Source organism: Streptomyces sp. NPDC006384 (genome assembly GCF_042870695.1).
Lineage (GTDB): Bacteria > Actinomycetota > Actinomycetes > Streptomycetales > Streptomycetaceae > Streptomyces.
Genome location: NZ_JBIAHR010000036.1, coordinates 1 through 56,475, shown reverse-complemented (window position 1 = coordinate 56,475; position 56,475 = coordinate 1). Strand labels below are relative to the sequence as shown.

The following is a 56,475-nucleotide window of genomic DNA, read 5'->3' as shown; positions in this document are numbered from 1 at the left end:
ACCCGATCGGTGGCCCCGCTGAAAACGCTCACTCAATCATCAGGGAAGCACAGATGCGGATCATCCGGGATACCGGTGACCTGGTAGGAGATCCGGCCGCACTGGCAGTGGCCCGTTCGAACCGGCGGTGGAGCATCCGATACGGCTCTTGTGGCCGGCAGGGGCCGAGCGGCCACAGGGGGCGTGCCCGGGGAGGGTGATGTGTTGCTCATGCGAGTCCTCGCTTCGAGATGGTCCGGGGGCTACAAGGTGGTGAGGTCGGTGGCGTCCGGCAGTTCGGTGAGGGGCTGCCGCGCGGCACGGGGGATCCCGAGCCGCGCTCGAGCCTGGTGGACGGCGGCGAGCTGGTCGGCCGCCGGGGGTCCCCAGTCGAAGAGCTCCAGGGCCTGCTCGGGTGTGGCCAGGATCCGGATGTGGGTGCGGCCGGTGGCCGGGTCGGCGGATGGCGGGCCGAGGTGGGTGAGGGGGGCTGCGTAGCGGAGGCGGGCGTACGGCTTGTCGGGGTCGCGCAGGTGGCCGAGGAGCAGCGGTTCGCCGAACTCGGCTGTGGCTTCCTCGCCTACCTCCCGGCGCAGTGTGGCGAGCGGGTTGCCGCGGTCCGGGAGTTCGGGGGCGCCGCCCGGCAGAAGGGCCGCGCCGGTGTCCGGTTCGAGAAGCACCAGGACGCGGCCGTCGGGTCCGAGGAGCCAGCTCCAGACCTGGGCCACCGAGAGCTGCTTTGGGGCGGGGCCGGCGTGGAAGGGCAGGTGGTGCCGGGCGCGGGCGGTGCGAAGGGCGCCGGCCCGGTCCAGGACGGTGGGGGCGATCGGGAGGCCGTTCTCCAGCAGGGCGGGCCCGGCGGCGTTGATGCGGGCGCGCAGGGCGGACAGGGCCCGGCGGGCGTCGCCGGGGGCCATCAGGTCCGGTAGCCGGGCGGGTTCGACGAACTCGACGGACGTGATCTCGCGGTCGGGTAGCCGGATGGCGGCGATCTGCTCGTTGTCCCAGGTCCCGCCGTCGTAGACGTGCAGGATCTCGCCGGGGAAGCGCATGCTGGCGGGCGCGTTGAGGCTGTCGGCGCTGACCCAGTCCACGGCGAGCCCTCGGTCGACGGTCATGATGACGCCGAGTTCCTCGCGCACTTCTCGCCCGGCGCCCTGCGCCGGGGGTTCGTTCTCGTCGACGGCGCCGCCCGGCAGGAGGCAGGTCGTGCGGTAGTCGACGTGCTGAACCAGGATGCGGCCGCGTTCGTCTGTGATCAGCACGGACGTTCCCACCCATAGGGCAGCCTCGGCGCGTAAGGCTCCGTACTCCTCGTCGGTCATCATCGTGCTGGGCGGCGTGTCAGGGGAGGGCGTGATGGCCATCTCGTCTCCGATCGTGCGGGGGACCGCGTGGACGGCGGTCGGTCAGGCGATGAGCTGGTGAGGGTCACCCGGCGCGGGGCCGGGGGCGAGCCGAGTGAAGTACTCGGTGCTGATGATCTCGTCGCGTTCTGCTTCGGGCAGGCGCGCAAGCAGGCCGGGCAGGGACCGCTCGCGGGCAACTTCGCTGCGGTGCGCGAGGATCGCCTCCATCTTCGCCGCGGCCCAGGGGCTGACGTCGACGCTGGTGGTCACGTACGAGTCCGGGACCGCGAGGACGGTCTTGCCCACCCCTTCGAGCAGCGGGCGGAGCAGGCCGACGCCGGACTCGGGGTGTGTGGCGGCGTACACCGCAGACGGCTGCCACGGCGCGCCCGCTTCAGGGTGCAGGTGGGCGAGGCCGGCGGCTTCGACGGCGAGCAGGGTGATCTGGTGGGTGCGTACGTGGTCGGGGTGCCCGGTCAGCTGGCCGACTGCGTCGTGGGTGACGACGATGTCGGGGCGGAAGTCGCGGATGTGGGTGACGAGGCGGCCGACTGCTTCGTCGAGGGGAGCGTCGACGAAGCGCGGCTGGCCGGGGGCGGCCTCGGGGTTGCGGGCGTCGTTGTAGCCGAGTAGCCGCGGACTGCCGGCGCCTAGGACGCTCAGGGCGGCGGCGAGTTCGGGCGCTCTGCGGCTGTCGGGGGCCCAGGTGGCGGTGACGACCGCCGTGCGGGCCCCGGCGGCGTGGTGCTGGGCGAGGACGCCCCCGGTGAGGAGGGACTCGTCATCCGGGTGGGCGGTGACGGAAAGCAGGCTGGGCAGCACGGGGGTCTCCAGGGCGGTCACGGGACGGGGACAGGGGTGCCGGTGAGGTGCTCGGCGCGGCGGGCGAGGTGGGGAGCGAGGTCCGGGTGCCCGCCGCGGCCGGCGACCTGGAGGAGCTGGGCGAGCGCGACGAGCTCCCCGGCCCGTCCGGCGGGCGTGTCCAGGACGTGGGCGAACTCCGCGCGGACCCGGGCGGCCGTGACGGGGCGGGTGAGGCTGTAGGCGTGCAGGAGCCCGACGTCGAAGCCGACGGGAACCAGGCCCCAGCCCTCCCAGTCGAGCATGACCAGCGGTGGGCCGGTGAGGTTCGCCCAGTGCAGGTCGCCGTGGCCTGTGGTCCAGGCGCTGACCTGGAACGCGGGGACACCGAGGAACCGGGTGAGGTTCTTGTCGACCCACTGCTGCCGTACGGCCTGCCGGTCGGTCTGGACGGTCGACGTCGCCTCCAGCGCCCGGCGGAGGTCGGCCCACCACGAGGACGGCAGCTCCAGGTCCGCGGTGAGGACCGGGCCACCGGCCTGGAGGGCGGGCAGCGGCACGTACTCCGACAACTCCGCGCGGTAGGCGTGGCCGTGAGCGGACCATTCGAGCACGTCATGGAGCCGCGGCCGGGGCACGGCCGCGGGGAGCGCCTGGTGGGCCGTGGCCGTTCCCTCCCACAGGCGGAGGTTGCGCTTGTCCTCGGGCGCGCAGACCAGGCGGAGCCACCATTGGCCGGCCCGGCGGCCCAGGGTGCGGCCCTGCCAGCCCCACACGTCCGGGCCGGTGGGCGTCGCCTTGAACGTCCGGGCCGCGGCCGCGTGGGCATGACGCATCCGGACCTGGTCATCGCGATCGTGCGGCGGCACGAACACCGCCGTGGACGGGGAACCGGCCGCGGTGTTCACGACCGTGCTCCGCGCGCTCGACCCGGCCCGATCGGGGAGGGGCGCCGACCGCTGTGGCCGAAGCCCGGGACGGGGTGGATGGTCACGGTCATGCCTGTAGTGCCTCCGGTGATCGGGGCTGCTCGGGGGCCGGGAGTCGCAGGTGGGCGAGGGCCGCGTCGAGGGTCTGCTCGGGTGTGAGGGCGCTGGTGTCGATGACGTGGCCGTCGGCGTGCATCCAACCGGTGGCGGCCTGCTCGTAGTCGGCTACCCGCCAGCGGCGGTAGGCGCGTACGGCTTCGCTGCGTGCCTCGTCGCCGGGGAACTCCCGGCTGGTCGCGATCCGCTCCCGGAGTACCGCCGGGGCGGCGTGCACGACGAGGTGGTGGAAGCCGCCGTCGGCCTGGCGGAGCGGGGTGAAGATCTCCTCGGCGTAGGCGGGGCTGAGGACGGTCATCGGCACGATGACGGGGCCGCCCGTGTGCCGGACCAGACCGGCGACGAGGGCGCCGGTCAGGTGCCGCCACAGCGGAAGGTCCTGGTAGTCCCGGGGGCGCTGGGCGTGTCCGGCGAGCGTGCTGCGCAGCAGGTCGCCCACGGCCTCCGGGTCAGCGGTCATCGCGCCGGGCAGAGCGCGGCACAGCCCGGCGGCGAGGGTCGTCTTCCCGCCGCCGAACGGGCCGTTCAGCCAGACGATCATGCGTCCGTCGTGGTCGTGGTGATCGCGTCGGTGGACCGCGCGGGGGCCGGGAGGTGTCCGTTCCGGCCCGGCCACCGGAACACCAGCCGGGAGGACGCCTTGTCCAGGACGTCGCCGGCGGGCAGCAGATGGTTGGGGGTGCCGGCCGGGTGGACGGTCAAGGCGGGGTCGGCGCCGTTGCCGTCCTCGGTGCGCACGTCACGGTCCCAGGCCCGCACCATGTCCGCGACCTGCTCGGCGAGCTGGGGGCCCTGCTTGCCGAAGGCGTGAACCACCCACTGCGATTCCCACTCGCTGGGGCTCTTGCCGTGCCGGGTCTTGACATGAACCAGGTAGGCCAGCGACGCGCCGTCCACGACTGCCGGGGCGTCGCTGCCCTTCGCGATCTGCGTGACCCCCTCCTCCGGGTCCTGGTGAGCGGCCAGGCGGCAGAACCCCTTGAGGGTCGTAGCGGCGTAGAGCTGAAGCGAGCCGAAATAGAACCGTCCGCGCATGGTCACCCCCGTGGCGACCTCATGCCGCGGCCCGCGCAGCGCCTCTTCCAGACCCGTCGTGTCGGCGGCGGTGCCGTGCTCGAAGCGCAGCGTCAACCCGCCGTCGAGAAGGGAGACGACCGGAACCGTGCGGGCCTGCTGTCCCTGGTCCCGGACGAACCCGCAGTGTGTGAAGTGGCGGGCCTCCAGTACCTTCCCGCGCCGCTCGAAGGTGACCGCCCGCGTGTAGCCGCCGATCTCCAGCGGCATGACCAGGCGCCCGCCCTCGGCCAACTGGTCCCGCCAGGCCGGGGCGATGTCCCAGCAGTTGTAGGTGATCATGCTGCCGTCGAAGCCGCCGCGGGGCACGAGGTGCGCGGGCGCGCCGAGGGCTGCGTCGGCTTCGACGGCGGTGACGCGTCCGCTGCCGGCCTCCGTGAGGAAGGCGCGGGTGCGGCGTACGACCCACGGGTCGATGTCGACGCTCACCACGCGACCGTCGGGCCCGGCGGCGTGGGCGATCAGCTCGGCGTTGTAGCCGCCGGATCCCGCCTCGAACACGATCGCTCCCGGTTCGAGGTGCAGGTGCTCGAGCATGTCGGCCTGGAGCCAGGCCGCGGAGACTGAGCTGATGGCCGTCCCGGTCTCGTCGCGTCGGGTGATGACGGCCCGGTCGCCGCCGTCGTATGCGGCCGCGAGGCTCGCTTCCGGGGCGAAACGGTGGCGGGGCACGGTCCGCAGCGCGTCGCGGACGGGCTCGGACGGGGCCCAGCCGCCGTCGATGACCGTCTGGGCCATCGCCTGGCGCAGCCGGACGGCCTCGGCCGGCTCACTCGGCACGGGCGGCCGATCGGCGGCGAGCGGGTAGGAGACCACAGGCGGCAGGTCCGGGATGACGCCGGGCCACACGCTGTCGATCGCAAGTGCGGCCGGGACGAAGATGCTCCCGACACAGGTGAGAGTGTGCAGGTCGAAGAACTCCCAGCGGTCGAACTTGTCCGCCTCCGCAGTGGTCAGGGTCCCCGTCCACGTGGTGATGCGGACGACGGCCGTGAGCCGCGGAATGCCGTGGCTGTCATCGACCAGCATCGTCACCACGTGCGCGTCGCCCGGGTCGGCGACCAGGCCCGTCTCCTCGGCGAGCTCGCGCACCGCGGCGGAGGCGAAATCCTCCGGGCCGCGGGTCTTGCCGCCGGGCAGCTCGAGCATGCCGTCGCGGGAGCGGCCGAGCAGGACCCGGCCGGCGTCATCGGTGACGACAGCGAGGGCACCGGTCAGAGCATGAGCGGTGGTCGGCCGCTTCTCGACGGCCCTCGTGCCGGTGTGGCAGGGACCGCGCAGGACCAGGACGGCCAGGCCGTCCGCGTCCAGACGTTCCACCGTCTCCCAGCCGGCAGCGAGCACGGCGATCTCGTCCTCGTCCAAGGCGATCCCGCGCCGCTCCTCGGGCGTGGTCTCCGCCACCGGGGTGATGACGACGAGAGCACCGCCGTCCCTCAGCCGCTCACCCAGCCCGTGAACGATGCGCCCCCTGTCCTGCACGAACGGGTACATCAGCCGCATGACGACCAGGTCGTACCCCTCTTCATCCAGCGGGGCAGGATCGTCACGCTCGATGTCCAGGTGCAGCCAGCGCACGCCCTCGACGCCGGTGTACTCCTCGCGGGCCCGGGCGAGCGCGCTGTCGGCGAAGTCGCACGCGTCCACGGTGTAGCCGGCCGAGGCCAGGAACACCGCCAACTCGCCGGTGCCACAGCCAGCGTCGAGGGCCCGGCCGCCAGCCGGGGCCGGTACGTGCTCGGCGAGGAGGGCCTTCTCCTTGTCGCCAAGCTGACGGAAGCCTTTTCCGACGGCGTAGTGGTTGGACCAGTCGGCCCGCGTGTATCCCACAGATTTCTCTCCTGGTACGTCAGCGGTGGGTGGTGCGGTGCTGCCGCGGCAGCGCGAGGGGCCCGTACAGGGCGGCTGGCCGCCGGGCCTGAAATGCCCAATACCGGTCACCATATGACCAATGCCAGAATTCGGTCGCATGGTTGACCAGTCCGGCCGACGACAGCGCGGCCTTGAGGACGCCCCAGTTCGTGCGGGCCCGGTCGCTGAGGCCGGCGGCGTCGGTGTAGCAGGCGCCGGCCGATTCCTCCGGCGACGCATTGACCCGGACCCCCATATCCAGCTCGCGGCCCTGGTGATCGACGAGCGTCAGGTCGACGGCCGCACCCGCGGAGTGCGGCGCGATCTCCGGGGGCGACACGAAGCGGCTGGCAGCCTCCCGGATCTCGGCGGCCTGCCAGTCCGGATGGGTGCGGGCCAACTCATCGGAGTACTCCTCGAAGTAGCGCCGCTGCAACGCCGGCGGCCGATACCCCTCGACAAACAGCAGATCCACCCCAGTGGGCAGCAGCGACCGCGCATGCAGCAGCCGGGTCAGCACCCCCTGCCGCACATGGGCAAAGGCCCCGGCCGCGTCCTGCTTGCGGGCATCGACCTTCAGGCCGTGCGTCCGCACGTCCACGAGCTCCTCACCGCACTCCTCGAGGGGGACCGCGGCGACTCTGTGGTCGGACATCAGCACGATGCTGCTCACTCGGTCCCCCAGTCCCAGGCGTCGAAGTAGGCGGCCACCCCGGTTCGGCGAGCTTCGGCCACGGCGCTGAGCCGAGCGAAGTCGCGAGGCGGCATCAGCGCCTCCCACTCGGCCAGGGGCAACACGCGCACCTCGTCGTGCTCGCGCGGATCCACCACGATGCTGCGGATCTGCTCCGCGGTGAGCCGACCGCCGTCGAAGACCAGGCCGAGCGTGCTGTAGGGCCACTCGGCGCCGGGCAACCCGTACACGGTCGCCAGCAAACGCGGCGGGCCGGACACCGTCAGCCCGGTCTCCTCCTGGCACTCACGCACCGCCGTGCCGAAAGGCCGCTCGCCGGGATCCATCGTGCCGCCCGCCAACTGCCATGGGTGCGTGGGAGAGTAGACGGAATGCAACTGCAGGGGCCGGTCGTCCTCGTCGGTGAAGTACAGACACGCGAAACAAGTCGCCTTCGGCACCATCTCGGCATACACCTCGGGTGGCAACCAGCCGGAGCGCTCACCACCGTCCCGCAGGCCGCGCCCGGCTGCCTGCTCGCCGATGACGCCCGGCTCTTCCAGGCGCGTCATCCGCATCAGCGCCGTGCTGCTGGCGAATCCCAAGGCGCGGTACAGCGGGGCGGCCTCCTCGCTGGCGTGGAGCTCGAACAGTGTGACGTGCTCGGCGTGGAGCTGATCGAGGAGTGCGCTCAGGGCCGCTCTGGCGTACCCGCGGCGCCGGAAGTCCGGGCGTGTGGCCACGGCGTGGACGCGCGCGGCCAGCCCTTTGGGATAGGCCGGCGCCGGGAGCACGGGGTGGATCAGGCCGAGGGCGCAGGCGGCCATCGAACCGTCCGGGGCATCGACGACGAACGCCCGCGCGTCTCCCGCCGCGGCCAGCCGGGGCACCAGCTGAATGGTGCACCGCCGGATCCACTCCTCGCTCAACGGCTCGGACAGGATGTACTCGGAGCGCATCCGCACAATGCCCTCAGCATCGGCGGGCGTCGCCGTACGCACCGGCACTTGCTGCACAGCGCCCGGCTCCGCAACGGGGAGCGCGGGCGGCTTCTCGTGATTCACGAAGGTTCTCCCACAGGCGAGTTGGCTTCGCGCTCGGCGCGCAGGCGGGTCAGCGTCCGGTGGCCGCGCTCGATCAGTTCCGGCTCGCCGTGAGCGATGCCGAACTGGATGCCGCTCACGGCATCGAGCGCCGTGTCGATGACCAGGCGGGCCTCCTCGGCAGCAGTCAGGGACCTGCTGTATCCGCTCATGAACGCCTCATACAAGTCAGGCCGGCTGGCCCAGGCATCGGACAGACGGACCAGGTCGCGCACCGCAGGACCCGGTTCACTCCGTTCCAGGTCGATCACGGCCACGCTGCCGTCGGAGTCGTCGTACAGGATGTTGCGGAGCTGGAAGTCGCCATGGGTCTCCACATACTCCAGCGGCATCAGGTCCTCGGCCTGCCGGACCAGCTCACGAACGAACTCCTCATCACCCGGCGTGAGGTAGGGGCGAGCTGCCGCCAGGTGCCGGTCGGCCTTGTCGACGGCCGGTCCGCTGCCAGCGGGAGCCGGGTACGAAGGTGTGGACTCATGGATCCGGCGCGCGAGCGCACCGATCCGGTGGAAGACCTCTCGCTCCCGCACCGGAGCGAGGACCCTGCCATGCAGGGGCCGGCCGGGCAGCGCGGTGACGACAACGGCCCGCAGACTTGCGTCGGCGGCCACCAGCCGGGGCGCGGCCGCACCCAGCGACACGGCCCAGCCGCGGAGCGCGGCCACTTCGCGCTGGTGGAAACGGTCGTTCTGGTGGACCTTGACGTACCAGGTGCCGCCCTCGGCGCCGTGCGCTCGCCAGACGCGGCTTTTCGCCCTTGCCCAGGAGACGTCCGTCCAGCGGGTGATCCGGCCCACCGCCCGTTCGGCGAAGGCGTGCACCGCGTCCCCCGGGACGGCGCCGTGGCTGCCGTGGTCGGGGACCAGGAGCAGCCGGTCGACGGCCGGGTCGTAGGCGATGGGGTCGCCCGTCTTCTGGAAATGCACGCCCATGTGGGCGCCGGCCCGGTAGGCGTCCAGTCCCGCCCGGCAGTACGCGACCATTGGCCCCGGCAGTTTGTCGAACGAGAACCAGCCCATGGCATCGCACACTCGAGATTCCATGACCTGAGGGGTGCCGTGCCAGCGCCGCACCTCGAAGAACACTCCGACGCGTGCTCCGCCGCCGGGCGAGCGGTGGTGGATGGTGACGGCCGCGCGGACATCAGCCGGGTCGACCATGACACCGGTCTCCTCGCGGGTCTCACGGACCAGCGCCGTGACCATGTCCTCCCACGGGCCGTCGAGATGTCCGGACGGAAGATGCCAGCAGCCGGCGGCGTACACGTCACCGGCCCGCCGGGACAGCAGCACCTCGGCCCCGGCCGCGCCGTCGCGAACGGCGATCAGGTGAACGTCGAGCGGCTCGGTGTGCCGCTGGCCGGTCATGCGGCACCACCAGGACGGTAGCGGGTGCAGCCAGTGACGGCCGCGCCGGGCAGGGTTTCCACCGAGGAGGACGCACTGGGGAGCGTTTTATGAACATTGGTCATGGCATGTCTCCGTTGTTGTCACGGCCGGGGTGGGGAGGAACCAGGACAGGGCACCGCTGTCGGTTGTCACCCGTTGCGTGCCGTCGGCGCGGATCTGAAGCTGATAGGCCTGCGGGGATCCGGCCGCCCGCCACCGGCCGGCGACGTCCTGGATTTCCGCCCAGATGTCGCGCGGCCCGGCGACGGTGACGTCCCAGCGGCGGTAGCCGGCGGGACGCACCCGCATCCACGAGCCGCACTCGGGCGCGCCGATCGTCAGATCCTCGGCGCCGAAGTGCCGAACCAGCCCGGGGAAGTAGTGATCCAAGGCCAGCCACATGCCCCGTGCGGAGTCCGGCGGGGGCTCCAGTCGGGTCCGCTGGGTCCAGTCGCCGCGCGAGGTGGCGATCCGGTCGCGGAACTCGCGGGACAGGAACAGCCGGTCAAAGCCCCACCCTCCGCGGTGCCCGAACTCCACCGCGGCCAGCGTCCCCTCCACTGCTCCGGACGATGTCTTGGTGACCACGGCCAGCCCCGGCCAGGACGGCGAAGAGGTACCCAACGTCATCAGCGCGCGCCCGCCTGGCGCGATCTGGTCTACCAGGGCCAGCGGGACCCGGGGTACCGCGAAGGACACGAAGATCCGGTCGTACGGCGCGGTCTCGGACCATCCTGCGGTGCCGTCCCCGGTCACGACGACGGGCCGGTAACCGAGCTCGTGCAGCCGGGCCCTGGCGGCCTCGCTGACGTGGCGGTCGACGTCTACGGTGACGACTCCTTCGTAGCCGCACACGAAGCACGCCACCGCGGCGGTCACCGCCGCTCCTGTGCCGACATCCAGGACCCGCTGCCCCGGCCGCAGATCCAGCTGCTGCAGCAGGCGGGCGGTCATGCCCATGGTGCTGGACATCGCGGTCATGGCACCCCCGCGACGCGGCCCAGGCGCCCGGCCGAGGATCGGCTCACCGTCGAGCTGGATCGCCACGCTGTCCCCGCTGTGGAGCACACGCAGCAACTCGTCCCTGTCGTCCGGCCGCGCCCAGTCCAGCAGATCCCAGCGCGGCGGTGCCTCGTCGGGCGCCGAGCGCCGCACGTACGCCTGCGGCATCAGCACCTCGCGCGGCAGCGCCAGCAGCGCCTCACGCACGGGGCCGGAGCGTACGTCGCCGCTCTCCTCGAGCCGGGCAGTCATCGCCACCCGGGCGGGCGCGGTTGCGGATGCGGCGACGGCGGACTCCGGATCCGCGTGGGGTACTGCGGGTGTGACGGGGGCGGACAGCACGGTGACCTCCAGGGGACCTGGCGGTACGGGAGAAGCGGAGGGCACAGCCGCTGCCGACGCGTTCGAGTTCTCGCTCACGCTGCATCGCCTCCCCGCGAGCGGTCTCGCCGGGCATCCTCCGTATGCGCGGGCCCGCGCACGGCCCGGCTGGCCGACGAGGGCGCAAGGGCGTCAGCGGGACTGTCTGGCGGGGCCGGCATCTGCCGCAGCGCGCGCAGCGGAGAGCGCAGAAGGACCACGACGGGGACGAGCAGCAGGCAGGCCCCGGCGGTCAGGGCGGGCCGCACCCCGATCCACGTGCCCAGGCCGCCCGCGAGCAGTGCGGCCACGGGGCGGGCGCCGGACGTCAGCCAGGTGCTCACGGCCTGCATCCGCGCCTGCATCCCGGCCGTGGTGATGATCTGACGGATCGATCGCTGGGTGGTACCCGCGGCAGCGGCGCACGCCAGCTGCATGAACAACGCCACACCGATCGCGATCTGCCAGCGAAGGCCGCGGGAGGCGAGCAGCAGCGGGAGCTGGGTCAGCGGGGTGATCGCGAACGCGGCCAGCATCATCGGCCCCGGCCCCCACCGGCGGGCCAATGCCGGGGCGGTCAGTGCCCCGGCGGCCGCACCCAGCGCGCCGAGTCCCAGCACCACGCCGAACGCGGTCGCGCTCATCGCCAGGGACCTCAACAGGTACAGCGCCCATAGGGTGTTGAGCAGCCCGAGGGCGAACGAGGACGTGGCGTTGACCAGGGTCAGGGTCCACAGCCGGTCATCGCCGCGCACGTACCGCAGGCCCTCGCCGATCTCCTCACGCAGCCGGCGGACCTTCGGCCGATGCGGGGCAGGTTCTCGGGCCTGGATGCGGGCGGTGCATCCGGCGCTGACCAGGAAGGAGGCGACGTCGCCGAGCAGGGCCCGTGCAGGGCCGAGCACTGCGGTCAGCGCGGCGCCGAGGTGACTTCCGGCGGTCGAAGCGATCGCGAACAGCGCACCCACGCGGCTGTTGCTCCGCTGAATCAACGACCGGTCGACGAGGCTGGGCAGCAGGCTGATGGCCGCCGCGTCGTGCAGCACGCCCGCCGCTCCCTGCACCACGGAAACGATCATGAGCTGCGTCAGGGTCAGCGCGCCGAACGCGGCCGCCACCGGGATGGTGGCGAGCACTGCCGCGCTGACCAGGTCACCGGTGATCATCTGCCGGCGCTTGGAGTGCCGGTCGGCGAGCGCGCCGGCGTGCAGGGCGAGCAACGCGGGAGGGAGCTGCCCCAGGAAAGACAGCCACGCGACCTGGGCGGTCGTGGCGTCCAGGTGGAGCACGGCCAGCACCGGCAGCGCCATCTGAGTGATCGAGCTGCCGGTCACGCTCGCGGCCTGACCGGTCAGATACCGGCGGAAGTCCCGATGCCGCCACAGCGAGTCACCGGACGCAGTGGTTGTGGCAGGGTCGGTCCAGGACGTCACGGAGCACCTCCTCGGCTTCCTTCAGGCGCTCCCGCAGCCTCATTCCGGGCACGCCCGTACGCCCCCCAGCACTGGGGGACCGCGGCGGGACCGCTCAGCGGCGCGGCGACAAGGTCTCCGGCCGGGAGGGCGGGATTGACCGCCCGGTAGGCGTCAACCGCTCGGGCCGGGCCCGGGACCCAGCCGTCGGGGCCGGACAGGACACCGGCGGCCCAGCAGACCGGCACCACGGACATCACCACCGCCGCGGCGGGATCGGCGCCCACCATGATCCGTTTCTTCGGGCGATGGGCATCGGCCACCCCGGCGGGCAGCGCAAGGATGAATGCCGGCGCCGCGGCGGCCAGCAACGGCACCTGACCAGGTGAGGCATCCGGCTCCAGCACTGCGGCCACCGACAGTGCCGCACCGTGGACCGATGCCCCCGCGAGGGTTACTGCCTCGCCGGACCAGTGCGTGGGGAAGGACCGGTTGTTCCGCAGAGGAACGCCGGTGCCGGAAGGTGCTGGTGCATCGAGGGCTGTGCTGGTGGCCGTCACGGTAGGCTCCGCTCCGGCCGGCGGGCGAGGGTGTGCACGAGGTGCCCCATGTCCCGGTGAGGGCTCCGCCAGGACGCGGCCCACTCCAGCTCCAGCGCCGCCGCATACGCGGCGGGTCCCGGAGCCCAGGTGTTGTCGAGGTGGTCATGGAAGATCCGGATGCCCTGCCAGGGCAGTGGCGTAAGCCCGTGCTCGGCCGCGAGCCGGTCGAGGGCTCCGGGGTCGTCGGCGCGGGTTTCCCGGCCGAGATTGCCGACGCTCTTCTCCGCTCTGGACTCGATGAGCTGGCGTGCGGTCTCGTAGTCACCGGCCAGTGCCTCGCGTACGCCGATGGCCCGGCGGTTCTTGGCAAGGATGCTCAGCAGGCCGCCCGGTGCGACGGCCGCAGTCAGGCGGGCAACCACAGCACCGGGCTCGTCCAGGTACATGAGCACGCCGTGACAGCACACCCCGCCGAACCGCTGCCCGTCAAAAGGGAAGGACTCGAGGTCGGCCTGGAACAGCCGGACACGGCCGGCGAGCTCGGGCCGGGCCGCGAGGCGCTCGGCCGCGGCGGCCAGCATCCGAGCCGAAGGGTCGATGCCGGTCACCTGGTGCCCGGCGGCGGCGAGGCGGAGTGTCATCTCACCGTTTCCGCACCCGACGTCCAGGATTTCGGCGGGCCCGGTCGGCAGCTCGGCGAGGAGCCGACGCTCGACCACGTCGTGGCGGAGTTGGCCTCGTGCGCTGTCGGAGTGGGCGGCATACGCGGCGCCCACCGTGTCGAACCCGGTCACCGCGACCACCCCAGCTCCGTGTAGGCCCGGCCGGCCCGGATGCCCTCGATCGCTGTACAGGTGTAGGAGACGGTCGGCTCGGGCAGGTCCTTCGTGCTCCACCACTGCCAGGCCACGCACTTGTCCGGCTCCCGGATCTCCGGTGTGCCCTCCCAGCGCCGGGCCCGGAAGAAGAGCTGGATGCGAGGCGGGTCCGTGGGGCGTTCCCTCATGTGCACGGTGTGGACGAGGTCGACGTCGGCCGGGTCGATCACCAGCCCCGCCTCCTCGCGTGCCTCCCTCACGAGGCATGCGGTTGCAGCCTCCTCCTCGCAGTGGCCCGCGAGCACGTGCCAAGCCCCACCCGCGTACGCCGAGCTGGGATGCCGCAGGCCCAGCAGGACCTGGCCGTCCCGCTCCAGGTAGAGGTGGACACCGACCACGTTCGGCACGGTCCCGGACGGTGCCTCCGCCCGCGCGGCCCCTGCGGTCGTCGTCGGACCGTCGGCGGGCAGGGGATGTTCGGCGGCGTGCCGCTCCAGCAGTTCCCGGGTCGAGGGCAGCATCGTCATGTGCGGGAACTTCTCCGGCCGCACCCAGGCGAGCATCACCCCCTCGGTGAGCGGCAGACGGGCGGGGTCGCCGCTCCAGCGGCCGGTGAACAGCTGGATCGGCACAGCTGTTCCGTCGGTGCCGGTGACGTGCTCGACCGCGTACGGCTCCAGGTCCGCGACCGTCAGGCCGGCCTCCTCGTGCAGCTCCCGGCGGACCGTGTCGAGCAGGGTGCGGTCCTGCGGCTCCCGGCCGCCGCCGAGCAGCGACCAGCAGCCGGGCTCCCAGATCCACGGCTTGTTGGCGTCCCGCAGGTGCAGCAAGTAGCGGCCGTGGCCATCGTGGATGATCGCGGAGGCGTTCACAGGTTCCGGCTGCCCGTCCAGCTGTGCACGAAGGAGTTTCGCGCGCAGGGTCGGTGAGGTGACCTCCGGCAGGGCCAGCCACCGGGCGCCGGACACTTCCTCGTCCTGCAGGGTGATTGCCGGCGGTTCCTCTCCGGCGAGGTAGAACACGTAGCGGAAGTCGTAGTGCTGGTGGGTACCTTCGCCCTTGACGGGGTTGGCGTCGATGTCGTGGACGTCGATGTCGATCGGAGAGCCGAGGAACCGCGGGGTCAGGCACAGGGCCCCGGGCGGGATCCCGGCCTCCTCCGCCACCTCGCGCAGCGCCGCGGCGAGCAGTGTCCGGTCCTCAGGCTCGATGTGGCCGCCGGGGGTGAGCATGAGACCGCCGGTGGCCCGGTGCCGGATGTGCAGGACCCGGCCCTGGCGGTCGATCACGACGGCGCTGCACGTGACGTGACCGGGCAGCGTCGTCCGGGCCGTCATCTCGGCGGGCCGGTCCAGGGCAGCGAGGAGTCCGGCCAGGGCATCACGCTCGTCAGGGTGGTGACCGAGATACGCCTCGACGGTCTTACGGATCGAGGAGGAGTTGGGGGGCATGAGCGTCGTCTCGCCTTCGACATAGAGGGCAGGTGAGGGGATCCGGTGCTGTGGAAGGTGCGCTGGTGGGTCAGTTCGCTGCCTTGTAGTCGGACGGCTGGCTGCCGCGGGGACCGGGAAGCAGGTCGGTCACCGGCGTGAGTCCGTACTGGGCGGCCTGGGCGGTGAACATGCCCTGGTACAGGCCACCTGCGCGGGCCATCAGGTCCTCGTGGGTGCCGTCTTCGACGACGCGCCCCTGGTCGAGGACGTAGATGTGGTCGGCGTTCATGGTCGCGGCGAGCCGGTGGGTGACGAGGACGACCGCGTGCCCCTCCTCGGCCAGAGACCACAGCCCCTCGAACGCGGCGATTTCCGCATGGGGGTCCAGAGCGCTGGTCGGCTCGTCGACCAGTAGGAACGGCGCCTGCCTATACCTCGTTCGAGCTGTCCCCAGCTTCTGCCACTGTCCGCCCGAGAGCTGGACACCGCGTTCGTAGCCCTTGAACACGATCGAGTCCCAGCCGTGTGGCAGTCCCTCGATCAGATCGAGTACATCCGCCTCCTCGGCGGCTTTGCGGACGCGGTCCATGTCCCGGGGCCGGTCACCGGCGCCGATGGCGACGTTCGCGGCTGCCGTCATCTCCCAGCGCGGGAAATCCTGTGCCAGCAGCCCGACCGCGGCGAACACTTGAGCACGGTCTGCCTCGCGGAGCTCAACCGGCTGGCCGGAGTCGCCCTCCCACCACACGCTCCCCTCCGTGGGCAGCAACAGCCCAGCCAGCACCTTCGTCAAGGTGGTCTTCCCCGAGCCGTTCGCACCCACCAGGGCCGTCACCTTCCCCCGGGGAACCCGCACGCTCACCTCCTTCAGGGAAGGACCGTCAGCTCCCGGGTAGGTGAACGACACCGTCTCCGTGCGGACCTCCCGCACCGGCGCGGGCAACGGCATACCGGAGGGCGGGATGGCGTTCTCACCCGCCACCTTGATGGCGTCCTCGGTGTCGGTGAGGAACAGCAACTCTTCGTACAGCCGGTTGACCTGCTGCACCAGCGACGTGAGCCGCGCCGTCGAGGTACGGATGGCGATCACCGCTGTCCCGCCCACGGCGAGCGGCAGACCTCCCGACGCCAGGAGCCACCACAGCACCCCGTAGCAGGCCAGCGACGCCATGCCGGCGAAACCGCCCGCGACCAGGTCCGTGGAGGCCTGTGCCCGGGCAAGGCGCCGTTGCTCAGCCTCCGTCTGCCGCGACATCTCCTCGTAGCTGGACAGCAGCTTCGTGCCGGCGGCGTGCACGCGGATCTCCCCGGCGGCGTGCGGGCGGGTCAGATAGGCCAGCAGGGAGGCGATCGCCCGCCGGTGGTCGACCCAGTTCAGACGGGATAGGTACTCGCGGCGCGCGGAGCGCACCGCGCCCCACCCCTTGGGCAGCGCGATCGCCAGCAGCATCGGCAGCAGCGCCCAGTGCAGCGACGCGAGTACGACCGCGGCCGCCGCCATACCGATCACCACGTTGCCCACGCCGACCGACAACCGGAGCATGCTGCGGGCCGAGTCCGTGCCGAACTTTCCCGCCTCCAGGACCCGCTGGACCTCCGGCCGCTCGGTCGCCTCGACCTCGACGTGGGTGACGGCCGTGTAGTACCGGGCGGAGACCGCCCGTTCCACCTGCGGCTCCAGCCGTCCCGACATCGCCGTCGACCACGCCGACAGCACCGCGGTGGCCACCGCGGTGACCGCAAGCACGGCCAGCGACGGCAGCGCCTCGCGGAGCTTGTCCGCGGTCGGACCGTCGGCGAACAGCCGGGTGAGTACGCCGTTGACCGCCACCAGCCCCCAGCCGGCCATCACACCTTGCCCGAGCTGTGCCGCCACGACCCCGGCGAGCGCCCGCCAGTCCGTCTCCCAGCCGGTGCGCAGCACCATGCCCACCATCTGCGGGAGCGCGGCCGCCATGTGCCTGAACTTCAGCCGGGTCAGCGGCCCTTCATGGCGGACGTAGGACTGGTCATAGCGCAGCCGACCGCCGTACAGCTCCCGCTCGGCGTCCGAGATGCTGTCCGTAGCCGTTGCGGCGGCCTTCGGGAGGTCCAGGGGCTCGGCACTGCCTGATTCGGCCTGCGTCAATGTGTTTCCTCCGGAGGCGTGGTGGCGGCGTCGGCATGTCCAACGACTCCGCCACGATTTCGAACGCGTGTCATTCGGTCGGGTTGTGCACCCTGGGATTCCACGGTTCCTCGAAGGTGCGCAGTGCATCCACCCTTGCCGTGCAAGAGTGCGCGGGCGAAGGCGTGTTGGCCGAAACGCCGGTGTTCGGTCGCTGCGGCTGTACGCGGCCAGCAGGCAACTTGAGCGTGCTCCCTGACAGTCGGAGGCGGCAGGTGGCTTCTGGCCTTCGGTGGAGCAGGCCGATGCAGATGGGTACCTGTGGCTGGCCAGGGGATTGGGCTAGGCGGCGGTGCGCTGAGCGGTCAGCAAGACCGCCGCGAGCGTCCCGGCTTCGGTGATCCGGCCGTCGCTGCACATCGCTACTGCCTCTTCCAACGCGACCCAGCGCAGCTCCATGTCGGCCTCGCTCGCGTCTCGCTGGTGCTTACCGATATGCAGGCCCCGGGCAAGGTACAGGTGTTCACGGGTGCGCGCGCCGGCGGGCATCCGCCACATCATGGTCAGCAGCTCGACCTCGTCGGCGAGGATGCCGGCCTCCTCGAGCAGTTCCCGGCGGGCAGCAGTCAGCGGGTCCTCGACGGGCTCGCACCCGCCACCGGGGCACATCAGCAGCCGTTGCCCGCATACGTAGACGTTCTCCTCCACCAGGGCGATACGGCCCCGGTCGTCGAGGGCTACGACACGCACGCCGTCGACCGACTCAACGTACTCGTAGGTCCCCAGGCTGTGGTCGGCGCGCCGGACCGAGTCGCGGCGCACCACCACCCGGACTCCTGTGTACTGCACGGTCGACGAGACCGTACTCCAGCCGTCGATCATGTGTCTTCTCCTTCAGACGGTGCTGTGCCAGCAGGAGGCACAGGGCTGTTTGGAGCGCGGAAGCGCGGCGGAGCTGTCCCGGTTAGGTCGTGCGGTCGGTGATGTAGAGCAGTGCCGGGGGGTGGCGGCGGCCGTTGACCTGGAGGGCGAGGTGGTAGCTGCCCGGGGCGAGGGCGGCGGTACCGGTGGGCTTCAGGGGGTGGGTTTTGGCCAGGTGCAGTGGTGTGCCTGCTTTGACGGTGGCCCGGGTGAGGTGGGCGACTTTCTCCCTGGCTGTGGTGCAGGGGGCGGTGCGGGTCAGGACGTACATGACGTGGACCGGAGTGTCAGTGGGGGCGGTGAGTTCGGCTTCGAAGGCAAGGACCTCGCCGAGCCGGTACTCGGTGTGGAGCAGACGGAGAGGGGAGACGCTGACGGCCGCTTGGGGGTCGTAGCCGGTCAGGGTGTAGGCGGGGGCCCAGCCGTCCTTGAGCCGTGCTTTGAGAGCCTCGCGGGTGATGAAGGCGAGTTCGGCGTCCGCGGCACGTCCTTCGGCGCGCCATCTGGCCAGGGTGGCAAGGACGAGTTCCGGTTGGGTGCGGGCGATGTCACGCAGGTGGTTGGCGACCGACGTGGTTACGAAGCGGCTGCTGTCGGCGTACAGCGTGTCGAGCAGGGGAAGAGCAGCGTCGACGGGCAGGTCGGTGCCGACGGACCAGGGCAGGTGGGGGCGAAGAGCCTCACTGGCCAGGCGCCGCACTCGATGGTCGGGGGCGGCGGCCCACGTTGCGGCCGCCGCCAGAGTCTGTCGGGGGTAGGTGTTGAGGAAGGTACGGACAGCGTCCTCGGCGGAGAAGTACGGGGTGAGGGCGGCGAGTGCGGCAAAGGCCCGGTCGAGGTGGTCCGAGTGGAGGTGGTGAGCGGCCACGTAGGCGGAGTGCGGGGCGTAGACGTACAGGCCGAAGTCGGTTTCCGCGCCGGCGGCCTCCGGGGTGACCGGCAGGGAGCGCAGCAAGGTGTCGAGGGCGGCTGGCCCGGTGGCGGGCAGGTGCTGGTGTAGGCCTTCTGCCGTACGGGCGATGCGGGCCTTGAGCTCCAGACGGGGGAGGTCTGCGGTGACCTGGGCGGTGAAGGAGGCGGCGTCGAAGTCGGGGCAGGCGTCCTGCATCTCGCGCCCGATCCGGGCGATCCGTTCGGGGTGCAATGCCCTTTCCTTCATGGGCACTTGGGAACTCATTGGCTCACCCTAGTGGCGGTTCGGGCCGGAGATGGGTGGCTCGACGGTGATTCCCCCGTCAGGGGTACTGGGACGGTGTGCCTGCTGGCGGACGGCAGCGCGTACCAGCAGCCGAGGGTGGCGTGAGCTGTCACAGGGAGAGGCGGTGTGCAGGACTGCGAGGTTGTCCCAGACGACCAGGTCGCACTGCTTCCAGCGGTGGGTGTAGAGGTACTCGGGGCTGGTGGTGTGGACGAGGAGATCGGCCAGCAGCGTCTGGCTGTCGGCCTTGGACAATCCCTCAACGCGGGGAATGACCATGGAGCCGAGCAGGAGCGCGCGGACACCGGTGACGGGGTGGACGGGGGCGAGTGGGTGGGTGACCTCGGGCAGCTGCGCAAGGGTGCCGGCCTGGGTGGAGGAGTGACCGTCGGCAGCGCCGGCCTGACGGGCGGCGAGGTGCCGGACGGAGTGGACGGCGCTCAGACCGTCGACCCGGGCCCGGAGACCCGCTGGCAGGTCGGCGTAGGCGCGGGTGGCGTCCGCGAAGCGGGTTTCACCGCCCTCACCGGGGGCGATGACCGAATACAGCAAGGTGGCGGCGGTCAGCTCGGGCTTGAAGGAGTTGTCGGCGTGCCACTCTTCCTCCTGGTCGCCGTCGTAGATGCCGATCGGGGTGCCGTTCTCGTGGATGTTGGAGACGACGGTGAGGCCAGGAAAGCCGGGGACGGTGTAGCGGCGGTCTGTGGCGGTGTCGACGCTGCCGAACAGGGACGCCGCGGTAAGCAGGTCGGCGTGGTTGAGGTGCTGGCCGGGCAAGATCAGCACGCGGTGGCGGTGCAGAGCGTCGGTGAGAGCCCGTGCTGCAGCAGCGCCGGTCGTGCGGGCGAGGTCGGTGTCGACGAGAGCGCCGAATTTGCCGGGCAGCGGGGTGATCACAAGGTCCATCGTGGCTCCGGGGCCGAAGGGCGGACGGTCAGAACTGAGGGGACTGGAGGAACGGGGTGATGTCGCGCAGTCCGGCAGAGGCGGCGCACAGCCGCTCGATGCCGATGCCGAGACCGGCGGTGTCCGCGGGCACGGCACCGGACTCGACGGCTTCCTGGGCGAGTCGCTGTTCGTCGTCGTAGAGGCCGACGGCCTTCGCACGTTCGGTGAAGGCATCCCGGTCCGTCTCGTCGGTGTAGCCGTGGACGAGCTCGATGCCATCGACGATGAGCTCGAACCGCTCCAGGACAGCGGTGGTGCCCGGAGCCAGGCGGGCGCACGGCTCGTCACCGCCGGACGGGTAGTCGGTCAGGAACACCGCGCGTCCGACGGTGCCAGCCTCCAGTTCGTGGGCGATGTAGCGCCCGAGGACATCGCGGAACGGCTCGTCCGCGTCGGCGCCGATCCGGGCAGCCATGCGTGGTTGCAGGTCGCCGACGGGCTCGGCGCGCAGATCGACGCCGAACTCAGTGCGGACATGGTCGGCGATCGAGAGCCGCTCGGGGGTGTAGGAGGGCAGGTGCGGGCCGACCAGGCGCCAGGCGAGGTCGATCAAGTCCTCGAAGCCGAGCTTGGCGGCGTACAGGTCGAGCATCGTGAACTCGCCGGCGTGGAGGGCGTCCGGGGGTTCGGGCCGGAAGCACGGGCCGATCTCGTACACCCGCGGGAGATCGGTGCTCACGTTGACGCGCAGCGCCGGGCCGATCATCGCGCGCAGGTACCGCCCTTCGTGGAGGCCGGCAGGTGCGCGACGGCCGGGCCCGAGGTCGGCGCGGCGCGCGACGGGGGTGATGACCTCGGTGAAGCCCTCGTCGTGCAGCAGGGTCCTCAGGCTGCGCAGGACGCGGGCCTTAGTGCGAATGGGTCCGGACGGTGTGGACATACGCAGGTCCTCTCAAATTGGCCGCATAGAAGGTGAGTTGGTGACTCGGGGCAGCCTGGGCGGCGCGGCCCTCTCGGAGCGCCTCAAAGTAGCCGCACGCCGCCGAGGCGCAGAAGACCACACACACCCGGCCGAGCGGTTGCTGCACGGCACTTTGCTGTTATTCCAGCGGTCTGAAGAGGCGTTTCCCCTGTTCAGCGGCAAGGCGGACGCAACGGGTACGCAACGGGGCGGCGCACCAGCCGCAACGCCACGACCCGTTGCCGCTGCCCTAGGCGCGGCTCTAGCGTGATGGCACGGCCACTCGGCGCAACGGCTTCTGCAGCGCCCGGCCGGCTTCCTCGAGCCGCGCTCATCTCTGGCTCGACCATCCGATTCACCACGCGTGGCCGCGGCATGCCCGCGGTCCGAGAGGAGAGCACATGGACAGCAACCTGAAGCTCGGCATGCGGCCGGGCACGGGCACCGTGAAGCTCGGCATGCGGCCGGGCACGGGCACCGTGAAGCTCGGCATGCGCCCCGGCGCCGCCGCCTGACCCCGATCGTCCTGATCGGCTGACGTGCCGCTGCCGGTGGGCGGAGCACTCCGCCCACCGGCAGCGGTTCACAAAAGGCCAATGATCCGTTCCAGTCCAGTCCCAAGGAGAGCAGATGGGCAGGTTCAGCCGGTGGTCGGCACACCGGCGCGGGAAGAGGCCAAAGCGCACCCGGCACTCGACCGGAGCGTCCGCTGCAGTCCGGAAGGCGTTGGGGCCGGAGTTGATCGGCAAGCTTGAAGGACTGTGCGGCGCTCCCAGCGTCGGCCTGCGGGATGTCGCGTGCGATGTCGGCGCAATCGTCGGAGCGGCGATCGTCGGCTCCCTGGTCGGGCACGTCATCGGGCCGCTGCTCGCGGTGCTGTACATCGGGGTGCGCCAGCGGCATTTGTCGAACCTCGCGCACGAGTGCGTCCACGCGAAACTGATGGCCACCGCGCGCGGTAACCGCATGGTGGGGTACCTGCTGACCGGGATGCTCGGCGAGGGGCTTCGGCCCTACCGCGTCACCCACGGGGTGCACCACGCGCAGCTGGGCACCGCGGGCGATCCGATGTTCCAGTCGTACCGGGCCGGGCGCCTTCACACGGTCCGGGCGCCGATGAGCCGGGGCGGGTTCGTGCTGCGGGTGATCGTCAAGGCTGCGCTGTGGCGGCTGCCGACGTCGGCGGTGCGGGTGCTGGTGACCCGCGGCCCGCGGGAGAGCCGGTGGGCGCCGGCCGCCCGCGCGGTGCTGTGGGCGGGCGTCACCACCGTGTGCTGGTCCTTCGGTGTGCTCGGCGACCTACTACTGTACTGGCTGGTTCCGCTGGTGTTCGTGCGGCCGGTGGTCACCTGGATCACCGACCTCGGCAACCACGCCGGGCTGATCGAGAACCGCGACGACGTGCTGCTGCAGACCCGCGGCTGGTCCTCCCACTGGCTCACCCGGCACCTGCTCGGCGGCCACCTCGACGACATGTTCCACCCGGTGCACCACTGGTGCCCCAAGATTCCCTGGCGGCGCCTGCCCGAGGCCACCGCTCTCCTCTCCGAGCACCTGGAGCGCTGGGACGAGGTGCCCTGGTGCTCCGGCTACTTCTTCCGCCGCCGCTCCACTCCTGAAGTGCCGTGCGTGATCGAGGACATCATCGCCCGCCTCACCTCCCAGTCCGCACTTCAGACGGCCGTGACCGCCGCGCGCGCGACCGCCTGACCGCTCCCCTTCATCTTGTCCACGACCGGGCCCGCCGAACGCCGCCCGGACGGTACCCCCTGCCGCCCGGGCCGTGCCGGCACCCGCCGCCGAGGAGGCGGCCACCCATGACCCATTCCCAGCTCGACCCGCCCGCCAACGGTGTGCACAGCTTCGACGACTTCACCCGGCTGCGCGAAGTCGTCGTCGGCCGCGCCGACCACTACACCACGCACGACACCGACCCGTCCTGGCGGCTGTTCTACTTCGAGAACGTCGCCCCTCACCTGGCCGATGGGCAGCGGCAGCTGTCCATCCCCCAGCAGATCGTCGACGAGCTGAACGAGGACATCGCCGGCTTCGCCGACGCCCTGACCGGCTGCGGAGTGCGCGTACTGCGCCCCTCTGCCCCCGGCAAGGACATCAAGATCTCCTCACCGTGGTGGAGCAGCGGCGCGACACCGCCGCTGAACGTCCGTGACAACGCGATCATCCTCGGGGAGACGATCGTGGAGACCGCGCCGCACATCCGCGGCCGGATCTTCGAGAACGACCACCTCAAACCCCACTTCGTCCGCTACTTCGAGCAGGGCGCGAACTGGCTGTCCATGCCCCGCCCCGCCCTCGCCGCCGGTTCCCTGGACACTGCCTACTTCGGCCAGCAGGGCATCGACGTCACCGCGGCGATGGCCAGCGAGGATGCCCTGCCGATCGACGGCCTGGGCCTGGAGATGGTCTTCGACGGCGCGCAGTGCGTCCGCCTGGGCCGCGACGTGCTGGTCAACGTCGCCAACCACAACCACGAGCTCGCCTACCGGTGGCTGGCCCGCAACTTCCCTCACCTGCGCCTGCACCGGCTGCCGGGGATCGCCGACAACCACGTCGACTCCATCGTCGTCCCGCTGCGCCCGGGCCTGATGCTGCTGCGCGACCCGCACTACCTGCAGCACCTGCCGGAAGCGATGCGCGGCTGGGAAGCGATCTACCCGCCGCCCAGCACCGTGCCTGAGCAGAACTACGACGAGTTCGGGTTCGTGATCCCCACCGCGTCCCGCTACATCGACATCAACGTCCTGTCGGTCGACGAGAACACGGTGATCGTCAACTCCCTCTACCCGGAGCTGATCGAGCTGCTGGAGCAGCGCGGCTTCACCGTCGTCCCGGTCCGCCACCGCCACCGGCGCCTGTTCGGCGGCGGCCACCACTGCTTCACCCTCGACACCGTCCGCGACGGCGGCCCCGAGGACTACCTCGAGGCCTGAACGCCTGGACCTCCCCCTGCACGCCCGTCTGGCCGCCATCCACGCGGCCCAACCCCAAGGAGTACCCGGCCATGAGTAACAGCACAGAGGCGTGGCCCCCGCCCCGCGCGTTCTGGACCGACACCCTGCCCGAGAAGACCGACAGCATGACCCGCCCGCACCTGTTCAAAGGCATCGTCCCCGCCTCGGCGGCGAACGCGGACGCCGTCCTGGACGGCTTCGCCGCGATCCGCCGCGCCCACGCCGCCGGGCGGGAGATCACCGCGAACGCCCGGGTGTATGTGGGTGAGGAGCACCGCCCCGACCTGGTGGACAAGGTGCTGGCCACCGACAGCTGGCCGGAGGGCGGCTTCCCTGCGTGGATGCAGGAGCAGGTCGGCGCAGAGCGCTTCAGCCTGGTCCTCAACACCCTGGAGAGCGTCAGCGAGCCGCTGGCCGCAGGCCTGGGCGAGTTCGTCGGCGCGCTGATTGACGGCTGGGGCGTCCCGGCCGGCGGCGCCGAGCTGGTCGCCTTCGTCGGCAACTACAGCGGCACCGCCTTCGGCGTCCACGAGGGCTACGAGAACGCGTTCCTCACCCACTACGGGCCCGGCACCAAGGACTTCTACTGCTGGCCGGCCGAGGAGTACCGCAAGCTCACCGGCGGCAGCGACCCCCTGTACGGCGACTACACGTGGCTCCTGGAGCACGGCGAGCATTTCGCCCTGGAGCCCGGCGACGCCCTTTTCCTGCCCGAGCGGGTCTTCCACGTCGGCCGGCAGAGCGAGTTCTCCGTCTCCATCGCCATTCCCCTCTACACCTTCCCCGACACCGCGATCGCCCGGTCCTGGATCGCACCGGACCTGCTCGGCGCCCTGCTGGCCAGTGAGCCCGACACCGACGCCGGCAGGCCGTCCCCGATGCAGCCCTTGACCGCCGGCCCCGACGAACTCGCCCGCCGCCTGAGCATGGTGACCGCCGCCGCGTTCACCGCCGCCGCCGAGCAGGCGCCGGCCGCCGCCAAGACGCACGCCCACCAGCGCTGGCACACCGTCCTCAGCAACGGCGGCTGGCAGCAGACCGAGAACGACCTCGCCCGCGACGAGGCCGCCGCCGCGTTCGCCGCTGCCGGCCTCGCGCCCGGCGCGAGCGTCGCGGTCCGTGCCCCCTACCGGCTGATGGTCACCGGCGAGCAGGCGTTCCTCCGCGGCTGCGAGACGGCGGCGGACCCCGCCGTCCTCACCCCCAGCCTGGTCGAGAGCCTCAACAACGGCCCGACCCGCCTTCCCGACGACCCGAAGGTGATCGCCGCGATCCGCACGCTCGGCGCGACCGGCGGCCTCACCGTCACCACCACGACCGAGGAGACCGAGTGACCACCACCGCACCCGCGTCCACGCTCGACACCCTGCGCGGCACCAGCCTCGTCGAGGCGTACCTCAAGGCGAACCCGGAGACCCGCAGCTACATCCACGCCACCCTCCAGGGAACCCGCAACAGCGGTGACGACCTCGTCGACAAGCACCTGAAGCCCATGATCGACACGGTCTACCGGCAGATCCGCGCCCTGGTCGACCCCCGCAGCCTCACTGCCGCCCAGGCCCGCATGTACATCGCCGAGCTCGCCGTCTTCGCCCGGCACAACGCCCAGTTCCTGCGGCTGGCCGCCCAGCAGGTATACGGCTCCTGTCCCGCCCTCGGTCACGAGTTCGACCGCAACTTCCTGGAGGAGGGTGGCGAGCCCGGCAAGGTCCCTGCCCACTACATCCTCTACACCCGCGCGCTCCTCGCCGACCTCGGCCTGCTCGTCAACGGGCACGTCCCCACCGACGAGACCGCCAAGCTGGTCCTCCAGCACCAGGTCCTCGTGAACTCCCACATGACCAGCCTCATCGCCGGCGGCTACTACGCCACCGAGGGCGTCGCCGTCGCCGAGACCGAGATCCTGCGGGAGATCACCGACCGGTACGGCGAGCTGACCACGGGGACCAGCGGTGCGGGGCTGAAACACCTGGACTACTACTACCGGCTCCACCTCGACGAGGGTCACGAGGCCGCGCAGGTCGGCGGCATGAGCGTGGAAGAGGCCCACATCGAGGGCTTGGCCCGGTTCATCCGTCAGAGTGACCTCTTCCACCTCGACCTGCCCCAGGCCCTGGAGGGCTTCCTGCAGATCTTCAACGCGATGGCACACTGGTGGACCCAACTGGCCTATCGTGCAAGGGAATTGAACTAGTGACCGAGATTGTCTCCGCCACCGGCTCCGAGGTCCGCTCCGGCGGCTGCCTGTGCGGAAAGATCCGCTTCACCGTCACCGGCCCGGTGGACGACCCGCACATCTGCAAGTGCAGCCACTGTGCCCAGCGCTCCGGCGCGCCGTTCCAGTGGTGGGTCGGCTTCCCGATGGCGGGGCTGGAGTGGACGGGTGCCGAACCGATCTGGTTCGACACCTACCCGGGCAAGGCCGCCCGCGGCTTCTGCGGCGTGTGCGGCAGCCACATCGCCGCCCGGGACTACGGCGACGACACGATCATCGGCATCCTCGCCACCGCCCTCGACCACCACGACACCGACCCGGCCTTGGTGCCCACCAACCTGAACCGGCTCGCCGAGGCCGCCCCCTGGCTGGCCCAGGACGACAACCGGCACGCGGCGGCCGGCTGACCCCGGACCCCTGCGGGGGGCAGGCGCACCTGACAGCGCCCGCCCCCGCAGGCATCCCGCCGCCGGGGCGTGCCGGGGCTGCCTCCCTCCCGCATCACCAGCGCCCGCACCGGAGGACCCGTGCCCACCGCCACCCATGCCGCCACCGAGTATGGAACCCTGCGCCGCGTCGCCATGAGACACGCCGGCGACTTCACCCGCCCCCTGGCCGGCCCCGACGTTCATCCCATCCTCGCCCGCCAGCAGACCACCAGCAGCTGGACCTCCTACGACCCCGCCGTCGTCCGCGCCCAGCAGGACCAGCTCATCGGCCTGCTGCGCGACCACGGCGCCGAAGTCGTCCTGCTCCCTGCCGCGCCGGACTGCTCCGCCCAGCACTACCCGCGCGACATCGCCTTCGCCGTCGACCACGTCCTGTTCCGGGCCCGCCTGAACTCCCAACACCGCCTGCCCGAGACCGACGCCCTGACCGACCCCACACTCGGACTACGACCCGTCGACCTCACGCGCGGCACCATCGAGGGCGGTGACGTCCTGCTCCCCGACACCGGCCGAGTCCTCGTCGGCCTGAGCGAGGAGACCAGTCCCGACGGTGCGGCCGCCCTCCAGGAAGCCCTCGCCCGGCACGGCGTCGACCGCGAGGTCGTCCCTGTGCATTTCAAGGTCAAGGGGATCGTCCATCTCGACGACCACCTCGCCGTGGTCGCACCCGGCACCGCCCTGATCCACCGCGAGGTATTCACCGCCGAACAGAACCGCTGGTTCGACGCCCACTTCGACGACCTCATCCCGGTCACCGACATCGAGGCCCGCGCCGTCCAGGTCAACGTCCTGGCCATCGCCCCCACCACGACCGTGGTCGCCGCCGGCAGCGACCGGATCGGCGCTGCCCTGACCGCCCGCGGCATTGAGGTCCTGACCGTCGACTACAGCGAGGTCACCCGCATCCCCGGATCCCTGCGCTGCACCACCCTGCCTCTGCTGCGCACCTGACTCCCGTCGTCCCCTCAAAGCGGCCCGCTTCAGGCTTCCGGGCCGCTCACGCACGCCCTTCGCCGCTGTCCCTGGAGGATCCCCGCCTTGTCCGATTCCCTCTCACTCGTCCTCATTGCCGTCCCCGCCGTCGTGCTGGCTTGTCAGGCCGGCGGCTGGGCCGCCCGCCGCCTCGGCCAGCCGCCCGTCATCGGCGAGATGGCCGTCGGTATCCTCCTCGGCCCCTCTCTCCTCGGCTGGCTCGCCCCCGACGCCCAGCACTTCCTCCTGCCGCCTGCCGTCCTGCCATACACCTCCATGCTCGGCAACCTCGCCCTGTTTGTCTTCCTCTTCCTCATCGGCCTCGAACTCGACCTGGGCTCCTTGCGTACCGCCCGCCGTGCCGTTGCCTCCGTGGCCGCCGGCAGCATCCTGCTGCCCCTCGCCTTCGGTGCTGGCCTTGCACTCGCGATGTACCCGGCCCTTGCGCCGCCCGGAGTGCAGCAACTGCCGTTCGTCCTGTTCATCGCCACCGCGCTGTCCATCACTGCCTTTCCCGTCCTCGCACGGATCCTCGCCGACAAGGGCCTGGCCACTACCCGCCTGGGCACCTTCGCGCTCGCGTGCGCCGCCGCCGACGACGCCCTCGCCTGGTGCCTGCTCATCGCCGTCACCTCCCTCTCCACCGCCGGCTCCCCGCTGGACGCACTCACCGCCCTCGCCCTGGCCATCGCCCTCACCGCCGTACTGGCGGCGGCGCGGCCCCTCACGAAGCGAACGCTGGAGCGAGCCGCCCGCACCTCCGACGACCTGGTGACCGTGCTGATGGTCACCGGACTGCTCCTGGCCGCCTACTCCACCGACCAGATCGGCATCCATCCCGCGATCGGTGCTTTCCTGGCCGGCGCGACCATGCCACGTGGGCTGCCCTCCCTCGAACGCGGCGCTGCTCGCCTCCATGCGGTGGTCGTCCCCGTGCTGCTACCGCTGTTCTTCGTCGATATCGGCTTGCACACCGACCTCGCCGCCCTCCCGACCGGACAATGGGGGTGGGCTGCGCTCATCCTGGCAGTCGCCGTGACGGGTAAGTGGGTCGGCGCCGCCGGGGCCGCCCGGCTCGCCGGCTGCGACTGGCGATGGTCAGCGCTGATGGGCACCCTGATGAACTGCCGCGGAATCACCGAGATCGTCGTCCTCGGTATAGGCCTCCAGCTCGGCGTCATCACGACGAACCTGTTCACGATCATGGTAGTCATGGCCGTCGCCACCACCGCCGCCACCGCACCCCTGCTCGACCGCCTCACCCGCAACACGCCCGACCTCACCGCCCCGACCCCCACCAGCAAGTCGTTCACCGTGCTGCCCGAGACTCCAGGAGCGGCTCGATGACCACCCTCCCGGCCTCCCGGCCCGCTGCGGGCACTGTCGAGACGGCGATCCGCACCCGGCGCAGCACCATCCGCCTCACCGAGCCCGCCCCGGGTCCGGACGAACTACTCGACCTCCTCGAGGTCGCGGCCACCGCACCCGACCACGGGCAGTTGCGCCCCTGGCGCCTGATCGCCGTCTACGGGGGCGCCCGGGCCCGGCTCGGTGAAGCCGCCGCCGAGGCCGCTCCCACCGCCGACCTGGCCGACAAAGTCGCCGCCAAGCATCTGCGTGCGCCGCTGATGCTCGCTGTCGTTTTCCAGCCCCGCGACCACCCGGCCATCCCGCGCTGGGAGCAGCTGGCCGCGACGTCCGCGATGGCCAGCACGCTGCTGCTGCTCCTCGACGCCCGCGGCTGGGGCGGCGTCTGGTTCGGCGGGCCCTACCCGGACGCGCCGCAGGTCCGCAAGCACCTCGGTATCGGTGAGGGAGAACAACTGCTCGGCTATCTGTACGTGGGCACCCCCATTCCCGGCGATAGGCCCCGGCCCCGTCCCGCTGCCGACGTCCGCTCCAAGCTCACCTGGCTCGACGACACCGATCTGTGACTACCGGGCCCGCCAGATCAGGGTCAAAAAGCGTGGAGTGGCCCGCCTGCAGTGGCCTCGGCCAGGCGCCGGGTCAGACGTCGACTCTTGAGATTCTGGGCGGCCCTCTTCGCTCTCGCCAGCAGTTCCTCCCACTCGGCCTGGTCACCCCGCAGCCGCGCCAGCTCCGCACCAGTGATCAGCAACTCCACGCTGTCGCGCGTACGCTCCGGCGGCAGACCCATCGCCACCTTCAGAGCCTGCTCGCCCTCCTCGGCCAGCCCGGCCATCGCCAGCGCCCACGCGGCCTGCCCCTCCAACTCCGGGCGATCCAGCCACGCCAGCCATCTAGGGTCCGACCCGCGCCCGGCCCGGTCGAACGCGGTACGTGCTCGTTCCACCGCTGCCCGGCACTGCGCGCCGTCGCCGTTGTAGGCCCACGCTCTCGCTTCCGTCACCGCGACGTAGGCCCGCACCAGCGCCGGCGCGCCAGACGCGGCGATCACTGCGCTGCGGGCATGTGTCAGCACCTCACGACTGTCGCCTCGCATCGCCGCCAGCCGGGCTTGGTGAATGCAGCCGCGCGCGAGCCGGCCACGATCTCCGATCGCCTGCGCCAGCCGCATCGCCTGCAGGTCGTAGCGCTGAGCCAGGCCCGGCAGCTGATCGTCGTAGGCCATGCTCGCCAGCGCGAGCACCGCGTCGGCGACGCTGCCGTACAGCAGTCGGCCACGCCCGGCATTGAAACGTCCTTCGAGCAGTGGGACGGCGTGAGCTGCGAGGAAGCCGGCGAACGCTGAGCGGAACTGTCCGCCCCCGTACCGGGCGTCCGTCCTGCCGTACAGGTCGGTGTGTGCGTCCAGAAACTCGATGTCTGCCATGGTCACCCGCCGCTGTCCGTGCCCGGCGATCTCCGTGTCGGGCAGCATGACCAGCGCTTCGACCGCATAGGGCCTCGGGGTGAACGGCATCCTGCGCACCGCTGCACTCCTGGGCACGGCATCCATCTGCCACAACCGCCGGAGCATCCGCACAGCGTGTGCCAGATCGCCGTACTGCAGGGCCTGCTCGGCGACATCCGTGTCCTCGGACGACCAACCCAGGCTCTCAGGGGTCACCTGGCGTTTGCACGCCTGGGTCAGGACATGGCACGCAGCAGCTGCCAGCTCTGGACCCGGCTGCGCCCCCATGCACCATCGCGCCACCGTGCTTGTGCTCACGGATCGGGGATGGCCTGTGGCCGCACAATGCTCGCGGATCCTCTTGGCGAACCCCGACCTCGACCACTTGAGCTCATCCAGCACGATCCGCTCGAGATCCTCATTCCTCGGCGAGGAGCCGCGAACCGACACCGCCCTGTTCATGCGACTGCCCCCGGAGCCTGGCGCCGGCCGCCGACCGGAACGGGAAGTGGGGGGAAGCCCTTGGCCCGGCCAGCGATTCTCCGATTGGCCATGACGGGGTCGGCCAGGAGGGAACGGAAGGACGGGTGGTCGCTGGCCCGGGTGGTGGGCAGAAGGTGTACGCGCACGCTGCTCACCCCTCTTCCTGGTTGCAGGGGACGGCGTCACGGTAGAGCTCCGGGTCGGCCAGGTCGACCGGGGTCATGATGCGAAGGTGCCGCACCAGGTGACGGGCGAGCATGAAGCGCGGATCGATGGCGTTCTCGGCCCGCCCCTTCTGGTCGGTCTGGTCCAGCTCACAGACCACTCCCTTGAAGACCTCGATCCCTCCGGCAGACGAGGGCCGGTACACGGTGCCCTCGACGGCGACGAGCTCCGCCTCGCGAGCGAAGAAGGCGCCGTACCCGAAACGGCGCATCCGTTTGCAGCCGCGAGCGGCGTACGGGGCGTGGAAAGCGCACACCGGGGGCTCGGCCGTTCTGATCTCCGGCCACCGTGGGCTGACCGGGTCCTGGGGCGTGCCGGTGGCCTTGGGCACGAGCCACAGCACGCCGGCCGGCGTTCTGGTCGCCGGGCCCATTCCGACCTGGCACAGCAGCCGGTGCGCGCTTTGCATCGCGCGGCGCTGCTTGACCGGATTGACGTCCGTGTAGAGGTAGCGGCCGGTCTCTGGGCCGGCGACCTGCGGCCACAGAAACCCCTCGGGATCGCGGTCCGTCGGGCCGGCACCCTTGTAGGTGAGTCCGTTGCGGCTCACCCGGAGCCGGGGGACGTGGACCCGCTGGTCGGACCGCATCACGATCGCGGGTTCCAGCCGGGGTCCGGACACCGGGCAGCGGGAGGCCTCGGCGTCCAGCAGCATCGCGGTCACAGTCTGTCTCCCTCGTCGACTCGGACCTGGGGAAAGGGAAGTGCAGATCAGCACTGTCTGGGGGCTGGGACGGTCGAGGTGCTGGGCTGCGCGTCGGTGCGGGCGCCCAGGACCTGCCAGGCATGTGCCAGGCCGACCAGGTGGGCGGCGCCATTCGCGCCGGCCTTATCGGCCAATTTGCGGATGCGGACTTTCACCCGGGCCGGGGAGATGCCGGTGAGGTCCGCGGCCACCGCGATCTCCTGGTCCGAGGAACGGGTTGCGACCGCGTGCAGGAGCAGCAATTCGTCCGCAGTGAAGTCTGGGCGGGGGCCTGCCGGTTTCGGCGCGGGCGCCTGCCTGCTGGCCAGCGCAGCATGGACCTTGGCCGGACGTGAGATGACACCGAACTTGTAGCCGATGTTCGACAGGTGCGTACTCAGCGTGCCGACTTTCATTCCGAGTTCGTCGGCGGCCTGCTGGGTGGACAGACCTGCTGCGATCTTCTCGATGACGCTCCTTTCGGTGGGCGTCAGAAGGGTCGGCGGGGCAGGGGTGCGAAGGATGGCGGGCATGCTTTTCCTTACTTGCCGCAGGGCTGTGGTGTTGGGTGATCAGGCGGGGCGGAAGGCGCTGGGGGTGTGCTCGACGTCGCTGGTAGGGCGTGAGGGGGATTCCTGAGCGAGCTCTCGCGGGCCGTTGCGTGGGAATGCCGGACCGGAGCCGAAGACGGGGGCGTGAACCGGGCGGCCGGGGCGGGCATGAGGCGCGTCGGCCGGTGTGACCTGCTGCTGGGCACGGGCGGCTTGTCTCAGCCTGAGGAGACTCCACTGGAGCGGCCGCGCGGCGCGAACGGCTTGCTGCAGCAGTTGGCGTTCAGCCACGGCCGCAGGCCCGTTGCATACACTGCCCGGCGCACCATCATGCGGATGGGTGACGAACAGCTGGCGCCGCAGGCGTTCGGCGGCGCTTCCGTCCCAGCCCCACGCCGTGTACGTGTACTCGGCCAGCAGCGGCCCAGGGGCGGCGAGTTGGTCCGGCACGAGGTGCATGCTGATCGTTCTGCTCTCCGCCAGACGGACAAGGTGAGGTAGGGCCGGGTGCCCGGCACGCGCCAGGTCCAGCAGACTCTCGTGCAGGAGCAGTACCACCCGGCACCGGCCCGGGGCAGCCAGAGACCGGCCCGGTGCGCCGGGTGCGGGTGAGGAGGCAGAGGAGAACAGGGACAGCGATGCGGGGGAGGCGCTGTAGACGTGAAGGGAATGCGAGCCGGCTGTCAGCGCGTCCCCCCATGCCGGGGATGCGGTGAAGAAGTCGATCCGGTGCTGGTGCTCGGGATGGGCCAGGAGCGTGAGTGCCTGCTGGATCTCGTGAACGGGTGTGTCGTAGGCATCCAGCAGGGCGCGCACGCTCGTGTCGGACAGGGCACGCTGGGCCTTCTCCAGAGCGCCGATCTGGCTGGGTGAGGCATGGACGACGGTCCCGGCTTTCCGCAGACTCAGCCCGGCGCGCGTCCGGTAGTGGCGCATCAGCGCGCCGACCAGGACAGGCGGCAGAGAGGGAGCGTCACAGTCCGGTTCGCACGGCACGGCGGCAGAAGCAGGGCCGGGCATGCCTGGTGCACCGTCGGAATGAACCACGGTTCGGCGGACGGTGTTACCGGTCACCGGTCTGCTCCCGAGGCCGGTGCGGGTGAGGGCTCGGCCGTGGGGCCCAGCAGACCCCAGGCGTAGGCCAGGCCCACAAGGTGAGCGTCGCTCCGGGCGCCCGCCCGCTGGCGAAGGCCGGCGGCGTACACCCGGAGAGCGGGCTTGTGACGCAACTGCGCGGGGAGGGCCGCTTCGGTGGAGACTTCGGCGAGCACGCGCAGGACCGTCAGGTCGAGCACGGTGAACTCGGGGGCGTCGATCTTGCCGGCCGGCGGCGGGGGCAGGTGCCGGCCGGTGAGCAGGGCGGTGGCTCGGCCGGCGGAGGTGGTGCCACCGGCCCGGTCGCTGATGCCCGCCAAGTGCCCGCGGACGGTGGGGACGGACACTCCCAGCTCGTCGGCTGTCTCCTGAACGCTGTACCCGGCGAGGAGGTGTTCGCCGACGCGTAGTTGCGCGGGAGTGAGGGGGCGTGGCTGCCCGCCGTGTGGCTGCGGGCGGGAGAGTCGGCGTGTGCCGGAGCGGTCCTCGCCGAGCGCGGGGACCACCGCGGCGGTCAGGGCTTCGTGGAGCCGGTCGGGGGAGGTGGCACCGTGGCCTGGTGCGACCACCCAGCGCACGTCCTTGCCGGTGGTGATGTGGAGGGGCGGGATACCGATCCGCGTGCCGGGGCGCAGGACCCGTACCCCGGGGCTCCACAGGCCGTGCTGAACGTTGCCGGGTGCCAGGAGGAACCACCAGACACGGGTGATGTCGTTTGCCAGGACGGGCCCGGTGCGACTTCCGAGGCGCTGGAGAGCCGGCGTGGCGATGTCGGCGCGCACGCGCACCGCGTCGAAGTGCCGGCCGCATTCGACAGCAACCGTGCGGTCGTACGGAATCCACGGCTGTGCGGAGCCCGGTTCGGGGAACGGCCAGCCCGGTGCGGGCGGCCGGGGCAGGCGAGGCGCGGCGGTGGCGGTCCGGCGCAGTGACGCTGTCATCGCTGGGCCGCCTCCTTTGGTGCGGGGCTGCCTGCCGCGCGGAGAGGGACGCTGCAGCGGATCATCGCGCTGAGGCCGGGTGAGGCGGCCGCGGGCAGCCGCAGCCGTGTCAGCCGGTGGCCGTCCGGCCCCAGGCCGGAGCCGGTCACCTCCCATCCGAGGTCGCGCAGATGGCCCAGGAGTCGGTCAGTGCGCCTGGTGGGGCCGGAGTGCCGGCCCGGCGCCTCGGCGCAGACCCACGATGTCTGCTGTCGGGCTGCGTAGTCCCGGAGCCACATCGTCATCCGCCATCCGGCGCGGCCGTCACGGTGGGGCGCGGTGTGGAAGAGCGAGACCCGCAGTCCCGGCGTGGGGACGCCGGCCACCCGGTGCCCAAGGCCCCGGTGGAGGAGGAGACATCCGATCAGGGCCGGATCTTCGTCGTTCTCGTACAGCCCGACGGCTTCGTTCCTGTCCTGCCGGAAGGCGGCCGGGGCCTGCGGGTAGGGCGGGGCGATGCGCTGCGCGGCGAGTGCGTGGATGCGTTCCTCGGCGAGAGCGGCGGCTTCGGCTCGGGCAGCGGGTGTCTTGAGTGGACGTACCTCGTAGACCGGTTGGTCCGCCCCCCTCTTGGGGGCCGCAGGGGCGGTGACGGCCGCGGCGGCCGTGACGGTCGCTTTCACTGTGCGGCTCCCGCGGCTGCGGCCGGCTCTGCCAGGACCTTCTGAGCGGGAGCGGCGTCGAAGAGCTTCCAGGCGTGGGCGAGGCCCACCAGGTGCGCTGTGTTGTCCGCGCACGTCTTGGTCAGGAGAGAACTGATGCCGGCTCGCACGTCCTGGGTGGAGACGCCGACGGCCGCGCCGATGACGGCGTTGAGGGAGTGCCGGGTAAGGGCGTGCAGGAGCCGCTGCTCGCTTTCGGTGAGGCGCGGGGCCGGCCTGCGGCACGCGGGCGGGTCGACAAGCCGGGCGGTGAGGAGCGCGTGCACAAGCACTGCCCGGCGGGTCCTGGGCGGGCAGCCCACGTGTCTGCGGGCCACCTGGAGTTGACTCTTCACACCGTGCACGGACAGGGACAGGTGCGCGGCGATCACGGCGTCGGTTTCGCCGTAGACGAGGCGTGCGGCGACGCGTTTGGCCGCTTCGGACAGTGGCGGCATCGGAGCGGCGGTCATGGTGGTCATCTGAGGTCCTGGCGGGTGGGGGTCAGGCGGCCGGCTGGCCGAGGCGGACGGGGAGACTCTGGTGGCCGTTGGAGATGAAGCTGGGCAGCGGACGGAGCTGGTCGGCCTCGACGGCGAGCCGCATGTCGGGGAACCGGGTGAAGAGCGCGTCGAGTGCGATGCGCGCCTCGATGCGGGCGAGTTCGGCGCCCAGGCACATGTGCGCGCCGTGGCCGAAGGCCAAGTGCTGGTGCGCGGTGGGGCGGTTGGTGTCGAAGCGGTCGGCGTCGGGGCCGTGGACGGCGGGGTCGCGGCCGGCGGCGGCGTAGTTGATCACCATGGCGTCGCCCTTCGCGAAGGTGATGCCGGTGGGTTCGTCGGTGACGTCGCGCACCGCGAAACGCATGATGATCGTTGCGATGGGTGCTTCCAGCCGCAGTGCCTCGTCGACGACCTGCTCCCAGGGGGTGTGGCCGGAGGTGGCCCGGTGGAGCTGGTCGGGGTGGGTGAGCAGGTGGGTGACGGCGTGGTCGAGGAGGTTGACGGTCGTCTCGTGGCCGGCGCCGATGAGGAGGACGAAGCTGTCGGCGAGTTCCTGGTCGCTGAGTTCGCCCTCCGCGTGCGCGGCGACGAGGGTGCTGGTCACGTCGTCGCCGGGTGTCTGACGCTTGTGGTCGATGAGCTTCCCGATCAGCTCGTAGACGCGCTGGCCGGCCGCCGCGGCGGCCTCGGGGGTGGCGTTGGTGACGAAGAGCGCTCCGACGGCGTCGCGGAAGTCGTCGTGCAGGTCGTCGGGCACGCCGAGCAGGACGTTGACGACCCGCAGCGGCAGGCGCCAGGCGAACATGTCGCGCAGGTCCACCTCCTGGTCGGGGCCGGCGACTGCGACCTCGTCCAGGAGAGTGCGGGTGATCTCCTCGATCTGCGGTATCAGCGCCCGCACGCGGCGGGTGGCGAACGCGGCGGCCAAGGGGCGGCGCAGCCGGCGGTGTTCGGTGCCGTAGGCGGACAGGGCGTTGCGGACGTCTACCCAGATCCGCAGCGGCCAGTCGGCCGGGAGCTGCCCGCTGGTGTAGGCGGGCCAGTGCTGCGCCGCGTCCTTGGAGATGTCGGGGTGGGTGAGCAGGCGGCGTATGAGGCCGGGGTCGGTGATGGACCACGCGGGGATGTCACCGGGCAGAAGGACGCGGGTGGCCGGACCGCGGTCGCGCAGGGCGGCGGCTTCGCCGTGGATGTCGGAGCCGGTGCCGTCCAGGCGGTAGGGGCAGCCGGCGAGGGAGCTCTGGGATGCGGACGTGGGGGTGGCGGGCATGGTGGTCACCTTCCGGTGGGTGCGGGAGCGGGCTGGAAGTGCACGGGGAGCGAGGCAGGGCCGGCGAGGAAGGTGCCGGGCAGGTCCGCCACACCGCCGGCGGAAGCGGCGAGTGCGAGATTGGGCAGGCGGTCCAGGAGGCGCTCGACGGCGGTCTCGGAGATCACGCGGGCCAGCCCCGGGGCCGGGCAGGCGTGCACGCCCGCGCTGAAGGCCAGGTGGCCGCGGTTTCCGGCGCGCTGGTCGGTGTCGACGGCCACGGCAGGGTCGCTGTTGGCGGCGGCGAAGGAGACGAGGATCGGGTACCCGGGGTGGACCGTGACGCCTTCGACGGACTGGAGGCCCTGGGCGTACAGCGGGGAGTAGTTCGGCACGGGCGGCTCGTCCCACAGCACCTCTTCGAGGGCGGCGGCGACCGGGGTGACGCCGGTGTACACGTTGCCGGCGAACCGCTCGCCGGCGAGGAAGCGCTGCAGGCCGCGGCCGATGTGCTTGGCGGTCGGCGGGGCCGCCGCGCCGAACATGAGCACGAGTGTCTGCACGAGTTCGGCATCGCTGAGTTCGGCCTGGATGAGGTAGCTGACGATGTCGCGGCCGGGCTGGGCCCGCTTGAGGCGGACCAGCTCCAGGCAGGCGGCTTCGAGTGCGGCGTTGGCCTGGGCGGCGTCGTCCCCGGCGGCGAACAGGCGGGTGACGTGGTGGATGATCCGCTGGCCGTGCTCGGGCGGGCAGCCGAACAGCTCGATGACGGTCAGCATCGGCAGCGGGTCGGCGTACTGGGCTACGAGGTCGGCCCGCCCGGCCGGGCAGAAGGCGTCGATCAGCTTGTCGGCGACGCGGGCGACGGTGCTGGCGAGCGCGTAGGTGTCGATGCGGTCGAGCGCACCGGTGATGGCGCCGCGCAGCCGCTGGTGCTCCGCGCCGTCCTTCCACAGCGCGTTGTCCCGGGGCATCATCATCTGCCGGGCCGGGCTGTCGGCCGGGATCTGCCCGGTGCGCAGGGCCTCCCAGTGGTGGGTGGGGTTCTTGTGGAACAGCGCGGGGGTGTGGCGCAGCAAGTGCAGGCAGGCCCGGTAGGTGACGGCGAGGTAGCCGAAGACGCCGGGGGAGATCTCGACCGGCACGACCGGGCCGATGTCACGCAGCCGGCGGTAGGTGGCCTGTGGGTCGGCGTCGAAACCCGGGCCGTAGATCGGCAGGGGCTGCTGAGGCGGCGGGGTGTGCCCGCGCACGGGGCACTGGGCGGTATCGGAGGGGTGGCGGGCGGTCATCGGGCGGACTCCGGCGTCAGGAGGTGGCGGATGAGGACGATCAGCGCGTTGCGGGAGCTCGCTGGAACGCGGGCGTCGCAGGTGACCAGTGGTGTCGTTCCGGCGAGGTCCATGACCTGCCGCAGCCGCGGCTCGGGGTGGACCGGCGCGTCGTCGAAGGCGTTGACGGCGACCGCGTACGGCATGCGGAGCTGCTCGATGAGATCGAGGATGGTGTAGGTCTCGTGCAGGCGGCGGGTGTCGGTGAGGACGAGCGCGCCCAGGGCCCCGTACGCCAGGTCCTTGAGGACGGGGAAGAAGCGGGGCTGGCCGGGCGCTCCGAAGAGGTAGAGGACCAGGTCGTCGGCGAGGTGGAGCCGGCCGAAGTCCATCGCCACGGTCGTGGTGGTCTTCTGCGGCAGGCCGGCGTGGTCGTCGATGCCTTCACCGGCGCTGGTCATCACCTCTTCGGTGCTGACGGGTGCGATCTGGGACAGACCGTGGACAAAAGTGGTCTTGCCCGCGCCGAAGTGCCCGGCGACCAGGACCTTCGCGGTGCGCTCGTCCCCGCGCAGTGTCGGGGGTCTAGAGCCGTTGAAGCGCGGCAAGGACATCCTCCAGCAGCTTTCGGGTCGGGTCGGCGGCGTCGGTGATGCGCTGCCGGGTGGTGATGTGGCCCGCCTCCATGAGGTCGGCGAGCAGGATCCGCATCACGCTCACCGGCAGCTCGAGAAGGGCTGCGAGCTCGGCGACCGACTGGGCGCTGTGGGACAGCGCATCGAGGATCGTCAGCTGCTCGGGGTTGAGCGCGCCGCGGTTGAGGTGAGGGGAGGCTGCGGCGAGGGTTATGAGCGTGATGTGGTCGAAGTGGTTGCGGCTGGGCTGTGACCGGCCGCCGGTGACCACGTAGGTCCGCACGAGCCGGTCATCACCGCGCCCCGCCGGGCTCATCCCCGTGTGTCCTCATTTGTGCGGGGAGCGACGCCCAGTACCGGTCCCAGTCTCTCGACTACTTTCGCCATCTGGTCCGAGAAGGCGACGATGTCCACGTCGGCCTGCGCGGACGCCACCAGGTAGGAGCGGTCGCTGGCGGCGACGAGGAAGAGGTAGCCGCCGCGGTACTGGATCATCGTCTGCTGCCAGGGGGTGACGTCGTCCCCCACGAACGTCGCGGCGTTGCGGCCGAGGGACTGCATGCCGGAGGCGGTGGCGGAGATGTGGTCGGCCAGGTCGTCGGTGACGTCGCGGGAAGCGGCCATGCGCAGGCCGTCGGCGGAGAGCAGTACGGCGTTTTGGGCGCTGGGGAAGTCGACGAGCTCGTCGAGGATCCAGGACAGGTCGGCAGTGGTCATGAGGTCGGCTCCTGGGAGGGCGGGTGGTGGGCGGATCGGGTGCCGCGGGCGAACGCGGCCAGGCCGTGGCCGGCGCGCGGCGGCGGGGGTTCGGCGCCGGGCGCAGCCTGTGCCGGGGCTGCGGCGGTACCGCGGCGGCGCACGGGCAGGCCGTCCTCGGCCACCGGGTAGGGGGAGTGATGCTGTTCCGTGGGTGCGGCGGGCGCCGGTTCAGCGGTGTCCGGCCGGTGCACCGTGTGCTGGGGCTCCTGGGCGGGCGGCGGGGCGAGCATGGTGCGCGGCACCTGCACCACGGCCCGCGTTCCGCCGTAGCGGGAGTGCTCGATGTCCAGGCTGACCCGGAAGCCGTAGCGGCCGGCCAGGACGCCGACGCCGTGGAGGCCGAACGAGGCCGGGTTGCTCAGCCCGGTGAACTCCACCGGATACTGGCCGGACACGCGCCGTTGGGCTTCGTGGAGGGCTTCCGGTGCCATCCCAGGACCGGCGTCGTGGATCTCGATGCTCACCCCATTGTGGGTCTCCACGAAGGACACCTCGACCGGAGTCGTCGGCGCGCTGTGACGGGCGGCGTTGTCCAGCAGCTCGGCCAGCAGGAGCACCAGGGGCTCCACGTAGCGGCCGGCGACGTAGAGGGGACAGGCGGGTGGCACGTGGACACGGGGGAAGTCGCGGATCCGCGAGATGCTTCCACGTACCGCGTCGAGCAGCAGCACGTCGTCTCGCTGGCGGCCGGGCCACATACCGGTCAGCACACCGAGGATCTGCAGTCGCCTGAGCATCTGGCTCGCGGCGTGATCGATCGGCTGGACCAGCTCCAGCGTCTTGGGCTCGTGTTCCGCGTCGAGGAGCTTGGTGATGGCGGCCTGAATCTCGTAACCCAGCGGCTGCACGGACCGGGTTGCCGCCTGAACCGCCACCCGGGCTGCGCCTTCGGACCGTGTGGTGGCCTCGGACAGTGCCGTGGCCACCTGCTCCAGCACTGCCTGGTGGGCTCGGCCGGTGTCGGTGCCAGCCAGCGCCTGGTGGAGAAGGGCACCGACCGCGGCCGGGCCGCCGGCTCCGTGCTGCAGGGCGTAGATGAGTCCCGGCAGCCGGGAGCCGGCCAGGTGCTGGGCCTCCTCGCCCTGGGCCGCAGCCCGCTGTTCGGCGTCGGCGGCGGACTTGCGGTGCCGTGCGGACGACCTGGCGAAGTGGACCGCGGTGCCGCCGGCGACGGCAGCGACGGCGTACGGCACCGCTATGAGCGCTTCCTGCAGAAAGGAGGTCATCGGATCCTCACGGGCGTGCGGGCGGCGGACTGAGGCGGCAGATGCCGAAGGCACCGTGGCGGGCCTGTGCACGTAACCGCTGAGATGGCGTTCACGCGGCCATCACCGGCGACACCGCCCCCAACTCGGCCAGCAATATCGCGCTCTCGGCCAGACCCAGCAGGGAGAAGGCCTGCGGGAAGTTCCCGAGCTGTCGGCGGGCGACCGGGTCGTACTCCTCGGCGAGCAGCCCCAGGTCGGTGCGCAGGGCCAGAAGCCGCTCGAACAACTCCCTCGCCTCGCCGGTGCGGCCGGTGAGCGCGAGCGCGTCGACCAGCCAGAACGAGCACAGAAGGAACGCTCCCTCGTCGCCGGTCAGACCGTCGACCCCCTCGCATGCGCCGGCCGTCGGGTACCGGTGGACCAGGCCCTCGTGGGACGCCAGCTCCCGGCGCACCGCGTCGACCGTGCCGATCACCCGCGGATCGTCCGGGGGGAGGAAGCCCGTGCGGGGGAGCAGCAGCAGCGAGGCGTCCAGCTCCTGTGAGCCGTACGACTGGGTGAAGGAGTTGCGGACAGGGTCGTATCCCTTGGCGCAGACATCGGCGTGGATCTCGTCCCGCAGGGCCGTCAGCGCGTCGAGATCGGCGTCCAGGACACCGCCCCTGACGAGGCGGACGGCACGGTCGACCGCCACCCAGCACATGACCTTCGAGTGCGTGAAGTGACGCCGCCCGCCGCGGACTTCCCAGATGCCGTCGTCGGGTTCGCGCCAGTGCAGGCGCACGTAGTCGACGAGCTGGAGGATCAGCGCCTCGGTGTTCTCACAGCGCGCGACCCCGTGCTGGTGAGCGAGGAAGAGCGTCTCGACGACCTCTCCGGGTACGTCGAGCTGCAGCTGGTCGACCGCGCCGTTTCCGATACGGACCGGACTGGACCCCTCGTACCCGGGCAGCCACGGCAGCTCCCGCTCGGGCAGCTCCCGGCGCCCGTCGATGCGGTACATGATCTGCAGGTTCTCCGGATCCCCGCCCAGCGTGCGCAGCAGCCACCGCCGCCACGCGGTCGCCTCGTCCCGGTACCCGGTGCGCAGCAGCGCGGACAGGGTGACCGCGGAATCGCGCAACCAGCACGCCCGGTAGTCCCAGTTGCGGACCCCGCCGATCTCCTCCGGCAGCGAAGTGGTGGGCGCAGCGACGATCCCGCCGGTGGGGCCGTGGGTCAGGGCCTTGAGAGTGATCAGGGCACGGACGACCGGCTCGCGGTACGGGCCGTCGTAACGCAGCTGGGCCACCCACGCGTCCCAGAAGGCCGTGGTCTGTGCGAGGACGGCCTCGGCGTCGGGGACTTCGGGCGGGGCAGCGTGGGAGGGGTGCCAGCTCAGGGCGAAGGCCACCCACGCGCCGGCCGTGACAGTGAAGGTGTGGTGGACGGTGCCGTCCTTCTCGGTGCCCGGCACGGACGTGTCGAGCCACAGGGCGTCGGGCCCGCTGACCGTAACCGTCCGGCCGTCCTCGTCGTAGATCCACGGCACTGTCCGGCCGTAGCCGAACCGCGGGGAGAGGACCGACGCCATCTCCACTGTGCCGGTGACGCCCTCGACGATACGGATCAGCTGCGGGCCGTGCCCGTCCCGGGGCGGCATCAGGTCAAGTACGCGGACCGTTCCGGTCTTCGTGTCCCACTCGGACTCGACGATGAGGCTGTCGCCCACGTAGCGGCGCCGGTCCGCGTACGGCGCGGGCACACCGGCCGCGACGGTGGGGGCTATCCGCCAAGACCCGTGCTCGTCGGTGCCGAGCAGGCCGGCGAAGACCGCGGCGGAGTCGAAGCGCGGCAGACACAGCCAGTCGACGCTTCCATCTCGGCAGACCAGAGCAGCGGTCTGCATGTCTCCGATGAGCGCGTAGTCCTCGATGCGCGGCCGACGAACAGCCGGGGGGTGGGGGAAATGCGGCAGGGTGGTCATGAGGTGCGGTCTCCAGGAGAGGCGAGGATGGCGTAGGCGTGCGAGGGGTCCCAGTGCGGGTGCAAGCGAGAGGGGTGGCGCCAGGAGGCGGTGGTCACCGGCCCGTCCGCCTCTAGCGGCGTCCAGGAGCGGAGCAGATCGCGGATCTGCTGCCCGGAGCGGGGCCGGAAGCCGATGCCCGCCTTCGCGTAGAGACGGGTGAGGGAGGCCATCGCCTTGGGTGCCGTGTCCGTGGTGGCGTGGGTGACGGACAGCACGGAGCCGGGCGGCAACCAGGACCTCAACGCCGCCAGGGCGGTGTGCGCCGTCTCGTCGCTGATCCACGGCAGGACGTCGTGCAGCAGCACCCCGATCGGCCGGCCATGGTCGAGCCGCGCGATCGGTCCGGCAGCCAGAAGGGCCGGCATGTCCTCGAGATCCGCCCGCAGCGACGCCGTGCCGTGCCGCTCGGCCAGGGCCATCCGCGCATGGGCCTCCACCCCGGGGTCGGAGTCGACGTACACCATGCGGCGCACCTCGTCGGGAAGGTAGCGGTTGTCGTCGTGGGGCAGGCCGCATCCCAGGTCGATGACCTGATCGATGTTGTACTCCCGCGTGAGGCAGTTGAGGACCCGGGGGCCGTGTGCGCGGTTGACGCGCACACTGGCCGGCAGCCACGGCGCCGCAGCGAACAGGTCGTGAGTGAAATCCCGGTCCGAGGTGTAATTGTCGGTGCCGCCGTCGAGATGGTCCTGCACCCGAGCGACGGTCGGACTCCTGAAGTAGCCGTCGGGGAGCCTGGAAGTCATACGCTCACCCCCGCATGCGCACGGGCGTGATCGGCCCCCGGGACGTTGTGGCCCGCGCTGTCGGGACGCCGCCGGTCCCGGACGCGGCGGGCAAAAGCCGCCTCGTCGAGAGCGAGCAGCCTGCTCATGGGCCCCTCCGGCGATGTGGCGCCGAGCAGGGCAGCGAGCAGCCGGACGATGGCGATCATGAGGCGGCCCTCCGCTCCATACCCTCGGCCGCGCTCATGAACGCTTCGTACGTCGCCTCACGACTCCACGCGGCGCCGACGGCCTCCTGCAGACCGGCGCCGATGCCCCGGGCGGCGCCGGAGCCAGTCTCGTAGGAGGGGAAGAGACCGACTCGCACCACCATGCGGTGTCCGTGGATCGTCACCTCGGCGACCGGACCGACCGTGTGGACGAACCGCACCTCGCTCAGCGGCAGGATACGAATGGTCAGGCCTTGCCCATCGGAGTTCTCCTGGGCCATGAGACGGGCCAGATGCCGCAGTTGGCCTGCCACCGTCGATGGGTAAGTGTCGTGCCCCCGAAACAACACGGTCTCGTCCAGCAGCACGGCCCGCCGCTGCCGCTCGGCCCATGGCACGTGATGCACCCACGTCGGCAGCCCAAGCACCGGTTCGTCAGGGGTAACGCACACATCCGGGTCCAGCACGACCTGCTGGTACTCCTGGGTACGCAGACCGGCGGGCACCAGCATGCAGTACTGGATGACCTCGCTCGCCGAACACATCACGGCGATGTGCCGGGCCGTCGCCTCGTCACCGGCCACGTCCGCCCAACTGTCGTACGGGGCGCGCCGGCCCTCACCCTGCTCTTCATGCTCCGCGCGGTCGTAGTCCTGCGGGGGGAGACTCCCCGTCAGGAAGGCCAGGTCCTTGCCCGCCACCCCGTAGCGCCGCAGCAGCGTGCTGAGCACGTCCGGCCGGATAGGGGACTCGGCCCGCTCCCACCGGCTGACGGCCGATGCGGACATCCTGACGTCCCAGGCCGCGTCCTTCAGCTTGATGCCCTGCGCCTCGCGCAGGCACCGCAGGTAGAGGCCCGTCACAATCCGGGCGGGCGCCTGCGGCACCTCGGCCGGTAGCGGCGGAACAGTGTGAAGCATGACAAGAGGTCCTTGCGTGGGTGGTCGAGCGGAGTCAGGACGGATCGTGGGGTTGGGACGGTGTACGGTCGCCCGTCGTCGGCGGGGGCCTGCGGGCGGTCCATCGGGGGCCGAGGAGCACCAGGGCGGCCATGCCCAGCACGATCAGGACGGTGATGACCAGTCCGGTGGTGGTCATCCCTACCTCGGGACGGACCCGGCGTAGATGAGGGTGATCACCGCGAGGGCGAACGTGAGGATGCGGAGGTGGCCGCGGTCAGGGCGCCAGGACCACCAGGGTCTGCCACCGGAGGCGGGTCTACGCACAGCAGGCCTCCTCGTGGCGAGGGTGGTGTGTGCCAGATACCCTGCGGAGGCGGGGTCGGGCCAGGCGGAGCGCCTCGTGCAGCGCACTAGCCGGGGTGGCCGCAGCCCGCTCCGATCCGGGGTGGGTCACCCACAGGCCGGTGCAGCCGCCCGCACTGCAGTTCCAGGACCGGGCAGCAGGGAAGCAGTCGGAGTGCGCAGCCCTCCACCGGAGGATCGTGTCGGCCTCCACCGGCCCCACGAGCTGGTGATGGGGCAGGCGGTGCTTCACCGGACCGACGTTCGTGCCGCCGGCGCCGAGTGCGTCGATCGCGGACAGGCCGAGGGCCATGCCCACCTTGACCGAGGCGAGGTCCGCAGAAGGAGCGAAAGGCGGTTGCTCATCGGCAGCGATACGCCACAGACGGTCACTGTGTAAGGTCATGATGGGGTCTCCAGCGAGAAATCGGGGTTCTGGTGCCGCGCCGTAGCGGGGGTGGTCGGCGCGGCACCAGAACGGGACAAGGCACCGCAGGTGTCAGGGGGGCAGCGCGGCGCCGACCTCGACGGCACCCCAGGGAGGAGGGGAGGACGACTGTAGGGGGTGCGGGCGGGCTGCTCGCTCACAGCTGTGAACAGCCGTCGGCTTCCTGGTCAGACCGGGTACATAGGACCTGTGGAAGCAGATCTCACCCCGCTTCGCGATGGGCCGAGTACAGCGTCGAGGGCAGTCGACACGCACTGTTCCAGCGGTTGGCAGGTGTCCACCACGACTTTCGGATCCGGAATCGGGTCCGTGCCAGTGCCCTTCGCGCTGAGAAGCGGATCCGGAACGCCAGCTGCTGACCGCGCCCTCGCCGAGGCCACCTCCTCTGGGCAGACGCACTCGACGATGTACAGCGCGTGACCAAGACTTGAAGCGAAGCGGCGTAAGGAAAGAACGTCCCGGTTCCGGGTGAGGGGGCGACCGTCGAGCACGATGACGGTTCCTGGCACCGTGTCGAGGTTCCACGAAGCTGCCTTCAGCACTCCCTCGTACAACCAGTCGTTCAGTTCTGGAGGAACCGCAACCAGGTTCGGGAAGAGGACCTTTCGCAGCGCGGCTGTGTCGAGCAAGACGCCCGGTATGGCATCCGCCAAGGCCCGGGCAAGGGTGGACTTGCCGGTGAAAGGCAGGCCGCCCAAGGCGACGATCATGACTCTCCTGTCCGCACTTGATTCCACGCCTCGCCCCCCGATCACGCCGGCTGAGGCAGCGACTTGGGCCAGGCGGTCAGCTGCGGGCACTCGAAGAAGGCCCATACCGCCTTCCCGCTGGCACCCTCCCGGCCGCAGCGAGGAGCCGCAGTCCAGCCGTCGGACTGCGCACTCACGAGAACCAGTCCGCGTCCACTGACCGAGCTCACGGACGGATGGACGTTCACCCGCGGGATGCCGCAGGAGTTGTCCGTCACCATGACTCCGAGGACGCAGTCCCGCTTCAACGCGAGCGTGACCTCCACGGTCTCCGTCTCTGCCCTCGGCTGCGTCCGACCGTGCAGGACCGCGTTGGTGACCAGCTCGCTGACGACCAGGACCACCCGGCTGGCGAGTTCGTCGTCCTCGGGCAGCCCCCAACGCACGAGCTGCTCCCGAGCGAACCGGCGGGCTTTACCGACGTTGTGTTCACAGCTCTCGATCTCGACGGCGACCCGCTCAACCCCAGTGTCGTATGCGAGTACCGCCAATGACTCCCGGCTTGACAAGGCTGCCATCGCATCCACCTCCCGGTTCTGGTAGACGGGCACCGTTCCGCATGGGCCTTGATGGCTCGTGCTGGAGCGGCGCCCGTCACGGGCCCGCCGGCCAGGGGTGTCAGGTCCTCTGGTGGCGGACATTTTGTCGGGCTCCCGTGACCAGCAGGATTCGCCTGGAGCCGGTGCCGGGCAACCGTGACAGTTCACTGATCAGTGACTTCCAGTACCTGAAGTGACGGATCAGGTCACTGATCCGTGATGAAGTCACTGTTTTTCCCACGGAGTCGACGGCTCGTCACTACGATGTCGGGAATCGGTCCGGGCTGAGGAGGTACTGATGGCCCGTGCAGCGCACGCACCGTCTTGTGCCAAGCGGTTACGACAAGAGGCCGCCCAACGCGGGGTGTCTCACGGCGAGATCGCCCGCACTATCCATGCTCACTGCGGGGTATCCCTTCTGCGTGCCCAGCGTCTCGCCCGAGGGCTGACGCTGAAGGAGGCAGCCAAGGGCCTGAACGAGTTGAGCGCGGGACGACACGGCGCTCCCCGGGTGGATGGTGACCAACTCGGGCACTGGGAGAACGGCCGTCAGCCTCGTCCGGCAACTCTCGGGCTGCTGTGCGAGTTCTACGACAACTGCACCCCTGGAGATCTAGGGTTCACGAGTACGGGAAGTACCGTGACGCCGCCTTCCTCCGACCTGGCCCTGGCAGGACACCTGCTGCCTTCGCCTACCGCTGTGTTCCGTCCCTTCGCCGCGGATGCGCTGGAACAACGCGTCGATGTGGCCCGACGCTCAGTGGACCGGACTCTGGCCGCCGGCACCGTCAGCTCGACCCAGCTCGATATGCTCGACGAACAGGTGCTCTGGGCGCGAGAGCAGTACGTCTACACAGCACCGACGCCCATGATCACGGTGCTCCTGGACCTCCTCGCGGAGGTCGAAGAACTCGCCGGCCAAAGGCAGCCGGCGGCCGTCCAGGTCCGACTGTCCGAGTTGACCTCCATGCTCGCCACCCTGGTTGCCGACGCCCTGATGAAACTCGGCCAACTGCCCCGGTCCAGAGCCTGGTACGCCACAGCAAGAAATGCCGCAGACGACAGCGGCAACACCGAACTCCGGGCCCGGGTAAGAGCACAAGCCGCGATGCTCCCGTTCTACTACGGCCCCCTGGAAGCAGCGGTCGCCCTCGCTCGGGAGGCCCGGATCATCTGCCGCGGGCGCCCCAGCACCACGGCCGCCTTCGCCTCGGCCGCCGAAGCCCGCGCCCTCGCCAAGCTGGGAGATAGGGAAGGAGCCGAGGCAGCACGCCGACTGGCCACGGCCGCGTTCGAGCAGAGCAGAGCCGGCAGCCCGGCCGACAATGATGCCTTCGGCTTTCCCGAGCGGCGATTCCGACTCTACGAGAGCGGAACCCTGACAGCCCTCGGCAAGACGAGCGAAGCACGTCGCGTCCAGGAAGCGGCCCTTCGTCTCTACCCCACGAAGACCGGCATCGATCCAGCCCTCCTCAGTCTCGAGGCGGCCCTCTGCCTTGCACAGGACCGCAGCCCGACGGAAGCCTGCCAGCTGGCGGCCACCACATTCCTGCGGATCGCCCCAGAGCACCGGACGCCGATCGTGGAAGAGCGGGCACGAGAGGTCATCGGGGCGCTTCCCCCTGGCGCGGGGTCCGGCCGCGCAGCACGCGAGTTGCAGGAGATCCTCGCCCTTCCTTCCGGACGGATGTGACAGAGGCCGTACACGTCAGCGAGCCTGGACCCCATGACACACGCTGCACCGGCCCCCGGTGGGTACGACGAGTCCGAGATGTACCAGCTTCTGGAGCGAGGGTGCACGGTTGCTGGCCTCGACCCCTCCGACGCTTACCTGCTCCGCGGACACACCAACGCGGTCATACTCCTCAAGAACGAGCAGGTCGTCGTCAAAATCGCCCGCCGCGGATCACGGACCGACGACGTGGCACGAACGGCCCGGTTCGTCCGCTGGCTCATGGACAGGGACTTTCCCACCGTTCCCCTGCACCCGGTCGACCAGCCCGTCATCATCGATCAGCACGCCATCACCTTCTGGCAATACCTGCCTCAGCCAGCCCAGCCCGTTGCCGCAGCCCAGCTCGCCAAGCCGCTGCGCGCACTCCACACGCTGCCGTCCCCACCCGTGCCCCTGCCAGCCCATGACAACATCGCGGCGATCCGCCGGTCTCTCGCCGCGATCACCTGCCTGTCGCCAGAGTCGCTGTCCTTCCTGAGCGAGCACGCTGCACAACTCGAGTCCGACCTCACCGCCGTACAGTTCGAACTACCAGTGGGGGTGATCCAAGGAGACCCACAGCACCGCAATGCCCTGCACGTGGATGACAGCGAGGCCGTGCTGTGTGACTGGGACACCGTGGCGCTCGGACATCCGGAATGGGACCTGGTCACCGTTGAGATCCACTGCAGGCGATTCGGGCACGGAGAACAGCACTACAGGGCCTTCGCTGAGGCGTACGGCTGGGATGTCACACGGTGGGCCGGTTACGAGACCCTGGCGGCGATCCGTGAGCTGCGCATGATCACGACGAACGCTCGCAAGGTCCATCACGCCCCGAGCAGCCTGCAGGAAGTCGAGCGACGGGTGCGCGGGCTCCGTCACCACGATCACCTTCTTCGGTGGAACATCCTCTGACCAAGGCGAGACCCCCGCCCTCCGCGGCTGCCCCGAACCAGTCAAGGCCCGCAAGCCGTGCCCCTGAGCACGGCATCACCTCGCACCGCATAAGAGCGCACCTGGCCTCGGGCTCCTCGGCGACCGCGCCCGGCCGGGTGCGGGGCTGACCGACCGGCAGACGGACGCGGATCTTGTTCAGTACGGGGATGAACTGCGGGCTGTCCGCGGCCTGCCCGGCGGCCAGGACGAACGTCAGCGATCGGCGGCGAGAGGGATTTTGCTGGTCAGCCCGCCACGGGACCGGCCGAGCAGGGCCTCCTTCAGGCGGACTCGGTATCGCCGACGGATGCGCCGGCGCGCTTCCCGCTCCGGCCCGTCTGCGCCACGCTGCCCGTTGTGTTCCTCTCTGCCGCCCCCTTTTGTCGGGCCTTCTCCTGCTCAGCGGCGGCTTCCTCCAGCGCCTCCATGACGACCGCGCCGAGGAGCATCCCGGCGGCGTCGTGGTAAGCACGGACGGTCGTGGAGTCCACGCTGCCCAGGGACAAGTCCGTCCTGCCACGGCGGGCAGCCTCAGCGACCAGGCCCTCCAACAGGGCGGTGAACACACCGGCATCCCGCCAGACCCGGAAACGGCCGTAGACGGTAGGCCAGGGCCCGAACCCGCCCGGCATCTCACGCCACTGCGCGCTGGTCCTGAACCGCCAGATCACCCCCTCGAACTGGTTCCGCAGCCGCTAGGAAGTCGGGATCGTGCTCGCGCAGCGTCTTCAGCAGACCTGGTGCCCGTGCGGCGAGCAGGTCGACGACCGCGCTGGTGTAGGCATGGGCGGTGGACTCGCTGATTCCGAACCTGGCGGCGATCTTCGCCAGCGTGATGTGCTCGCGCAGGTACACCAGTGCCACCACCGCGCGCTGGGACGGACGGAGCTTGCACCGCCGGTCGCCCTCACGGGTGACGATCAGCATGGTGACCCACTCCACCAGTGCGTGCGGCAGGTCGAGTGCGGCAGGATAGATGACCAACGAGGCCCCCGAGCAACGTGATTGAGACGTCAGACATCTCGATCAACAGTCCGGGGGCCTCGCTCGTTGCGCTTCACGGCCCATCACCCGATCGGTAGCCAACTCGAAGAAGCTCACTGACGACGCCCGATACAGCCTCACGCCTGGCCGCGGCAACCGCACCACATAGAGTGGTGGATTCTATGCGGAGCATGCTCGTCCGTATGGCTGTTGCAAACTGCAGCGAGAATATCGGGACGAGCGGTCAGGGTGTGCCCCGCATCGTGGTGTAGCGGAACGAGCGACACGCGTTCCTGTGCGGGGCCCACGGTGATCTTCGTGGAGACGGCGAACCGTAAGGCATCCTGCTAAGGCGAATCGAGCGCTCGGTCACGCAGAGCCGCCGTCGCTGAACTGCGGATTTCGGCGAAATGATCGGCTACACCTCCCGACGGGAGGCCTTCAGTGGTCGAGCATCCGTTGGGACGAGGGACGCAGCAGGACAGCAGGTTAATAACCTGGTGCCTGAGTGCCTACTCCTTTGCTCCAGCCGTGTCCACTGGCATTCAATGTGAGGTTTGACGCAGCGCCTGCGGTCTGCGACAGCCCCTGTTTGCCCGAGGCAACCATACGAGTAGGGTGTGACCGCGCGCTTAGGTGTGGCGCCATGTCCTGCTGCGCATGCGACATATCGGGGTAGAGGGAGAGAAGCGCGGTATGCACGATTGCTCCGTACATGTCAGCGTAAGGCTGGCTCCTGAAGCCGCCAGGCGGCCGCAGGTGAACGCCGGTCAAGTTGCGCGTTCTGGCGGTGTGGCCACTCCTGAGGAGGATGCTCTCGTGGGACACGACAGCGCCCCATCGGGCGATGTTCGCCGCAAGATCAGGGCGGACGGCCCGGGGCTGGCCGCGGGGGCCGTCTTGGGGGTGCGGGGTTATGTGAGGCTCCGGCCAGCTTCCCGACGCGCTTCTCGGTACGTTGCTCCGCGGGAGTGGTCGAAGACTGGCAAGATCATGGGAACCTGCGGGCTCGTCACTCCAGGTAGCGCCGCGGATCCAGGTGGCGATGCAGGCGCTGGGTGCGCCATTGCCGGCCGGCGGTGGACCGGTGGAGGCGAGCTGCGGTGCTAGTAGCGAGCGGCGGAGACGCTTCGGTGATGCAGCAACATAGCGTCCGAACGCTTGTTTGATAAAAAGGCTGAGGTGGAGCGCACTCGAAGCCAAGGTCCCTACTGAAGCGAAGACCACGCTCACCCCTGTACTGGAGGGGACCCGGCCGTGCGAGAAAGGGGGAATCTGAAGTGCTGTGGCGTCGGTGCCCTGAAGCGAGATTGCGCAAGCGGTGTGAACGGCAACTTGAGGGACTTCCGCTGCCCACGCCGTTCAGCATGGCCGGGCTAGTCAAGAATATGGAAGCCGCACGAGAACGCTCGATCATCCTTGTCCCGATCGAGGAGGAAGGTGCCGACCTGAGTACCGCTTGCGGCCTCCGGGTCAAGACCAAGGAGGTCACTGCCGTCCTCTACCGGCGCCGGCCCACCCCGCACCAGACTAACCACAACATCCTGCACGAGCTCATGCACGAGTGGTTCGACCACGGCACCTCACTCAGCTCGGACGAGATGATGCGGTATGTACCTCCGGCCCTTCGGCGCGGACTCGTGGAGCGTTTCGGCGCGGGTGCCTTGGTACAGGCCCGGGCTCGCTACGGAACGCCAGAGGAACGCGAGGCGGAGCTGTCTGCTTCACTCCTCAAACGCATGGTGCGAAACCAGGTCGTGACGGGTGACGACATGGTGAGCCTCATCGAGGCATCGCTGTCACACCCGGTCGCCCCGCGCCTTGGTCGCCGTAGGTAGTCGCTCAGGAGTCCATCTGTGTCCGTGTCCGTGCTCGCGTATGCCATTGCCGGTGTGATGACCGGTGTAGCGGTGTGGCGCCTACCTGCGGTGATCTACGGTGATGCCCACCGGCGAAGCCTGTGGGCATGCTATGCCGGGTTCGCTGCGGCGCTCTGGCTGAAGAGCCCGAGTGTGAAGATGTGGCTGAACAATTCACCGATCATTGATCTGTCGATCCTAGCGAAACACTACGTCAGCATCATGGCCATCCTGGCCATCTGCGCATTTGTCGTAACAAACTATGGCACTGTCGGCCATGGAGAAGTGCCACGCCACGTCGCTGTCTCCCGCTGGGTCACGCGTGTGGGCATACAGACCGCCGCTGGTGCACTGGTACTGATGACCGTCCTCTTCTTCGCCGCTGTGCAACGCGAACAACCGAGCGTGGACTTCATGGTCGATCACAGAGGCCAATGGGGCGCCTCCGCCTACATGACGGTTTTCTACGTCTACCTCGGTGCCGCATCAGCAATCTGCGGGTACCAGTGGGCCAGCGCCTACCGGCGATCCGACACGCGGCTACTCCGTGCCGGTCTGCTGCTGATGAGCATTGCCATGGGCATTGGTGTCACGTACGTCATCTGCAGGGTGAGCTTCATCTGGTCCGCCTTCGTCATCGACTACAGCAATGACGTCGCCACCGACTTCGCTCACACAACCGACCTGATGCAGACCATCCTGTTCTTCCTGTTCGCGATCGGTGCGAGCGTACCCACCACCAACACAGCAGCATCACGTTGGACTGCACGGCGCGCCCTGTACCGGCTGTATCCGCTGTGGCGGGACCTGATGACCGCCTTCCCGGACAGAACCTTCAGCCCGCCGGCATCCCGCTGGCGCGAGGTCACTCGCCTGTCGACACCCGGTGACGTCAGGCTCGACCGGTGGGTCGCCGACATCGGCGATGCGGTGGAGGCGCTGCGCCACTACGCGCCGCCGATGCTCCTGCCCGTCGCCGAACAGGTGGCTGCCGAGTCGGAAGACCCGCAGTCGACTACGGAAGCACTGTGGATCAAGGCGTCGTTGCAGGCGTCGGCCGCCGATGAACGCCGCTCGCAAGCGTCGGCTGGTCTCCCGAGCAAGCCATTCACCGACACTGACGCGGAGGCCTCCTGGCTGCTCCGCGTTCAGGACGCCTACTCCGCCATCTCCGTCGAACAGGCCCAAGTCCTGCTCGACGCTGCAAAGGAACTGACCCCCGCATGACCGCCTCCGTCACCGACAAGCCGCTGACCTCCCCACTGAAGGTGGCCAAGACCATCACCGATGTCCTCCAGCCGCGCAACATGCTGCTGGGAGGGCTGATCGGATTCGGGGCTTTTACACAGGAAAGCATCGCTGGCGCCGGCTGGGGCCTGTTCGCCGCCCTGTGCGCCGGCGTAGTGCCTGCCGAGTACATCAACTGGGAGAAGCGCCGGGGAACATTCGGTGATAGGCACGTTGTGGACCGGCGTCAACGGCCGCGAATCTTCGCCGTCATCCTCGCGTCCATCGGCCTGGGCATCATCGTGATGGAGATAGCCGGCGGACCGAAGGACGTCGAGCACGCGATGATCGCCCTGTGGGGCATGACCGTGGTGCTGCTACTGGTCAACGCCTTCTGGAAGATCAGCGTCGACGCCGCAGTCGCGTCATCGGTCGTGGCACTTCTTGCTGTCTTCCACTCACCGTGGTGGCTGCTTGGGTATCTCGTGGTCGTCGCTGTCTGCTGGACACGTAAAGCACTCGGCTACCACTCGGTCGCCCAGACTGTCGCCGGCGCGTCGCTCGGCGCCGCTGCTGCCGGAATTTGGCTGCTGGGGTAGAACTCTGCTCTCACTTGCCACGCCGGGTGTCTTTCACACGGCTGAGGTCGGTGATCAAGGCGTTGACCTTCGCGAGCATCGCTCCTGAGAGTCCGTTCTCGTTACCGCGGGCTGCCAGCGCGAGAACATCGCCGCGCTCCCGCGCTGCCAGGAGCGAGATGCCCTCCAGAACCTGCTGAGCGACCTCGTCGTTGGGCTGGAAGAACAAGGGTGAGACACCGTAGGCCTCGCCCAGCCCTTCACGGAGAGCTGGCGTCGTGACCGTGACGGACCCTGACCGCAGCGCGGCGATGTCGGCGGCCTCAGCAATGTCAGCGCCGGCATGACGATTGATGATGGCAGCGAGCTCGTCGTCGGTCGGCGCCGCCTGGCCGTGGGGGAAGGCGTGCTGATCCAGGTATTGCAGTTTCGCCGCCAGTGTTTCGGGCTGGTCCACTGCCGGCGCATGGTGAGCTGGCGCGTTGTGCAAGGGGACGAGTAGACCGAACGACCGGTCCTCTGCAGCCCGCAGTTCCTTCACGCTCACCTGGTAGGCCTCCGCCAGGAGGGGTACGTACTTGGCGTCGAGACGACGGATTCCGCGCTCGGCGTTACTGACCGGGATGTGGCTTTCGACGCCGATCAGTTGACCGGTCCTGTTCTGGGGGAAGCCGGCGTCTTCTCGTAGGTCCTTGAGATCAGGCGCGCCGTCTCGAGGGAAGAGCTCGTCGATGTCCTTCCCGAGCGCCCCGGCGATGGCCGGCAGCTTGTCGCCGTCCGGAAAGGACTTGCCGGCCTCCCACGCAGCGACAGGTGCGTGGCTTCTGAGCCCGATGAGGTTGGCCAGCTGCTTCTGCGTCAGATCGTTCGCCCGCCGTTCCGCGCGAACGCGCGTGCCGTCGAACTGGCGTGCTGGCATGACGAACTCCTGGACTCTGACGGCTGGGCGGTCGGAAAAACCTTAGCTACCAACTTGATAGCAGAAACGACAGCACGTAGATTGCACTATCGGGATCTTGGCCTGGCGACCCCACACATTGTGCGTCACCCGGCCGGTTCCCCGTACCCATCGCACCATGCAACTTCCTGCTGGTCAGGAGTTCGTGGTGGGCCGGGCCCTGTCACCCATGGCCTCGCAAACCAGTTGACGGGCCCGGCACCATCCCCAACCGGAGACGTGTATGAGTCTTGCATCCTCACCGCAGCCGCCGCACCCCACCCGTCGGTTTCGGTATCCGATCGTGCTTGGTGCGGCGGTTGCGCTGGGCACGGGCATTCTGCTGGCGCCGCACGCGGTCGCTGCGGACAAGTGGGGACCGGGTTATCTGATACCTGACAGCACAGGCAAGCCGAATACGTCCCACATCGGTGCTTACAACACGGCCGGAATCGACGGCGTAGCCTACTGCGCAGACCCGGAACTGGCTGGTCCCGATGCCGCCGGCGGCTACGGCCCCGCCCGGCCCGTCACCGCCTGGACGTCGAAGGCCACTGGCAAGACCTCGTCCGGTGAGGACCTCGCCCGGGCCGCGTACGTCTTGTCCAAGTACGGGCAGACGACCAGCGACGAACAGGCAGCATCGGTCGACGCCGTCGTCTACACCTACCTCGAGGCCGGCTCCACGTACGCGCTGCCCGACGGCAAGCGGGCTCTGGAGCGCCTCGGCTACTCCAACGTCCCGCCGTCGGTGAAGAAACGGGCCACCGGCTACCTCAACGAGGCGAAGACGTTCGCTGGCCCCTACAAGGTCAATATCAAGCCGATCGACGGCCCCCTCAAGGCCGGCGTCAAGAGCTCCGTCACCCTCGACGTCACCTCCGCCTCCGGTCACAAGGTGCCCGGCGTCAAGCTCGACCTCGACGTCTCCGGCGCGGCCGCCGACGCCGCGAGCGTCACCACCAACGCCGACGGTGTCGCCACAGCGACCATCACCCCGGCCAAGGACAGCACCGTCGACTTCAAGGCCGAGGCCAAGACGCTGCCGGCCACCCAGCTGCGCGCGCTGACCCCGAACGACAGCAAGGCCCAGCGCCTGCTGCTGGCCGGCAGTTCCTCCAGCGCCCAGGCCGAGGTCCACCTCAAGACCGAGAGCCCCAAGGGCGCACTGACCGTCACCAAGACCGCAGCCGACACGGCCAAGCCGCTCAGCGGTGTCGAGTTCGCCGTCAAGGACAGCTCCGGCAAGACCGTCGCCACGGGCAAGACCGACGCCAAGGGCGTCTGGGAGGCCAAGGACCTCGCCCCCGGCACCTACACGGTGCACGAGGTGGAGGCCGTCGAGGGCTACCAGCTCGCCGCGGACCAGAAGACCACCGTCACCGACGGCAAGGCGGCCGACGTCGCGGTCAAGGACGTCAGGATCCCCGAGCAGCCGAAGCCGAAGCCCCGGCCGGTCACCATCCCCGTCCTGCCGCAGACCGGCGCCTGACCGCCGCTGCGCCACGCGTCCTTCGCGGACCCGACGGCCGCGGGGGGGGGGGGGGGGGGGCCCCCGGGCCCCCCCCCCCCCCCCCCCCCCCCCCCCCCCCCCCCCCCCCCACAAAAAACACACCCCCCCCCCCCCCCCCCCCCCCCCCCGATGAACACCGCCAACCCCCCGGCATGGAAAAAACCGCCCAAAAGGCGCCGAGGGGGGGA

At 70.3% G+C, this 56,475-nt stretch carries 53 protein-coding genes and 2 pseudogenes; 14 read left to right on the top strand and 41 right to left on the bottom strand.

The features are described from left to right. Positions 1-242: 242 nt before the first annotated feature. The 18 genes from ACFYOJ_RS33905 to ACFYOJ_RS33820 all read right to left on the bottom strand — a co-directional run bounded on the left by ACFYOJ_RS33905 (position 243) and on the right by ACFYOJ_RS33820 (position 20,885). Complete coding sequence (locus tag ACFYOJ_RS33905) at positions 243-1,346, bottom strand: NUDIX hydrolase (RefSeq protein ID WP_356558598.1); 1,104 nt, start codon at positions 1,344-1,346, stop codon at positions 243-245. Between the two features lie 42 nt (positions 1,347-1,388). Further along, the gene (locus ACFYOJ_RS33900; protein ID WP_388598499.1) at positions 1,389-2,162 is read right to left on the bottom strand and encodes a PIG-L deacetylase family protein; all 774 of its coding nucleotides are present in this window, start codon (positions 2,160-2,162) and stop codon (positions 1,389-1,391) included. 5 nt (positions 2,163-2,167) lie between these two features. Continuing rightward, on the bottom strand, positions 2,168-3,037 hold the full coding sequence (locus ACFYOJ_RS33895; protein ID WP_356558596.1) for a hypothetical protein: 870 nt from the start codon (positions 3,035-3,037) through the stop codon (positions 2,168-2,170). A gap of 88 nt (positions 3,038-3,125) precedes the next feature. Beyond that, positions 3,126-3,716: an AAA family ATPase gene (locus tag ACFYOJ_RS33890; RefSeq protein WP_356558595.1), complete on the bottom strand. Its 591-nt coding sequence runs from the start codon at positions 3,714-3,716 to the stop codon at positions 3,126-3,128. Then, positions 3,713-6,079: a methyltransferase, FxLD system gene (gene fxlM / locus ACFYOJ_RS33885; protein WP_356558594.1), complete on the bottom strand. Its 2,367-nt coding sequence runs from the start codon at positions 6,077-6,079 to the stop codon at positions 3,713-3,715. Before fxlM ends, ACFYOJ_RS33890 begins: the two co-directional genes overlap by 4 nt. A 19-nt stretch (positions 6,080-6,098) precedes the next feature. Further along, positions 6,099-6,773, bottom strand: coding sequence for a M15 family metallopeptidase (locus ACFYOJ_RS33880; protein WP_356558593.1), 675 nt, complete (start codon positions 6,771-6,773; stop codon positions 6,099-6,101). After that, the gene (locus tag ACFYOJ_RS33875; protein ID WP_356558592.1) at positions 6,770-7,837 is read right to left on the bottom strand and encodes a GNAT family N-acetyltransferase; all 1,068 of its coding nucleotides are present in this window, start codon (positions 7,835-7,837) and stop codon (positions 6,770-6,772) included. Before ACFYOJ_RS33875 ends, ACFYOJ_RS33880 begins: the two co-directional genes overlap by 4 nt. Next, entirely contained in the window at positions 7,834-9,243 is a 1,410-nt protein-coding gene (locus ACFYOJ_RS33870) for a phosphotransferase (protein WP_356558591.1), read from the bottom strand. Before ACFYOJ_RS33870 ends, ACFYOJ_RS33875 begins: the two co-directional genes overlap by 4 nt. An 87-nt stretch (positions 9,244-9,330) precedes the next feature. After that, positions 9,331-10,518 carry a protein-L-isoaspartate O-methyltransferase gene (locus tag ACFYOJ_RS33865; RefSeq protein ID WP_356558590.1) on the bottom strand — a complete coding sequence of 396 codons (1,188 nt, stop codon included), beginning with the start codon at positions 10,516-10,518 and terminating at the stop codon, positions 9,331-9,333. 164 nt (positions 10,519-10,682) lie between these two features. Further along, entirely contained in the window at positions 10,683-12,059 is a 1,377-nt protein-coding gene (locus ACFYOJ_RS33860; RefSeq protein WP_356558589.1) for an MFS transporter, read from the bottom strand. Then, positions 12,056-12,598 (bottom strand): hypothetical protein, encoded by a 543-nt coding sequence (locus tag ACFYOJ_RS33855; RefSeq protein WP_356558588.1) that lies wholly within the window; start codon positions 12,596-12,598, stop codon positions 12,056-12,058. Before ACFYOJ_RS33855 ends, ACFYOJ_RS33860 begins: the two co-directional genes overlap by 4 nt. Further along, a complete protein-coding gene (locus tag ACFYOJ_RS33850) occupies positions 12,595-13,374 on the bottom strand; it encodes a methyltransferase domain-containing protein (protein ID WP_356558587.1) in 780 nt (259 codons plus the stop codon). Before ACFYOJ_RS33850 ends, ACFYOJ_RS33855 begins: the two co-directional genes overlap by 4 nt. Next, on the bottom strand, positions 13,371-14,849 hold the full coding sequence (locus tag ACFYOJ_RS33845) for an NUDIX domain-containing protein (RefSeq protein WP_356558586.1): 1,479 nt from the start codon (positions 14,847-14,849) through the stop codon (positions 13,371-13,373). Before ACFYOJ_RS33845 ends, ACFYOJ_RS33850 begins: the two co-directional genes overlap by 4 nt. Positions 14,850-14,919: 70 nt before the next feature. Next, entirely contained in the window at positions 14,920-16,959 is a 2,040-nt protein-coding gene (locus tag ACFYOJ_RS33840; RefSeq protein WP_356558585.1) for an ABC transporter ATP-binding protein, read from the bottom strand. 321 nt (positions 16,960-17,280) lie between these two features. Next, positions 17,281-17,820: an NUDIX hydrolase gene (locus tag ACFYOJ_RS33835; protein WP_356558584.1), complete on the bottom strand. Its 540-nt coding sequence runs from the start codon at positions 17,818-17,820 to the stop codon at positions 17,281-17,283. A gap of 82 nt (positions 17,821-17,902) precedes the next feature. After that, positions 17,903-19,003, bottom strand: a complete 1,101-nt coding sequence (locus tag ACFYOJ_RS33830) for a DNA alkylation repair protein (protein ID WP_356558583.1) — start codon at positions 19,001-19,003, stop codon at positions 17,903-17,905. Positions 19,004-19,045: 42 nt separating this feature from the next. Next, the gene (locus tag ACFYOJ_RS33825; RefSeq protein ID WP_356558582.1) at positions 19,046-19,963 is read right to left on the bottom strand and encodes a TauD/TfdA family dioxygenase; all 918 of its coding nucleotides are present in this window, start codon (positions 19,961-19,963) and stop codon (positions 19,046-19,048) included. 28 nt (positions 19,964-19,991) lie between these two features. Continuing rightward, a complete protein-coding gene (locus ACFYOJ_RS33820; RefSeq protein ID WP_356558581.1) occupies positions 19,992-20,885 on the bottom strand; it encodes an amino acid--tRNA ligase-related protein in 894 nt (297 codons plus the stop codon). Positions 20,886-21,644: 759 nt separating this feature from the next. On the opposite strand from ACFYOJ_RS33820, the gene ACFYOJ_RS33815 reads away from it, so the two are divergent. The 8 genes from ACFYOJ_RS33815 (at position 21,645) to ACFYOJ_RS33780 (ending at position 29,448) form a co-directional block, all read left to right on the top strand. Further along, on the top strand, positions 21,645-22,616 hold the full coding sequence (locus tag ACFYOJ_RS33815) for a fatty acid desaturase (protein WP_356559474.1): 972 nt from the start codon (positions 21,645-21,647) through the stop codon (positions 22,614-22,616). Positions 22,617-22,723: 107 nt separating this feature from the next. Beyond that, the gene (locus tag ACFYOJ_RS33810; RefSeq protein ID WP_356559472.1) at positions 22,724-23,857 is read left to right on the top strand and encodes an inosamine-phosphate amidinotransferase 1; all 1,134 of its coding nucleotides are present in this window, start codon (positions 22,724-22,726) and stop codon (positions 23,855-23,857) included. A 71-nt stretch (positions 23,858-23,928) separates the two neighbouring features. Beyond that, complete coding sequence (locus tag ACFYOJ_RS33805) at positions 23,929-25,212, top strand: hypothetical protein (RefSeq protein ID WP_388598490.1); 1,284 nt, start codon at positions 23,929-23,931, stop codon at positions 25,210-25,212. Beyond that, a complete protein-coding gene (locus ACFYOJ_RS33800) occupies positions 25,209-26,072 on the top strand; it encodes a DUF3865 domain-containing protein (protein WP_356558706.1) in 864 nt (287 codons plus the stop codon). Before ACFYOJ_RS33805 ends, ACFYOJ_RS33800 begins: the two co-directional genes overlap by 4 nt. Further along, positions 26,072-26,500: a GFA family protein gene (locus ACFYOJ_RS33795; RefSeq protein WP_356558705.1), complete on the top strand. Its 429-nt coding sequence runs from the start codon at positions 26,072-26,074 to the stop codon at positions 26,498-26,500. Before ACFYOJ_RS33800 ends, ACFYOJ_RS33795 begins: the two co-directional genes overlap by 1 nt. 120 nt (positions 26,501-26,620) lie before the next feature. Beyond that, entirely contained in the window at positions 26,621-27,493 is an 873-nt protein-coding gene (locus tag ACFYOJ_RS33790) for an arginine deiminase family protein (RefSeq protein ID WP_356558704.1), read from the top strand. 87 nt (positions 27,494-27,580) lie between these two features. Further along, complete coding sequence (locus ACFYOJ_RS33785) at positions 27,581-28,861, top strand: cation:proton antiporter (protein WP_356558703.1); 1,281 nt, start codon at positions 27,581-27,583, stop codon at positions 28,859-28,861. Beyond that, positions 28,858-29,448 carry a nitroreductase gene (locus tag ACFYOJ_RS33780; RefSeq protein WP_356558702.1) on the top strand — a complete coding sequence of 197 codons (591 nt, stop codon included), beginning with the start codon at positions 28,858-28,860 and terminating at the stop codon, positions 29,446-29,448. Before ACFYOJ_RS33785 ends, ACFYOJ_RS33780 begins: the two co-directional genes overlap by 4 nt. A 23-nt stretch (positions 29,449-29,471) precedes the next feature. Here ACFYOJ_RS33780 and ACFYOJ_RS33775 read toward each other — a convergent pair whose 3' ends face one another. From ACFYOJ_RS33775 to ACFYOJ_RS33680, 20 genes are all read right to left on the bottom strand, one after another. Next, the gene (locus ACFYOJ_RS33775; RefSeq protein WP_356558701.1) at positions 29,472-30,545 is read right to left on the bottom strand and encodes a transcriptional regulator; all 1,074 of its coding nucleotides are present in this window, start codon (positions 30,543-30,545) and stop codon (positions 29,472-29,474) included. Between the two features lie 418 nt (positions 30,546-30,963). Then, positions 30,964-31,701, bottom strand: coding sequence for a hypothetical protein (locus ACFYOJ_RS33770; protein ID WP_356558700.1), 738 nt, complete (start codon positions 31,699-31,701; stop codon positions 30,964-30,966). A gap of 47 nt (positions 31,702-31,748) precedes the next feature. Then, on the bottom strand, positions 31,749-32,255 hold the full coding sequence (locus ACFYOJ_RS33765) for a LuxR C-terminal-related transcriptional regulator (RefSeq protein WP_356558699.1): 507 nt from the start codon (positions 32,253-32,255) through the stop codon (positions 31,749-31,751). A 39-nt stretch (positions 32,256-32,294) separates the two neighbouring features. Continuing rightward, entirely contained in the window at positions 32,295-33,347 is a 1,053-nt protein-coding gene (locus ACFYOJ_RS33760) for a helix-turn-helix transcriptional regulator (RefSeq protein ID WP_356558698.1), read from the bottom strand. Then, on the bottom strand, positions 33,344-34,309 hold the full coding sequence (locus tag ACFYOJ_RS33755; protein WP_356558697.1) for a hypothetical protein: 966 nt from the start codon (positions 34,307-34,309) through the stop codon (positions 33,344-33,346). Before ACFYOJ_RS33755 ends, ACFYOJ_RS33760 begins: the two co-directional genes overlap by 4 nt. Then, the gene (locus ACFYOJ_RS33750) at positions 34,306-34,971 is read right to left on the bottom strand and encodes a hypothetical protein (RefSeq protein WP_356558696.1); all 666 of its coding nucleotides are present in this window, start codon (positions 34,969-34,971) and stop codon (positions 34,306-34,308) included. The genes ACFYOJ_RS33755 and ACFYOJ_RS33750 overlap by 4 nt, the downstream gene beginning before the upstream one ends. Beyond that, positions 34,968-35,471 carry a sigma-70 family RNA polymerase sigma factor gene (locus ACFYOJ_RS33745; RefSeq protein ID WP_356558695.1) on the bottom strand — a complete coding sequence of 168 codons (504 nt, stop codon included), beginning with the start codon at positions 35,469-35,471 and terminating at the stop codon, positions 34,968-34,970. The genes ACFYOJ_RS33750 and ACFYOJ_RS33745 overlap by 4 nt, the downstream gene beginning before the upstream one ends. 22 nt (positions 35,472-35,493) lie before the next feature. Beyond that, complete coding sequence (locus ACFYOJ_RS33740) at positions 35,494-36,762, bottom strand: cytochrome P450 (RefSeq protein ID WP_356558694.1); 1,269 nt, start codon at positions 36,760-36,762, stop codon at positions 35,494-35,496. Positions 36,763-36,767: 5 nt separating this feature from the next. Beyond that, the gene (locus tag ACFYOJ_RS33735) at positions 36,768-38,033 is read right to left on the bottom strand and encodes a cytochrome P450 (protein ID WP_356558693.1); all 1,266 of its coding nucleotides are present in this window, start codon (positions 38,031-38,033) and stop codon (positions 36,768-36,770) included. Further along, positions 38,030-38,626, bottom strand: coding sequence for an ATP/GTP-binding protein (locus ACFYOJ_RS33730; protein WP_356558692.1), 597 nt, complete (start codon positions 38,624-38,626; stop codon positions 38,030-38,032). Before ACFYOJ_RS33730 ends, ACFYOJ_RS33735 begins: the two co-directional genes overlap by 4 nt. Further along, positions 38,598-38,963 carry a DUF742 domain-containing protein gene (locus ACFYOJ_RS33725; protein ID WP_356558691.1) on the bottom strand — a complete coding sequence of 122 codons (366 nt, stop codon included), beginning with the start codon at positions 38,961-38,963 and terminating at the stop codon, positions 38,598-38,600. The genes ACFYOJ_RS33730 and ACFYOJ_RS33725 overlap by 29 nt, the downstream gene beginning before the upstream one ends. After that, on the bottom strand, positions 38,960-39,364 hold the full coding sequence (locus ACFYOJ_RS33720; protein WP_356558690.1) for a roadblock/LC7 domain-containing protein: 405 nt from the start codon (positions 39,362-39,364) through the stop codon (positions 38,960-38,962). The genes ACFYOJ_RS33725 and ACFYOJ_RS33720 overlap by 4 nt, the downstream gene beginning before the upstream one ends. Further along, positions 39,361-40,632, bottom strand: a complete 1,272-nt coding sequence (locus tag ACFYOJ_RS33715; protein WP_356558689.1) for an ATP-binding protein — start codon at positions 40,630-40,632, stop codon at positions 39,361-39,363. Before ACFYOJ_RS33715 ends, ACFYOJ_RS33720 begins: the two co-directional genes overlap by 4 nt. A gap of 91 nt (positions 40,633-40,723) precedes the next feature. Beyond that, positions 40,724-42,580: a glycoside hydrolase family 15 protein gene (locus tag ACFYOJ_RS33710; protein ID WP_356558688.1), complete on the bottom strand. Its 1,857-nt coding sequence runs from the start codon at positions 42,578-42,580 to the stop codon at positions 40,724-40,726. Next, positions 42,577-43,368, bottom strand: coding sequence for an SAM-dependent methyltransferase (locus ACFYOJ_RS33705; protein WP_388598484.1), 792 nt, complete (start codon positions 43,366-43,368; stop codon positions 42,577-42,579). Before ACFYOJ_RS33705 ends, ACFYOJ_RS33710 begins: the two co-directional genes overlap by 4 nt. Beyond that, positions 43,365-43,556 (bottom strand): hypothetical protein, encoded by a 192-nt coding sequence (locus ACFYOJ_RS33700; protein ID WP_356559532.1) that lies wholly within the window; start codon positions 43,554-43,556, stop codon positions 43,365-43,367. Before ACFYOJ_RS33700 ends, ACFYOJ_RS33705 begins: the two co-directional genes overlap by 4 nt. Continuing rightward, positions 43,553-44,476: a Scr1 family TA system antitoxin-like transcriptional regulator gene (locus tag ACFYOJ_RS33695; RefSeq protein WP_356559530.1), complete on the bottom strand. Its 924-nt coding sequence runs from the start codon at positions 44,474-44,476 to the stop codon at positions 43,553-43,555. The genes ACFYOJ_RS33700 and ACFYOJ_RS33695 overlap by 4 nt, the downstream gene beginning before the upstream one ends. Before the next feature lie 34 nt (positions 44,477-44,510). Then, complete coding sequence (locus ACFYOJ_RS33690; protein ID WP_356559528.1) at positions 44,511-44,654, bottom strand: hypothetical protein; 144 nt, start codon at positions 44,652-44,654, stop codon at positions 44,511-44,513. Between the two features lie 761 nt (positions 44,655-45,415). Further along, complete coding sequence (locus ACFYOJ_RS33685; RefSeq protein WP_356559386.1) at positions 45,416-45,958, bottom strand: AAA family ATPase; 543 nt, start codon at positions 45,956-45,958, stop codon at positions 45,416-45,418. Between the two features lie 41 nt (positions 45,959-45,999). After that, positions 46,000-46,515 carry an ATP-binding protein gene (locus ACFYOJ_RS33680; protein WP_356559384.1) on the bottom strand — a complete coding sequence of 172 codons (516 nt, stop codon included), beginning with the start codon at positions 46,513-46,515 and terminating at the stop codon, positions 46,000-46,002. Between the two features lie 661 nt (positions 46,516-47,176). Here ACFYOJ_RS33680 and ACFYOJ_RS33675 point away from each other — a divergent pair. Both ACFYOJ_RS33675 and ACFYOJ_RS33670 read left to right on the top strand, forming a co-directional pair. Beyond that, positions 47,177-48,229, top strand: coding sequence for an XRE family transcriptional regulator (locus ACFYOJ_RS33675; RefSeq protein ID WP_356559382.1), 1,053 nt, complete (start codon positions 47,177-47,179; stop codon positions 48,227-48,229). A 33-nt stretch (positions 48,230-48,262) separates the two neighbouring features. Then, complete coding sequence (locus ACFYOJ_RS33670; protein ID WP_388598481.1) at positions 48,263-49,168, top strand: phosphotransferase family protein; 906 nt, start codon at positions 48,263-48,265, stop codon at positions 49,166-49,168. 112 nt (positions 49,169-49,280) lie between these two features. Here ACFYOJ_RS33670 and ACFYOJ_RS33665 read toward each other — a convergent pair. Together ACFYOJ_RS33665 and ACFYOJ_RS33660 are read right to left on the bottom strand one after the other, a co-directional pair. Then, positions 49,281-49,884, bottom strand: a pseudogene (locus ACFYOJ_RS33665) (transposase); the annotation flags it as partial. Then, positions 49,856-50,173, bottom strand: a pseudogene (locus tag ACFYOJ_RS33660) (transposase family protein); the annotation flags it as partial. The pseudogenes ACFYOJ_RS33660 and ACFYOJ_RS33665, both read right to left, overlap by 29 nt. Positions 50,174-51,561: 1,388 nt before the next feature. Here ACFYOJ_RS33660 and ACFYOJ_RS33655 point away from each other — a divergent pair. The 3 genes from ACFYOJ_RS33655 to ACFYOJ_RS33645 are packed head-to-tail and all read left to right on the top strand — an operon-like array spanning position 51,562 to position 53,858. After that, positions 51,562-52,011: a hypothetical protein gene (locus ACFYOJ_RS33655; protein WP_356559264.1), complete on the top strand. Its 450-nt coding sequence runs from the start codon at positions 51,562-51,564 to the stop codon at positions 52,009-52,011. A gap of 24 nt (positions 52,012-52,035) precedes the next feature. After that, positions 52,036-53,259: an MAB_1171c family putative transporter gene (locus tag ACFYOJ_RS33650; RefSeq protein ID WP_356559262.1), complete on the top strand. Its 1,224-nt coding sequence runs from the start codon at positions 52,036-52,038 to the stop codon at positions 53,257-53,259. After that, on the top strand, positions 53,256-53,858 hold the full coding sequence (locus ACFYOJ_RS33645; RefSeq protein WP_356559260.1) for a hypothetical protein: 603 nt from the start codon (positions 53,256-53,258) through the stop codon (positions 53,856-53,858). Before ACFYOJ_RS33650 ends, ACFYOJ_RS33645 begins: the two co-directional genes overlap by 4 nt. 10 nt (positions 53,859-53,868) lie before the next feature. Here the strand turns inward: ACFYOJ_RS33645 and ACFYOJ_RS33640 are convergent, their stop codons facing one another. Further along, positions 53,869-54,756 (bottom strand): helix-turn-helix transcriptional regulator, encoded by an 888-nt coding sequence (locus ACFYOJ_RS33640; protein WP_356559258.1) that lies wholly within the window; start codon positions 54,754-54,756, stop codon positions 53,869-53,871. 322 nt (positions 54,757-55,078) lie between these two features. Between ACFYOJ_RS33640 and ACFYOJ_RS33635 the strand changes: the two genes are divergently transcribed. Then, positions 55,079-56,266: a SpaA isopeptide-forming pilin-related protein gene (locus tag ACFYOJ_RS33635; protein ID WP_388598479.1), complete on the top strand. Its 1,188-nt coding sequence runs from the start codon at positions 55,079-55,081 to the stop codon at positions 56,264-56,266. The last annotated feature ends 209 nt before the right edge of the window (positions 56,267-56,475 follow it).

Coding starts and splice junctions, on each gene's coding strand:
- ACFYOJ_RS33905 (WP_356558598.1), bottom strand. CDS start 1,346: ATGGCCATCACGCCCTCCCCTGACACGCCGCCCAGCACGATGATGACC.
- ACFYOJ_RS33890 (WP_356558595.1), bottom strand. CDS start 3,716: ATGATCGTCTGGCTGAACGGCCCGTTCGGCGGCGGGAAGACGACCCTC.
- ACFYOJ_RS33870 (WP_356558591.1), bottom strand. CDS start 9,243: ATGACCGGCCAGCGGCACACCGAGCCGCTCGACGTTCACCTGATCGCC.
- ACFYOJ_RS33865 (WP_356558590.1), bottom strand. CDS start 10,518: ATGACTGCCCGGCTCGAGGAGAGCGGCGACGTACGCTCCGGCCCCGTG.
- ACFYOJ_RS33845 (WP_356558586.1), bottom strand. CDS start 14,849: ATGCCCCCCAACTCCTCCTCGATCCGTAAGACCGTCGAGGCGTATCTC.
- ACFYOJ_RS33835 (WP_356558584.1), bottom strand. CDS start 17,820: ATGATCGACGGCTGGAGTACGGTCTCGTCGACCGTGCAGTACACAGGA.
- ACFYOJ_RS33825 (WP_356558582.1), bottom strand. CDS start 19,963: ATGGACCTTGTGATCACCCCGCTGCCCGGCAAATTCGGCGCTCTCGTC.
- ACFYOJ_RS33820 (WP_356558581.1), bottom strand. CDS start 20,885: ATGTCCACACCGTCCGGACCCATTCGCACTAAGGCCCGCGTCCTGCGC.
- ACFYOJ_RS33810 (WP_356559472.1), top strand. CDS start 22,724: ATGACCCATTCCCAGCTCGACCCGCCCGCCAACGGTGTGCACAGCTTC.
- ACFYOJ_RS33805 (WP_388598490.1), top strand. CDS start 23,929: ATGAGTAACAGCACAGAGGCGTGGCCCCCGCCCCGCGCGTTCTGGACC.
- ACFYOJ_RS33780 (WP_356558702.1), top strand. CDS start 28,858: ATGACCACCCTCCCGGCCTCCCGGCCCGCTGCGGGCACTGTCGAGACG.
- ACFYOJ_RS33765 (WP_356558699.1), bottom strand. CDS start 32,255: ATGCCCGCCATCCTTCGCACCCCTGCCCCGCCGACCCTTCTGACGCCC.
- ACFYOJ_RS33755 (WP_356558697.1), bottom strand. CDS start 34,309: ATGACAGCGTCACTGCGCCGGACCGCCACCGCCGCGCCTCGCCTGCCC.
- ACFYOJ_RS33745 (WP_356558695.1), bottom strand. CDS start 35,471: ATGACCACCATGACCGCCGCTCCGATGCCGCCACTGTCCGAAGCGGCC.
- ACFYOJ_RS33740 (WP_356558694.1), bottom strand. CDS start 36,762: ATGCCCGCCACCCCCACGTCCGCATCCCAGAGCTCCCTCGCCGGCTGC.
- ACFYOJ_RS33735 (WP_356558693.1), bottom strand. CDS start 38,033: ATGACCGCCCGCCACCCCTCCGATACCGCCCAGTGCCCCGTGCGCGGG.
- ACFYOJ_RS33730 (WP_356558692.1), bottom strand. CDS start 38,626: ATGTCCTTGCCGCGCTTCAACGGCTCTAGACCCCCGACACTGCGCGGG.
- ACFYOJ_RS33725 (WP_356558691.1), bottom strand. CDS start 38,963: ATGAGCCCGGCGGGGCGCGGTGATGACCGGCTCGTGCGGACCTACGTG.
- ACFYOJ_RS33720 (WP_356558690.1), bottom strand. CDS start 39,364: ATGACCACTGCCGACCTGTCCTGGATCCTCGACGAGCTCGTCGACTTC.
- ACFYOJ_RS33715 (WP_356558689.1), bottom strand. CDS start 40,632: ATGACCTCCTTTCTGCAGGAAGCGCTCATAGCGGTGCCGTACGCCGTC.
- ACFYOJ_RS33710 (WP_356558688.1), bottom strand. CDS start 42,580: ATGACCACCCTGCCGCATTTCCCCCACCCCCCGGCTGTTCGTCGGCCG.
- ACFYOJ_RS33705 (WP_388598484.1), bottom strand. CDS start 43,368: ATGACTTCCAGGCTCCCCGACGGCTACTTCAGGAGTCCGACCGTCGCT.
- ACFYOJ_RS33700 (WP_356559532.1), bottom strand. CDS start 43,556: ATGATCGCCATCGTCCGGCTGCTCGCTGCCCTGCTCGGCGCCACATCG.
- ACFYOJ_RS33695 (WP_356559530.1), bottom strand. CDS start 44,476: ATGCTTCACACTGTTCCGCCGCTACCGGCCGAGGTGCCGCAGGCGCCC.
- ACFYOJ_RS33690 (WP_356559528.1), bottom strand. CDS start 44,654: ATGACCACCACCGGACTGGTCATCACCGTCCTGATCGTGCTGGGCATG.
- ACFYOJ_RS33685 (WP_356559386.1), bottom strand. CDS start 45,958: ATGATCGTCGCCTTGGGCGGCCTGCCTTTCACCGGCAAGTCCACCCTT.
- ACFYOJ_RS33680 (WP_356559384.1), bottom strand. CDS start 46,515: ATGGCAGCCTTGTCAAGCCGGGAGTCATTGGCGGTACTCGCATACGAC.
- ACFYOJ_RS33670 (WP_388598481.1), top strand. CDS start 48,263: ATGACACACGCTGCACCGGCCCCCGGTGGGTACGACGAGTCCGAGATG.
- ACFYOJ_RS33655 (WP_356559264.1), top strand. CDS start 51,562: ATGGAAGCCGCACGAGAACGCTCGATCATCCTTGTCCCGATCGAGGAG.
- ACFYOJ_RS33645 (WP_356559260.1), top strand. CDS start 53,256: ATGACCGCCTCCGTCACCGACAAGCCGCTGACCTCCCCACTGAAGGTG.
- ACFYOJ_RS33640 (WP_356559258.1), bottom strand. CDS start 54,756: ATGCCAGCACGCCAGTTCGACGGCACGCGCGTTCGCGCGGAACGGCGG.